The organism is Solibacillus sp. NPDC093137 (assembly GCF_050280445.1).
Lineage (GTDB): Bacteria > Bacillota > Bacilli > Bacillales_A > Planococcaceae > Solibacillus > Solibacillus isronensis_B.
Genome location: NZ_JBNNVH010000007.1, coordinates 57,672 through 115,342, shown reverse-complemented (window position 1 = coordinate 115,342; position 57,671 = coordinate 57,672). Strand labels below are relative to the sequence as shown.

Here is a 57,671-nt window from a genome sequence, read left to right as displayed (position 1 = left end):
GGACAGTCTGACCTTTGAAATGATAACACTTTTAAATTACTTAATCAAGTGTAAATAATTCTATATTTTTTGAACTTGGTTAAAGTCTAGCTCCATTACCGTTTCGCGACCGAACATATCAACAAGAACTTTTAATTTTGCTTTGTCGACATCTACTTCTTCTACGCGGCCTTGGAAATGTGCAAATGGCCCTTCAAGAACTTCTACAACTTCACCAACAGAAATTTCAACTTCACCTAATAATGTTTCATTCATACCCATTTGTTCAAGCAGACGTTCCGCTTCTTCCGGTAATAATGGAGTCGGTTTTACACCGCCGCCTGAAGAACCGATAAATCCTGTAACACCAGGTGTATTACGAACGACATACCAAGCATCGTCTGTCATAATCAATTCTACTAAAACGTAACCAGGGAAGATTTTACGCATTACTGCTTTTTTCTTACCGTCTTCTTTTACATCGATTTCTTCATGCTCAGCTACGATTACACGGAAAATTTTATCTTGCATCCCCATCGTTTCCACGCGTTTTTCAAGATTTGCTTTTACTCGGTTCTCATAACCAGAATACGTATGAACTACATACCAATTTTTCTCCATATAGGTAGGACTAAATCGTCCGTCCCTCCTTTACATTAAGTGTGTTAGGGTATATATTTCCCTGTTCACAAAACTTCAATAATCTATTTCTTTAAATTAAGCTGTCAGCATTTTTTAACAAATGAAAAAACCCGTTATATGGCATGGACGGGCTATTTCGAAATATTAACATGATATTGCTTACAGAGACAAGAACCAACGGAATAATTCTGAGATTCCTAAATCTATTGCTGTAAAGAATAACGCCATCACGATAACTGTTGAAACAACTACTACCGTATACTTCGTTAACTCTTTACTTTTCGGCCAACTTGTTTTGCGCATTTCCGAGCCGACTTCTTGTAGAAAGTTTGTTACTTTACTCATCTTTGCCTAACCTCCGAACAACGAATTAATCTATATTTCATTTATAACGTTTGTTTATGCATTGTATGCTCATTGCAATGAGAGCAAAATTTCTTCAGTTCTAAACGCTCGGTTGCCCCTTCTTTTTTCGGGACGTTGTAGTTTCTTGAACCGCATTTTTCACAACTTAAAACGACTTTCTTTGCCATGTTTATCACCTTTTCGGCAGTTTGTCCTTTAAAGACTAACACCTAAATTTCCCACTGTCAATAAAGGCTCGTGGTGTTTAAGTCATTTCTTTTAATTCAAGATGACGCTCCAATTTGCGCTTCACCCGCTGTAATGCATTATCGATGGATTTCACATGGCGGTCCAATTCTTCAGAAATTTCATTATAGGATTGTCCTTCCAAATAACGAACCAATACTTGCTGTTCGAGTTCGCTTAACACTTCGCCCATCTTCTCTTCCAAATAAAGATAATCTTCACGATTGATCATCAAATACTCAGGGTCGTCCGAAATCGGACTCGTAATAATATCCATCAACGTGCGCTCTGATTCTTCATCGTAAATTGGCTTATCTAAAGAAACATATGAATTTAGCGGAATATGCTTTTGTCTAGTAGCCGTTTTAATCGCCGTAATAATTTGCCGTGTAATGCAAAGTTCTGCAAAGGCACGGAATGACGCCAGCTTGTCCTCTTTAAAATCACGAATCGCCTTATATAAGCCAATCATTCCTTCTTGGATAATATCTTCTTTGTCCGCCCCAATTAAAAAATACGACCGTGCTTTTGCCTTAACAAACAATCGGTATTTTGAAATTAAAAAATCTAGCGCATCTGTATTGCCAAGATGCACTTGTTCTACAAGCTCTTCATCTGTCAAATGTTCAAAACGTAGTACCATTTGTAACTTCTCACTTTTAAGCAATGAAAATCACCTCAGTTACGCTAGAATAATTAGGAATAGTATAACTTAATTGGAAATTGCGGGCAATCTATTACTTGAGCCCTCTTCTCCATTTTTCAAATTGTAGTTCTACTTCTTTTGATAGCTTAATTCTTGAGGCCGGTTTTTCGTCGGTCGATTCTTTTACTTTGGATGAAATTTTAGACTGAATAATTTGCATTTCAATTTCAAGCTCACGTGCCGATTTTCTTAATGCACCATGACCAAATACAACATTTTGTTCAGTCATATCGGATGTTGCGACGTGTATTTGGATTTTTCGTCCTTTTAATTCGTTCGATAATTTTTCAATGCGCTCGTCCGCTGTTTCGTTTTTACGTGTATAAAGCACTTCCACAGCATGCTGAATATAAAGTTGCTCAGTGCCTGGTACAAGATGGGCGTCAAATACAACGATAACACGCCAGCCTGTATGTGCTTTATACTCCGCCATTCGTTCAATTAACCGATCACGTGCATCTTCAAAGTGAGGCTCACGTAACGGACGTAGCTCACTCCATGCACCGATCATGTTATAGCCGTCTACTAGCAATATGTTTTGCATGACCTCATCCGTTAGCTTCTTGTCGTTTGCGGTACACTTCATACATAAGTAATGCCGCTGCTACGGAAGCATTCAATGATGTTACATGACCAACCATTGGCAAGTGATATAAGAAGTCACATTTATCTTTCAAAAGACGGCTCATTCCCTTACCTTCACTACCAATAATTAATGCAAGCGGTAATGTTGCATCCATTTTACGATAATCTGCAGAACCTTTTGCATCTGTTCCGGCAATCCATACACCGCGTTCTTTTAGCTCATCCACCGTTTGGGCTAAATTGGTTACACGTACAACAGGTACATGCTCGATAGCACCTGTTGAAGCTTTAGCAACAACTGCTGTTAAACCGACTGCGCGACGCTTTGGAATAATGATACCATGTGCACCGATCGCATCTGCTGTACGCATAATCGAACCTAAGTTATGCGGATCTTCCAACTCGTCCAGTATTAAAAAGAACGGGTCTTCGCTTTTTGCCTTCGCTGCGGCAAATAGATCGTCCAATTCTGCATAGTCATATGCCGCGACTGATGCCACGATTCCCTGATGGTTTTCTGCAAGTTTATCGACTTTTTGCTTTGGTACAAACTGTACGAGGACACCTTGTTCTTTCGCTAAGTCCATTAGCTCCTGCACACCTGTTTTCTTAACGCCTTCAGCAATCCATAACTTATTGATTTCTCGGCCTGCGCGAAGTGCCTCAAGTACCGGATTTTTTCCTGCAATCATTTCTCCTGATAGCTCTTCCTGGGCAGATTGCGGCTTTTCTTGTTGCTTTTTCTCCTGAGTTTTAAAAGTATCTGCTTTTTTATCGCGACCTTTAAAATCTTTTGGTTTACGATTTTGCTGTCTTTTCTCTGCCATAGTTACACTCCTTTTGCCTGTTCGACAATTTCGATTGCGTAATCGATTATTTCATTTGCGCGATGATGTTCTTTGCTAAGGAATAAGAAGCCTAAAACCGCTTCAAATCCAGAGCTATTACGATATGTTCGGACATCTGTATTTTTCGGAACAGATCCTGATTTGGCATTGCGTCCTCTACGGAAAACAGCTTGCTCTTCTTCTGTTAAATAATTCTCATCAATCATGCGATGTACAATATTGGACTGGGACTTGGCCGAAACGTATTTCGTCGCTTCTTTATGCAATGTGTTAGGCTTTGCACGGCCCGACAATATTAAATGTTCCCGAATTCTTTGCTCAAGCACGGCGTCGCCCATATAAGCGAGCGCCAGTGCATTTAGCTGTATGACATCATGTGGTGTTAAATTTTGCATTTACTGACCTCGTTTCCAGCGTGTACCTTGACGAGTATCCTCAAGAACAATATCCATGCCCAGCAGTTGGTCGCGGATTTCATCTGAACGAGCAAAATCACGATCTTTACGGGCTTGGTTACGTTCCTCGATTAATGCCTCGATTTCTTCATCGAGTAATCCTGCTTCTACTTTTATATGAATACCTAGTACATTTCCAATTGTATCAAACATCGTTAAAATTGCCTGTAATACTTCTTTATCCGTATTGGCTTCGTTTAAATACACATTGGCGATATGGGAAAGTTCAAATAATGCTGAAACCGCATTTGCTGTATTAAAGTCATCGTTCATCGCATTTTCGAAATCAACTTTTATCTGACTAATTTTTTCAAGCCACTGCTCGCTGTTATCCCCTAAACTTGCCGAAGATGTTAGACGGTGCTCGACATTCGTATAGGATGTACGAATACGGTCCAAACCGCTTTTCGCTGCTTCCACTAAATCCTGAGCGAAGTTAATCGGGTTACGGTAATGAACTGACAGCATAAAGAAACGCAACACTTGCGGGTCGATTTGCTTGCGGATATCATTCACTAATATAAAGTTACCCAATGATTTCGACATTTTTTCATTATCAATATTAATATAGCCATTATGCATCCAATAACGCGCAAACGTTTTATCATTATGCGCTTCGGATTGGGCAATTTCGTTTTCGTGGTGAGGGAATGTTAAATCCTGTCCGCCTGCGTGAATATCGATTGTATCACCTAAGTGCTCACGTGCCATTACAGAACATTCAATATGCCATCCCGGACGTCCTTCTCCCCATGGTGATGCCCACTTAATTTCGCCTGCTTTTGCAGCTTTCCATAACGCGAAATCCAATGGGTCTTCTTTTTTCTCGCCCGCTTCAATACGCGCTCCAACTTTTAAATCATCAATTGATTGGTGACTTAACTTTCCGTAGCCATTAAATTTACGTGTACGGTAATAAACATCGCCTTGGGATTCATATGCATAGCCTTTGTCGATCAGCACTTTAATAAACGCGATAATATCATCCATATGCTCTGTTACACGAGGGTGCGCATCCGCCTTTTGGCATCCCAGTGCTGTAATATCTTCAAAATAAGCAGCAATAAAACGATTTGTTAATACAGAAGTTTCTTCGCCTAACTCATTCGCTGCTTTAATAATTTTGTCATCTACATCGGTAAAGTTCGAAACGAATTTCACTTCATAACCTGCATATTGTAAATAGCGGCGTACTGTATCATAGACGATTACCGGGCGGGAATTTCCAATATGAATGTAATTGTATACAGTTGGTCCGCATACATACATTTTTACTTTACCTTCCTCCAACGGAATAAATGGTTCTTTTTGTCTTGTCAACGAATTGAAAATTTGAATCGTCATATTGCCTCTCCTTTTTCATTGTACTCTTTAAATATTCATTGGGTTAATTTGTAATTTAAATAAAAAACGCCTCCATCACCTCAAGAAGGTGACAGAGACGCTAGATGCGCGGTTCCACTCTGGTTGAAAAAGTAGCCATACTTTTTCCGCTTGAAGTCCTGTAACGTGGACAAATCGATTTAACCTACTTCAAGTTCAGTTAAATACTCAAAGGTGCATTTCAGCTTTGCCTTAACCTGGATCACTTTCAGCCGGTGGTGATCCTCTCTAATAAGGGGTGCGCAGCGTACTTCTCCTTCTCAACGTGCTATCATTATGGAATTTACATTCATTTTACATCTATTTTCAGAAAAATCAATCATTATATCCATTCAAAGAATTCTGTAGTTATTTCCAAATTCTCAAAAATGAATTACTCTGCAAATTTTTCAACACGAGCAATTGTTTTTTCCTTGCCGATTAAAGCGATGGCATTCGGCAATTCCGGACCATGTGTTTGACCAGTTGTCACAACGCGGATTGGCATAAACAGATTCTTACCTTTTACGCCTGTTTCTTTTTGCACAGCTTTAATCGCTGCTTTAATTGAAGCGGCATCAAAAGATTCTAAAGCCTCTAATTGAGTTTTAAATGAAGCCATAACAGCCGGCACAGTTTCACCAGTTAACACTTCATTTGCTTCTTCATCATATGCAATTTCTTCTGTGAAAAATAGGCTCGATAATTCTACGATTTCTGCCCCGAAGCTCATTTGCTCATGGTAAAGTGCGATTAAATCAGAAGCCCATGCATGTTGCTCTTCCGATAGCTCTTCTGGAAGTAAACCTGCTTTTTGTAAATGTGGCAATGCTAAAGCAACTACCTCTTCATGAGACATTTTTTTAATATATTGGTTGTTCATCCATGTTAATTTTGTTTTATCGAACATTGATGGTGATTTTGACAAGCGTTTTTCATCAAACAGCTTTACAAATTCGTCATGTGAGAAGATTTCTTCTTCTCCCTCAGGTGACCAGCCAAGTAATGCAAAGAAGTTAAACATCGCTTCCGGTAAGTAGCCTAGGTCCTTGTATTGTGTAACGAACTGGATGATTGACTCATCACGTTTTGATAATTTTTTACGATCTTCATTTACGATTAATGTCATATGACCATATTGCGGATATTCCCATCCGAATGCGTCAAAAATCATCATTTGTTTTGGAGTATTTGATAAATGCTCTTCCCCACGGAATACATGTGTAATTTCCATGAAGTGGTCATCCAGCACTACCGCATAATTGTAAGTTGGGATACCGTTTGCTTTTACAAGTACCCAGTCGCCGATATCTTTTGATTCGAACGATACTTCACCGCGAACTAAGTCAGTGAACTGATACGTAACATTTTCAGGAACACGCATACGAATTGTGTGCGGGATACCAGCAGCTTCTTTTTCAGCAACTTCCTCGGCTGTTAAATGACGGCATTTCCCATCATATGCAGGTGCAGCAACACCTTGTGCTTTTTGTTTTTCGCGTGATGCTTCAAGCTCTTCTGAAGTACAGAAACATTTATAAGCTTGTCCGTTTTCCAGCATTTTTTCTGCATGCTCTTTATAAATATCAAGACGCTCCATTTGACGGTAAGGTGCATATGGACCTCCGATATCAATCGACTCATCCGGCATAATGCCTAACCAGCGTAAGTTATCAAGTTGAGAAGCTTCTCCACCCTCTACATTACGTTCAATATCTGTATCTTCAATACGTACTACAAAAGTACCGTTGTGATGTTTTGCATATAAATAGTTGAATAAAGCTGTACGTGCGCCACCGATATGTAAAAATCCTGTTGGCGATGGTGCATAACGAACGCGAACTGTTTTCGTCATAAAATTTGCCTCCTAATTTTAGCGTTAAAACGCTCGACCTTTTTCGCATATAAAAAAGTTTACTTTTATATGTATATGAACGGACATTATATTGTCCAATATCGGCACAATAGATGTCTTTTAAACTTTAACCATTCTACCACTGTAAGTTATTAAATTAAAGTAGCGTGTGTCGATTTTTGACACACGCCCTCATTTTTAAGCTTTTACTAAAAGAATCGTTGCCATTGCTGCAATTCCTTCTTCACGGCCAACAAAACCTAACTTCTCCGTTGTTGTCGCTTTTACATTTACTTGCGAAGGTTCCGCATTCAGTAATTGTGCGATACGGTTTTGCATTTGTGAGATATATGGAGCCATTTTCGGACGCTGTGCCATAATTGTACAATCCACATTGCCTAATTTATATCCACGTTCTTCTACCATCTTCCAAATATATTCAAGTAACTTCGCTGAATCTGCATCTTTCCACTCCGGATCTGTATCAGGGAAGTGACGGCCAATATCCCCTTCTCCAATTGCACCTAATGCCGCGTCTGTCACTGTATGTAAAAGTACATCGGCATCCGAATGACCTACTAAGCCGCGCTCATGCGGTATTGTAATACCACCTAAAATTAATGGACGTCCTTCTGCAAATTCATGAACGTCAAATCCTTGTCCAATTCGAAACATATCGTTGCTAGCCTACAAAGTAAACTAGCCTTCACCTTCTTTCTGCTAATCTCATTATCATTAGTATAATCAACTTGTCCGGAAAAAGCCTCGCAAACCTATTTTCTTTTCAAGGTATCTTCTATTTTCGTTGTTTTAAAATAGCTTCCCCAAAAATCAGATCTTCCTGCGTTGTCATTTTTACATTTTCATAACTGCATTCCACGATATGAATATCATGTCCTAAACGTTCCACAAGCATTGCTTCATCCGTCCCTAAAAAATCTGCCTTTTCGGCTTCGTCTTCAGCTTCTGCCAATAAATCGTAACGGAACGCTTGCGGTGTTTGAACCATCCATAAAGAATCGCGGTCAACAGTTTCTTTAATTAGGCCGTTATGGACGACCTTCATTGTATCCTTTGCACGAACCCCTGCAATAGCCGCTCCTTTTTCATAAGCGACTTTTGCAAGTTCGGCAATCTTTGAAATCGTAATAAAAGGTCTTGCAGCGTCATGAACAAGGACAACATCCACTGCACTCATTTCTTTAATGCATGCATGCACTGAGTGTTGGCGTTCCTCACCACCTGTAGGCATACCTTTTACTTTTGCAATATTATACTTTTTGATGAGCGACTGGATAAATGGACGTTCCTCATCTTTTACGGCAAGCCAAATACCCGTACAGTTTTCATCTTGTTCAAAAACAAGAAGTGTATGAACTAAAATCGGTTTATCCGCTAAGTTTAAAAATAATTTATTTTGCCCGGCACCCATGCGCTTTCCGCTTCCTGCTGCCGGTAAAACAACTTCATAACGCAAAATGCTTCACATCCTAATCCTCTTTTGGCTTGGCAAAAATCATTCGCCCTGCCGACGTTTGAAGTACGCTCGTTACCGTAACAGTAATCGCCTGGCCAATATAGCTTCGGCCACCTTCTACTACAATCATTGTTCCGTCATCTAAATAGGCGACACCTTGATTGTGTTCTTTCCCGTCTTTAATGACAACGACTTGCATATCTTCACCCGGAATAACGACCGGTTTCACCGCATTTGCCAAATCATTAATATTCAATACTTGTACACGGTGCAGTTCACAAACTTTATTTAAGTTGAAATCATTCGTCAATATTTGAGCACTCATGTTTTTTGCTAAGCGAACCAGCTTTAAGTCCACTTCGGACACATCATCAAAATCAACTTCCGTAATAAGCACCTTCGAAGCACGTTCGTCCTGAAGACGTTTTAAAATATCGAGACCTCTGCGACCACGCGTACGCTTCAATGTATCAGATGAATCCGCAATATGCTGGAGTTCTGTTAATACAAACTGAGGTACGACTAAAATCCCTTCAACAAAACCTGTTGTTGAAATATCGGCAATACGCCCATCAATGATGACACTCGTATCAAGTAATTTATACTGCTCCTGAACTTCCTTGACAGATCCGTCACTTTGACGCTTTTTCGTGGATTTCCCGGAAAAGATCTGCAATAGCTCATCCCGTTTACTGAAACCTAACCGGAAACCGAGATAGCCCAGAACAATGGATAAAATAGCAGGAACAACAGCGGTAATAACGGGAATGTTCATTTGATTGATTGCGACCCCGACCAATGTTGCTACACATAGTCCTACGATTAAACCGAGTGTACCAAACAGTAAATCTGCTGCAGGCAATTTGAATAATACTTCCTCTAACCAAGTAATTAATTTTACAAAGTAATCAGATAATGCAAACGATAAAACGAATAATAAAGCAGCACCTATCGCAACACTGAAGTATGGATTATTAAGCCAAGGATTGGATGATAAGTTCATGAATGCATATAAGGGCGGTAAGAAAATAAGGCCTAATGCTCCACCGATAAATAAAAATGCTACTTGAATTATTTTCTTCAACATTTGTTTCACCTCCAGTTAATAATTATACATCTAAAGTTTCATTCATGCGAAGTCCAGGTACCAAAAGCAAGGGCAAATAATCAACAAAATACAATTACATTCCAATATTAGGATTTTACCCATTTTTTAAGTTTATTCCCTATTTTTTTTAGTTAAATTTACGCGATATTAATTCAAAAATGACATACTTCATTCTAAATTCCCACTACCAGTAGTTTAGTTAAATTAATGCATATATTATTTTAGTATAATAGAAAAATTAAACTTAGAAGAGGAGAATACGTTTTGAATACTGCAAAAGAAGTAAAAATTTCTACTGCTGACCCGTCTGCAATTGGTTTGTTCGGTTTGGCGATTGTAACATTTGTTGCTTCCACTCAAAAATTAGGCTGGACAGATGGCTTAGGTTTGGTTATTCCTTGGGCAATATTTTTAGGAGGTATTGCACAATTTTATGCATCAGTATTAGATTCAAAGCATAATAATACATTCGGTACGACGGCATTCGGCGCATATGGTTTGTTCTGGATGGGTGTAGGCATGAGCTGGTTCGTTCAAGCCGGTGTATTTGGTGCAACATTACAGGCGTCTGCTGATACAACTCAGCTCGGTGTTGTGTATTTAGGTTATTTAATCTTTACCCTATTTATGACGATTGGTGCAGCTGAAACAAATAAAGTTCTATTCGCCATCTTCGTAATGATCGACTTCTTATTTATCGGCCTGGCATTAAGCTCATTTGGAATTATGGAGCACGGCATGCATTTACTTGCAGCCTACTCTGAGTTAATCATTGCTCTGTTATCACTTTACGGTGCGGGTGCTAATGTATTGAACAAGCATTTCGGCTTCAACTTCCTGCCGATTGGAAAGCCTTTTGGCATTTTCACAAGAGAAGCATTTTTAAAGAAGGAAAAAACAGTAAAAGCATAAAGAAAAAAGGCATGAAAAGTATTTTCACTTTTCATGCCTTTTTTGAACATATTACCAAAAACATATTCTCTATAAATTTTGGAAAGATTCCCGCAGTGCATCACTGATTGTTTCGACGCCAACGACTTGAATGTCCGGCGGGAATTCCCACCCGCCAATATTAGAAGCTGGAATAAAGGCGCGTTTAAATCCTAACTTTGCTGCTTCCTGTACACGCTGTTCAATTCTCGAAACGCGGCGTACTTCACCAGTTAACCCTACTTCCCCGATAAAGCAGTCTGTCGGACGTACTGTCTGGTCTTTAAAGCTTGAAACAATACTTGTTAATACAGCTAAATCAATCGCCGGCTCATCCAATTTCACGCCACCCGCAACTTTAATATACGCATCCTGTGCCTGAAGCATCATGCCCATGCGTTTTTCCAATACCGCCATTAAAAGCTGGACACGGTTTTGATCAACCCCTGTTGCCATACGCTTCGGATAATTGAAACTCGTTGGTGTAACAAGAGACTGGATTTCTACCAAAATCGGACGTGTCCCTTCCATCGATGCAACGATCGTTGAGCCAGGGGCACCTTGCGAGCGTTCCTGTAAAAACAGCTCAGAGGGATTCAATACTTCCTTTAACCCTCCATGAAGCATTTCAAAAATCGCAATTTCATTTGTAGAACCAAAACGGTTTTTCTGACTTCGTAAAATTCGGTGGTTATGGTGGCGTTCCCCTTCAAAGTAAAGCACCGTGTCTACCATATGTTCTAAAATACGCGGTCCGGCAATCTGACCTTCTTTTGTAACATGACCAACAAGGAAGATAGCAATATTTTTAGTTTTTGCAATGCGCATCAGTTCCGCTGTACATTCACGTACTTGCGACACACTGCCCGGTGCACTTGTTATTTCCGGGTGGTGTACCGTTTGAATCGAATCGACAATAACAAATTTCGGTTGTACTTCATCAATTGTCTGATTTAAAAACTCCAGATTCGTTTCCGAGTAAATATAAAGCTCCGGCGTATGTACACCTAAACGTTCAGCACGCAGCTTCGTCTGACGTACAGATTCTTCACCGGAAATATATAAAACACGTTTTCCCTGATTGGAAAGAAGCGCTGATACTTGCAGTAATAAAGTCGATTTCCCGATACCTGGATCACCGCCTATCAATACAAGTGAACCTGGTACGATACCGCCTCCGAGTACACGGTTGAACTCATTCATTTCTGTGGCGATACGTGTTTCTTCCTGTACCTCCACATGAATAATAGGTGTTGCCTTTGTAGCTGTTGTAGAATGCTGGAACGCACCACGCGGACCTTTTGTGATGACTTCGACTTCTTCATTCATCGTATTCCATTCACCACAGCCAGGACAGCGCCCCATCCATTTTGCCGCCTCATAGCCACAGCTGCTGCACATAAATTTAGACTTCTTTTTTGCCATTTTGCTAGCTCCTTCGAATGTGTGTTCCTATAATTGTACACGAAACAAAATCGAATACCCACTAATCTGCCGCAAAATTCTTTTTCGGTTAGCGTTTCCTACAAAAATAATTTTGGTTTAGCGAGAATTCTCCGATTCCTAACGACGATAGTATAAAAAACAGACGAAGCAGGAATTACCCGCCTCGTCTGTTTTATTAATTCGTTGCTACTTTTTCTTGTGTTCGTACGATAAACTCATCATCTGCATAATCAAGTACGACTGTTTGCGTCTTATCCAATGTACCTTTTAAAAGTTCTTCGGATAAGCGGTCTTCTACATGTTTTTGTAATGCACGGCGCAATGGACGCGCACCATATTGCGGATCATAGCCTTCTTCCGAAATTTTAACAAGCGCTGCATCCGTAAGCTGCAGTTCGATATCCTGCTCTTTTAGACGCTTCGTTAAAGAGTTCGCCATTAATGATACGATTTCTTTTAAGTGATCCTTTTCTAATGAATGGAACACGATCATTTCATCAATACGGTTTAAGAACTCTGGGCGGAACGCTTTTTTCAGTTCTTCCAGCATTGTGCTCTTCATGTCTTTATCTTTCGATGCATTTAGACCAGCACTGAATCCTACATGCTTGCGATATTTCAGTGCATCTGCCCCAACATTCGATGTCATAATGACAACTGTATTGCGGAAATCGACAACACGACCTTTTGAATCAGTTAAGCGGCCGTCTTCCAGCACTTGTAATAAGATGTTGAACACATCCGGATGCGCCTTTTCGATTTCATCCAACAGTACAACCGAATATGGTTTACGACGGACTTTCTCTGTTAATTGGCCTCCATCTTCAAATCCTACATAGCCCGGAGGCGAACCGACTAAACGAGAAGTCGAATGTTTCTCCATATACTCTGACATATCTACACGGATCATCGCATCTTCATCACCGAACATTACTTCAGCAAGTGCTCGCGCAAGTTCTGTTTTACCGACACCTGTAGGACCAAGGAAGATAAATGAACCGATTGGACGTTTTGGATCTTTTAAGCCTGCACGTGCACGGCGGATTGCACGGGAAATTGCCTCTACCGCTTCACCTTGACCAACCACGCGTTTGTGTAACTCTTCCTCAAGGTTTAATAACTTCGCAGATTCTGCCTGTGCGATTTTTGAAACCGGAATTCCCGTCCACATCGCTACCACTTGCGCGATGTCGTCAACATATACTGTAGACTCTTCTTTGCCTTGTTTTTCTTTCCACTCTTTTTTCAGTTGTTCAAGCTCTTGTTTCAGCTTCTGCTCTGTATCACGCAATGCAGCAGCTTTTTCAAATTCCTGTCCTGAAACTGCGGCATTCTTTTCAGACTTAATGCCTTCCAATTTATCTTCCAACTCTTTTAAATTAGGTGGAACAGTATAAGAGCGTAAGCGCACTTTCGAACCAGCTTCATCGATTAAGTCAATTGCCTTATCCGGTAAGAAACGATCTGAAATGTAGCGATCTGATAATTTGGCAGCTGCTTCTACCGCTTCATCCGAAATTTTCACACGGTGATGTGCTTCATAGCGGTCACGTAAACCATTAATGATTTGGATTGTTTCTTCAACAGATGGCTCATCAACTTGGATTGGTTGGAAACGACGCTCTAATGCCGCATCCTTTTCGATATATTTGCGGTACTCATCCAATGTTGTTGCACCGATACATTGCAGTTCGCCACGAGCCAATGATGGTTTTAAAATGTTCGATGCATCAATTGCACCTTCCGCGCCACCTGCACCGATCAATGTATGAAGCTCATCGATGAATAAAATAATATTGCCAGCCTGGCGAATTTCATCCATTACTTTTTTCAGACGGTCTTCAAATTCCCCACGATATTTAGTACCTGCAACAACTGTACCCATATCAAGCGTCATTACACGTTTATCGCGCAGTGTTTCCGGAACTTCATTATTGATAATTTGCTGTGCCAATCCTTCTGCAATAGCTGTTTTACCGACACCTGGTTCCCCGATCAGTACCGGGTTGTTTTTTGTACGGCGTGACAGTACTTCTACAACACGTGTAATTTCTTTTGAGCGGCCAATAACCGGGTCAAGTGAACCTTCACGCGCTACCGCTGTTAAATCGCGGGCTAAACTATCAAGTGTTGGTGTATTTACTGTTTGCGTCATGCTGGAGTTACCGCTATTGTTAGAATCATTATTGCCTAATAACAGTAAAACTTGCTGGCGTGCTTTATTGATGCTTACACCTGTATTCGCCAATACGCGGGCAGCAACCCCTTCACCTTCACGAATTAAAGCTAATAAAATATGCTCTGTTCCGACATATGCATGCCCTAATTTACGTGATTCATCCAATGAAAGTTCGATTACCTTTTTAGCACGTGGTGTGTAATGTACGATTGGACCTACATCTTCAGTACCTTTTCCAACGAGTTCCTCAATGCCAGTTTCAATCATTTGAGGGCTAATATTAATTGCTTCTAAAGCTTTAGCGGCAATTCCGCCACCTTCACGAATTAAGCCAAGTAAAATATGTTCAGTTCCGATTTCTTTATGCTTAAGACGAATTGCCTCTTCCTGAGCAAGTTGTAATACCTTCTGAGCACGTTGTGTGAATCGATTAAACATCATAGAAAATCCTCTCCTTTTTCCCCATTGTTTGTAGCTTCATCTTGCTCGTTTAACTTTTCTTGCAACAGCTTCGCACGATACATATCGCGTTCTGCCGGTTGTAACGTAGTACCAATATATTGCTGAATGAGTCCAGGTTGCATAATAAGCATGCACTCATTTAGTTTACGCTGTGAAATTGCTTCTAATAATCCTAAACTTACCCCAAGACGCACATTTGATAAACAGCTAGCCGCTTCTTCACTCGTTAAAATTTTTGCGTACTTCAATGTACCAAGTGAACGGCTTAAGCGGTCTTCCAACACCGAGGGAGCACGCATCAATAAATTTTTACGTGCAAGCTCTTCCTTTTTGATTACTTGCTCCACAACTTCCTGCAGCTCCTGTAAAATCGTTTCTTCTGATTTACCTAATGTGATTTGGTTTGATATTTGATAAATATTCCCTAAATTTTCACTGCCTTCCCCATATATACCCCTCACAACCATTCCTAATCTTGTCATCATCTGAATTAATGGATTCATCTGTTTCATCATTGTGAGTGCTGGTAAATGGAGCATGACAGAAGCTCGAAGTCCTGTTCCGACATTTGTTGGGCAACTTGTCAAATAACCATAGCGGTCTTCATATGCATACGCGATTGACTTACTTAAGTAGCGGTCAATATTACGAGCCTTATCAAATGCTTCTTTTAAATTCATCCCTTGCGTAAGACTCTGTATGCGAATATGATCCTCTTCATTTACTAATATGCTAATGGATTCATCTTTTGTTAAAAAAAATGATCCAATTTTTTTTCTTCTTGCCAAATTCGGACTGATCAAATGCTTCTCCACTAAAATTTGGCGTTGTAAAACCGGCATATCTTTTATTTGGAAATAGGAAAACTGATACGGATTATCATATGAAGACAATAATGACTGCATCATTTTTTCTTCGATTAATTGGGCTTCCTGTTCTGTAAAACTAATCGGAAATCGAGTATTGGCAATATTACGAGCAAGCCGAATGCGTGTGCTAATGACGATATCTGAATCGCTTTCGTGCTGCATCCAGCTGGGACTGGCATTCGTTAAAAAATGCTCGATGTTCATGCGTTCCCCTCACCTTCCTGTCTTATTTTACTTTCCAATTCCCTTACTTCATCACGTATGGAAGCTGCATCTTCAAATCGCTCTTCCGCAATTGCTTGCTGCAGTGATGTTCGGAGCTCTTGGATTTGTTGTTCTACCTTTTCCTTTGAAGGTCCTTCTTCCATATACCCTACATGCTGAGTACCTGCCTGAAGACGTTCAAGCAGCTGGGGTAATTGCTCGCTAAATGTTTCGTAACATTGACCGCATCCGAATTTGCCTTGCTTTAAAAACTGTCGGTACGTAAACCCGCAGGAAGGACAGGATTTTGGGCTGTTTGTATTAGTTGTCGTGCTTTCTTTCTTTGCATTCACAGGTACAAAATTGAACCAATTTGAAATAAGCTGCTGAAGAGATGCAGGCTCTTCATTTACGTCAAATTGAAATGGATGAAATTGAGTGGCACATACTTCACAGTAGTGACGCTCTACTTTTTGACCATTGTGAACTTGAGTAACGGTAACATTGGCGTGACGCTGTTTACAATGCTCACATATCATAATAATCCACCTCTACTTTTCAAAAGAAATCGTTTGTAGCATTGCGTGCATAATGCGTGCTCTTAGCTGATCACGCAGCGGCAAAGCTACCTGTAATGTGACACGATCTAAAGCGGCCTTCATAATGCTTGCTTCTCGTTCTGTAACGATATCCTCATCCAATAAACGGAAAATAATACGCTCAGCATTAGTCTGGGCAATGGCGTTACCTATTTGTGTTTCCATTTCGTCAAGTAAATTTTTCTTCGAGTGGATTGTTACACGCAAAATCCGAATATAACCGCCACCACCCCGCTTACTCTCTACATAGTAACCATGCTCGGTCGTGAAACGCGTATTGATAACGTAATTGATTTGAGAAGGGGCACAGGCAAATTGCTTTGCCAATTCATTTCGTTTTATTTCAATAAGTCCCTGTCCCTCTAATTCAATAACTTCCTTCAAATACCCTTCAATTATGTCAGATATATTCCTCATGCTGTCTCTCACCTCTCATCAACTGACTTTGACTATCTTTGACTTAAATATACAATATTTATTTTTTGAAATGCAACTAATCACTCTTGTTTTAGGTTTCCCTATTTTTACATTAATAAATCCCTTTTTATGTAAAAAAGCGATAAGGTGTTTTTAAACAAACCTTACCGCTTTTATGAACTTTGCCAGAATGAGGGTAAATTATACCCAGCGTCCGACAATTGGATAATTCCAGTGCTGATCCGATAATGCTTTTACAATACCGATGACCGGGGCAATCCAGAAGATGAGTAAAAATACTAATAGGAATGGTAAACCTATTAACAATACAGAAAGGACTCCTGCTATCGCTATTAAAATTCCGAATACGACCTGGAATAGTAATGCTTGGATTGCTGTACGCTTCACTTCATCTTCAGAACTTATTAAGAAAAACAGAATCGGTACAAGGAACGGTGCAAAGAATGCACTGGCATGAATGATGATTTTCGACCATTTAGATTCCATTTGTTATCAACCTCACTTTAGTTTATTAGCTTATTTACGGATAATATTCATAAAAGTTTCATAGAGAGGACAAAAAATCCCGAATTTTTATTTCGAGATTCTTGTGATGTCTAAATTTAATCAATATGGGCCTCTATCTTTCGGGTTGTCCCCTTCTTGAGGAAATAAAAAGTAGGAAATAACCGCGGTTAAGATGGTTGCTCCAATAACTATTAAAATCCGATCGCGGTCACCTACTTCTGCATAATTGTTTACGAGCATAATATACGATGCGATTGCCACCCCAAGCGACAATGGTAAAACAAATTTCAAACGCCCTTTATGAAACTTCATCATTACAACGCCTTTCATTATTTACTGCATCCATTTTAATAGTTATATACCTCAAATACAAATTAATGTAAATTTTTAATCTTTATAGAAATATTAATGATTTAATCCGATATAAACAGTAAAATAGTATTATTTAATAATACATGAATCGAGGAAGAACATGGGTATTCTGTTTTCAAGAGCAACAAAAGTTTCAAACAAGCCTTATTTTGATATTGCAAATTATGCACAGCAAGTAAATCTGGATGTATCAAACTATCCTAACTTACATAAACAGCTTCAATTGCTAAAATTGACGAAAGAGGATTTAGCCGTAATTAAACAGCTAGAACCTTTTGCTCAACAAGTTGTTCCAGTTATGGTGGAAAAGTTTTATGGTGCAATCAGCTTAAGTTCGGAGCTTGTAGATATTATAGGAAGTTCAGCTCGAATGGAGCGTCTTAAAGGTACACTAACAAGGCATTTAGAAGCAATGTTCAACTGTAATATCGATTCACGTTATATTGAAGAACGACAAACGATTGCGCATGTCCATGTCAAAATCGGCCTGCAATCAAAGTGGTATATTGCATCATTTCAATCGCTAATGACAACGTTTATCGACTTTATCAGTAAAATTGAAATGCCGAATGAAGAGATGGCTAAAGCAATTAATGCTTTTTCAAAACTAATCAACTTCGAGCAGCAGCTTGTGATTGAAGCATATGAAAAAGAAGAGCAGCGCATTCGTACTGAAAGTTTGGAAATGAAATACCGAATCGTAGAGCGAATTCAACATACTGCACAAGAGTTAACGCATATTAGTGATCAGACAAATGCCTCATTACAGGAAATTGCGAGTCAATCTGAAGAAATTGCTTCCAACACAAAACAAGGATTAAATTTAGTCGCGGAAACCGAAAATAAATCAACGACAGGTACTACATATTTAGTTAACCAGACAGCAATTATGACAAACATTTTAGACCGTGTGGACATACTTGAGTCATCAATGGTTAAACTGCGTCAATCATCTAAAAAAATTGCTGAAATTGTAGGATTAGTAACAGGGATTGCCGATCAGACAAACTTGCTTGCATTAAATGCATCTATTGAAGCAGCACGTGCAGGTGAACATGGGAAAGGATTTGCCGTTGTAGCTGATGAAGTCCGAAAGCTTGCTGAGGAAACTAAAAATGCGGTACAAAACGTTTCTCATTTAATTAAAGAAACAGAACTTAGCATTTCACAAATGTCCGATTCTGTTTCAAGTGTTGATGAGCAGGTAAAAATGAGCGTGGATACACAAAAAAGCTTGGCAGATTCTTTTACATCCATAACGGAAGCAGTACATGGAATTAAAACGCAATATGAAAACACGAATGAGGACATTCATGCCATTTCTTCTGTTATTACCGGTTTGACACATACAACAAATGATGTCATGACATCATCCGATTCACTGCTCCACATTGTTCAGGAACTGCATGATTAATTTCGCTTAAATACTAAAGGGATATCAAATGGCATTTTGCATTTGATATCCCTTTTTTTATGCACGGCGCTTTTTTGATAATGCTCGCTTTTGTTTTCGATGTTCCTGACGAATTGGGCCTGTTTCAAATAAATGACGTTCGAAATCCGTCTCCGGTTCAACACCCGGTACTTCTTTCGGCTTGCCGTTTTCGTCAATCGCTACCATCGTTACGAATGATTCCGTCGTCAGTTTCTTTGCACCTGTTTTAATATTTCTTGATACAACTCGTACATATACTTCCATCGAAGTACGACCTGTTCCAGATACAACAGCTTCCAACTCAATCATATCGCCTGCATAGGCAGAGGAAACGAAGTCTACTGAGTCAAAAGAAGCAGTAACGACTTCACCTTGACAATGTTTCATTGCTGCAATCGCAGCAATTTCATCAATATATGCTAACACTTTCCCTCCAAATATCGACTGATGATGATTTGTATCAGGAGGCAGTACTAATCGTGTTTGGATAGATTTTGAAAAGCTCATTGGCAGAGTATTTTTCATAATCTTCCTCCTTTCTAGACTACACTCCATGTTACTATTCGGAAGATGGAAGTGCTAGTACAAACTATTCATAATTCAACTTCATCGTAATAAATTTTAAATCGGTCATTTCTTCCACTGCATACTTAATGCCTTCTTTACCGTAGCCGCTCATTTTGACGCCCCCATACGGCATATTGTCTACACGGAATGTCGGAATATCGTTAATGATTACCGCGCCTGCTTCAATCTCTTCAGCGGCTTTCATCGCATCTGTTAATACATTTGTGTAAATACCCGCATTTAACGCAAGCTCCGATTCATTTACAAAAGCAATTGCTTCGTCCAGCGTATCATATGGCACAATGGATACAATCGGCGCAAAAGTCTCTTGGCAAACAATTTTCAAATCGGGCTTCACATTCGTCATGACAGTTGGGGAGCAAGTACGCTCTGTAAATTCAGCTCCCGTTGCAACCGTTGCACCTTGCTGTTTCGCCTCTTCAATCCAGTTTTTTATACGGCTAACTTCATCCGGATGAATCATTGCACTCACATCCGTTTTTTCATCATGCGGATCCCCTACAATCAATTTCTTAGTCTCTTCAACAAATAATTTTGTAAATGCGTCATAAATTGAAGTATGAACATAAATACGTTGCAATGAAATACATACTTGTCCGGCAAATCCAAAAGCGCCGCCAACACCACGCTTCATAATTTTTTCAAGCGGTGTTGAAGGTTCTACAATGAGTGCCGCATTTGAACCAAGCTCTAATGTAATTTTTCGCAAGCCGATTTTTTCTTTAATTTTTAGGCCTACCGCACCACTACCTGTAAATGTCACTTTTTTTACAAGTGGATGTGTGACAAGTGTTTCGCTCAATTCCCCACCACTGCCAGTTACAATTTGTAATGCGCCATCCGGTAAACCTGCTTCTTTGAAAATTTCAGCCATTACAAGTGCACTTAACGGGGTTTGGGATGCAGGCTTTAATACAACTGTATTCCCTACAGCAAAGGCTGGACCTAATTTATGGGCTACGAGATTAAATGGAAAATTAAACGGTGTAATCGCAGAAACTACGCCTAATGGAACTCGTTTTGTATAACCGATACGGTCTTTTACACCTGGTGCTGCATCCATCGGAATCGTTTCGCCTGTACTTTGTTTTGCCGCTTCTGCTGCAAATTGATAAGTCGCAATCGTACGGTCTATTTCGGCAATACCTGCTGATATCGGTTTTGCCGCTTCATCCGCCAATATTTTTGCAAGTTCTTGTTTACGTTCCCGCATAATCGTCACAACTTTGTATAAAATTTCCGCACGTTCATACGCAGTCGTTTTTTTGAATGACTGGAATGTTTGATGTGCGCCTTCAATTGCACGCTCCACGTCCGCTGCTGTCGCTTTTGCTACATTTGCAAGGACTTCTCCCGTATAAGGTGCTGTTAACTCAGTCGTTTCATTCGTACTTTCCCATTGGCCATTAATCCATAATTTTGTCTGTTTCATTTAATTCACTCCTCACTATTGTTTACCCAAACTAAAAAAATATATCGAGAATATCGAATGCTAATAAAAATGGAATATCACCTATATAATCGCTCATCGCAAGAGCCTGCATAAATAATAAACTATCGTTGAAATCGGATAACATATCATTTTCGATGAAACTTTTCAGCACATACTGGGCAGCGGTCATTAAAGCATACGCCTGCATATCCATAAACATCGGAAGCTTGACGAGTGACCGTTCCATTTCTACAATTTCACCGACAACTTCTGATGTAGCTCCCGCTAAAGCTAGCAAAGCTAGATATGGATAAAACCTTTTCTTCACTTTCACGCCATTATTGATAAATGACTGCTTCATCGCAACTACATAATCAACCAATACAGGCTGAAATTCCTCATCATACAATGGCAATAGCTGTGTCATTGTCTGTAGGGCATCTCCATTTTTAAACCCTTTACCGTGTAAAGCATCATAGTATTTCCGCATTGTTTCAGCGAGTTTAACCGGGTCACTTTGCTTCTTCATCAGTAAAACTGCATATGGGATATCATCTTTACCCGTCAGGAAGAAATGATACCTTTTCATTTCATCATGTAAGATTTTTGCTTTTTTTGCATGTGCTTCATCCATTAAAAATAGGGCTGCAATTCGTTGATAGCCACTGCTTTTAAACCCTGCATTCAATAGCGCCTTTTCATTTAATCTTACTCGCTGAAGCTCCTGTTCAGGCTGCGGATGCAATACGAAATGGGCTAACATTTTATACGTTAAAACCGATTTATTCGACGGCGTAGAGAAAAACTCGAAGAAGGATTGCTTGGACTTTTGACTATGTATATCTTTTACTTTTTTCTCAAATAAAGGGCCATTAAATGTTTCACGTGAAAATGTAAATTGGACAGCTAACGGTATTCGGGCATTGCTTTGAACATCCGCTCCGAAAAATAGCTCCATCCGCTCATTATTGTTTTTAAGTAATTGTATAAAGGCTGTTTGATCCATCAGTTCACACTCCTACTTATAATTATACGCCTAAATTTTTGAAGTGAAAAAATTTTGCCTTTCCCCATAACAAAAAGAGAATGCTGTTTGTCGAACCAGCATTCCCTTTTTCAACGTTATACTTGAAGCTCATCAAGCTCTTCTTTTGTGAAGGCCCTTGATCTAGATAAAAAGCGCTTCCCTTCGACGCCTTCCAACGAAAACATTCCACCACGTCCATCGACGACATCAATAATAATCTGTGTATGCTTCCAATAATCATATTGGTTTTTGTGCATATAAAACGGACTTCCGCCAATATGACCAAGCAATATATCCTGGTTGCCGATAATTAAATCGCCATCAGGATAACACATTGGGGACGAACCATCACAGCAGCCTCCGGATTGATGGAACATAACCGGTCCGTGGCGTTCTTTCAACTTCTCGATTAATTGCAGTGCTGCATCGGTTGCTATAACACGTTCAACCAAATTTTGCACCCCCTCTCTTAGAAGAAGCCTAAGCGGTTTTCATCATAGCTTACTAAAAGGTTTTTCGTTTGTTGATAGTGGCTTAACATCATTTTATGGTTTTCGCGTCCTACACCACTCATCTTGTAGCCGCCAAACGCCGCATGTGCCGGATATGCATGGTAGCAGTTCGTCCATACACGTCCTGCCTGAATGCCGCGGCCGAAGCGGTAAGCGGTATTCATATCACGTGTCCAAACACCTGATCCCAATCCGTATAATGTATCATTTGCGATTTCCAAAGCTTCTTCTTTCGTTTTAAATGTTGTTACAGCAACAACCGGACCGAAGATTTCCTCTTGGAAAATACGCATTTTATTATGACCTTTAAATACAGTCGGTTTAATATAGTAGCCTTCTGCATAGTCGCCGCCTAAATCATTTTTCTCGCCGCCGATTAAGCATTCCGCGCCCTCTTCTTTACCGATTTGTAAATAAGATTGGATTTTCTCCATTTGTTCTGATGATGCTTGAGCACCCATCATTGTATCTGTATCTAAAGGGTTACCTGTTTTAATTGCTTCTACACGCTTTAATACGCGCTCCATAAATTTCTCGTAAATCGACTCCTGAATAAGTGCACGAGAAGGACATGTACATACTTCGCCTTGGTTTAAAGCAAATAATACGAAGCCTTCCACTGCTTTATCCAAGAATGCATCGTCTGCATCCATAATATCTTCAAAGAAAATGTTCGGTGATTTACCGCCCAATTCAAGAGTAACCGGAATTAGATTTTGTGATGCATATTGCATAATAAGGCGACCTGTCGTCGTCTCACCGGTAAACGCAATTTTACCAATGCGCGGATTTGAAGCTAACGGCTTTCCTGCTTCTAAACCGAAGCCATTCACAACATTCAGCACACCTGGCGGGAGTAAATCTTCAATCAGCTCAACAAGCACTAAAATGGATGCTGGTGTTTGCTCAGCCGGCTTTAATACGACACAGTTTCCTGCAGCTAAAGCAGGTGCCAATTTCCAGACAGCCATCAATAACGGGAAGTTCCATGGAATAATTTGCCCAACTACACCGATCGGCTCATGGAAGTGATATGCCACTGTATTTTCATCAATCTGACTAAGAGACCCTTCCTGTGCGCGTAAAGCACCCGCAAAGTAGCGGAAGTGATCAATGCCCAAAGGTAAATCTGCATTCAATGTTTCACGTACTGCCTTACCGTTATCCCATGTTTCTGCAACGGCCAGCATTTCTAAATTTTGTTCCATACGATCTGCAATTTTAAGTAAAATATTCGAGCGCTCAGTTGCTGATGTCTTACCCCAGGCATCCTTTGCTGCATGTGCTGCATCTAAAGCAAGCTCGATATCTTCTTCCGTAGAACGCGCCACTTGGGTAAATACTTTACCAGTTACAGGGGTAATATTGTCGAAGTACTCCCCTTTTACTGGCGGTGTCCATTTACCACCGATAAAGTTGTCGTAACGCTCCTTGAAATTTACTAATGCGCCATCCGTGTTTGGATTTTGATACACTGCTGCCATTGAAATCTCTCCCCTTTGCACAAATTATGGTGACCATACCTTCTCGTTAAAAGGAGTGCTGAAATTCATGCTGTAAAGCTCACTCTTCTGTGAGAGGTATCTTCATCTATTATATTGTCAGAAAAGTGGAATCATTTCAAATATTAAACTACAATTTTCTGATTATTTTATTATTCTCTACTCTGTTATACTGAAAATGAAGAGAATACTATAATAAAAATGTATAAAATGGGTAAATTCCAGTAAAGATAGGTTTGTTCATTATATAATCAAGCGTCATTTTGAACGAAGTATTACAAAATTACAGATAAACTCATGTATACTGAAGATATTCTATTAGTAGGTGAAAAATTATGAGAATCAATAAATTTTTAGCAGAAACAGGCATCGTGTCCCGTCGCGGTGCAGATAAATGGGTAGAAGACGGCCGTGTAAAAATCAATGGGGTTGTTGCGACAAACGGCAGCCAAGTTGAAACAGGCGATGAAGTATTAGTTGATGGCAAGCCTGTAAAAAGACAGGAAGAATTAGTCTACATTGTACTGAACAAGCCTGTTGGAATTACGAGTACAACGGAAAAGCATATCGAAGGAAATGTTGTGGATTTTATAAACCACCCGCTCCGTATTTTCCATATCGGACGACTGGATAAGGATTCAGAAGGATTACTGCTTCTTACGAATGATGGAGATATCGTCAACGAAATTTTACGAGCAGAAAACCACCATGAAAAGGAATATGTTGTGCAGGTAGACAAGCCGATTACCGATCAATTTATTCGTGACATGAGCTCGGGCGTGGAAATTTTAGATACAACGACATTACCTTGCCGAGTAGAAAAGGTTTCCTCAAAAGTATTTAAAATTATTTTAGAGCAAGGATTAAATCGTCAAATTCGCCGTATGTGCTCTGCTCTTGGCTATTCTGTACAGCGATTACAGCGCATTCGTATTATGAATATTCATATCGGGAATTTAAAAGTCGGACAGTGGCGTGACCTTACAGATAAAGAAAGAAATGAACTGTTCCAATTACTGAGCTACACACCAAAGCAATAAGGAATGTTCTCCTATTGTGAACATTCCTTTATATGCAAAGGGGGTATCATCATGCTGACAATTAAACCAACTGAAAACTTAACAGGATTAACGGTAAGTGGAGATTATTGAGATTTAGATGATATTATTCATGCAATTTATGAAGTGATTGGGGAAGAAAAGCGCTACTTTCATTATGAGGGTGTAAGACAGCGCTTATTATCATTTTGTTTGAAAATGCGCCAGGCTTCCAAAGGTGAACACCATATTGATTTCGTGCCAAATGGTATGAATAAAGAGACGAAAAAGAAAATGAATGCCATTATCCCTGAGCGAAATATTTATTACGGGGTAAATTTTTTATTACCTGAGCTTGTTTTTGCAGCACTGGCATTAAATGATTTCATTTCTCTTTATAAACAGACTATTAATAATTCAGAGTGGAGCATCGCTGTTACATCGGTTCGTAAATTCCAAGCACTTGTTGCTGACGCGATCGCCTCTTTCATGACAAAGGAGCATTACGCAGCATTTTTAACGAGGCTTCATACAAAATCACCTTTGTTCCATCAGTATGCAACACAGTATGTTGATATTTTAAATTTGGAGTATTTATCATTAACTAAAGAGGAACGTGCAACACATATTACATCGTTTGCTTTACGCTTTTTAACAGAGGATGAGACGTATAAAGTACTCATTCAGCAGCTTTTAGGGGTGACAAGTATTTCAAAGCAATCTTTCCATGAAGTCGAGCTTACATTTAAATATCCAGAAGAGGATACAATCGTTTGGTAGCCTTTGTAGGGGCCTATAAAGATACCGCATCTAAAACCAAAACCACCATTTCCCTTTGAGAGGAAAATGGTGGTTTTTTGCTGTAACCCGTCTCTTATTGTTTCTCTTCACTTTTCCCAGGGAAGAAACTGCTTCTTTCCCCATCCTAATTTATAATCCGCCTAAATAAGCGGCTCTTACTTCATCGCTTTCCTGTAGTTCTTTTGCTGAACCTGTCAGTACGATTTTGCCTGTTTCCAAAACATAGGCACGGTGGGCAACGGATAATGCCATATGTGCATTTTGCTCTACAAGCAGTACGGTCACGCCTTCTTTGTTGACCATTTCGATAATGTTGAAGATGTTTTTTACCATGAGCGGAGCAAGACCCATTGATGGCTCATCCATGATAATCAGCTTTGGCTTAGCCATTAGAGCCCGGCCCATCGCAAGCATCTGCTGTTCACCGCCTGACAACGTACCTGAAAGCTGCTTGCGTCGTTCTAACAGACGAGGGAATAATTCAAATACATGATTTAAATCCTTTTTTATAGCCTCTTTGTCATTTCGTAAATAGGCACCCAATTCCAGATTTTCTTCCACTGTCATATTTGAGAATACACGACGACCTTCCGGTACATGGGAGATTCCTGCCTTTACAATCGATTGTGCCGGCTTACCATCAATTGCCGCACCTAAATATTCGATTGAACCGCGCTTTGGTTTCAGTAAACCTGAAATTGTTTTTAGTAATGTGCTTTTCCCTGCTCCATTGGCACCGATCAGTGTAACAATTTCACCTTCTTTTACTTCGAGGGAGATTCCTTTTAATGCTTGGATATTACCATAGAAAACATCGATATCATTGATTATTAGCATATTATTCTGTAACCTCCTCACCTAAGTACGCTTCAATTACTTTAGGGTTTGAACGTATTTCTTCAGGTGTCCCATCAGCAATTAATTGTCCGTGGTCAAGCACGTAAATCCGTTCGCAAATACCCATAACTAAGTTCATATCATGTTCGATTAATAAAATTGTCAAATCAAATTCTTTCCGAATGAAGGCGATAAGCTCCATTAAATCATGTGTTTCCTTTGCATTCATTCCGGCTGCAGGCTCATCCAGCAATAATAGCTTTGGTGCAGCAGCCAATGCCCGGGCAATTTCCAGGCGACGTTGCATTCCGTAAGGCAAGTTTTTCGCAAGCTCATCCCGGTATACATCAAGTCCAAAAATTTTCAAGAATGCTAATGACTCCTGTTCCATTTTCTCTTCGCCACTAAAGTGACTCGGTAAACGGAAAATGCTTGAAACTAAATTATGTTTTGCCAATCCATGGTTAGCGACCTTTACATTATCCAGTACAGATAACTCTTTAAATAGGCGAATATTTTGGAATGTCCGGCTAATACCTTGGCGTGTCACCTTATATGGATCCAGGCCGCCAATTGCTTTTCCGTTGAATAGAATTGTCCCTTCCGTTGGTGTATATACCCCTGTCAGCATATTAAATGTGGTTGTTTTCCCTGCGCCATTCGGGCCGATTAAACCTATCAACTCTCCTTGATTCAAATGCATTTCTACATTTTGAACAGCCTTTAAACCCCCAAACTGAATACCTAGCTTTTCTACTTTTAGAAGTGCACTGCTCATACGCGAGTACCTCCTTTTTTACCAAACTTGAAGTATGCTGTGATTTCTTTTGAACCTAATAAACCTGTAGGTCGATAAAGCATAACTAATATTAAAATCAGTGAGTAAATAATCATCCGCGTTTCCGGGAAGTCCTGTAAATACGTAGAGACGAATGTCAGTAATACTGCTGCAATAACAGAACCAGATAAACTGCCTAATCCGCCCAATACGACGAATATTAAAATATCAAATGACTTTAAAAACCCGAATGCTGTCGGCTGAATAATATAATAGTTATGGGCATAGATGGCACCCGCCACTCCAGCGAAGAACGAACCAATTGCAAATGCGACAACTTTGTAATAGGTTGTGTTAATGCCCATTGCGTCAGCCGCAATTTCATCTTCACGTATGGAAATACACGCACGACCATGACGTGAATTCGTAAAGTTCGAGATGACGAGAATTGTAATAAATGTCGCAAAAAATGCATATGTCCATGTTGACTGATGGGCAACTTGCAAGCCTGCTGCACCACCTACATAGTCCGTATTCACAAATACAATTCGAATAATTTCAGCAAACCCTAGCGTAGCAATCGCCAAGTAGTCGCCTTTTAAACGAAGTGAAGGAATTCCTACAAGCAATCCGGCAAGTGCTGCGACAATAGCGCCAATTAAAATGGCTGTGATAAATGGCATGCCAAATTTCATTGTACAAATAGCCGATATGTAAGCTCCGACAGCCAGGAAACCTGCATGCCCTATTGAGAACTGACCTGTAACCCCGATAATGACATGTAAACTTACCGCCAAAATAACATTAATACACATTGCGATGAACATGTTTTGATAGTAGAACTGGATAACACCGTTGGAAATCAATAATTGAACAACTGCATAAATCACAAGTGCTAGGACGGCATAACCCCAAAAGATTTTCGATTTTTTCATGCTGTTCACCTACACTTTCTCGCGCGTATTTTTACCGAAAATACCCGCTGGACGTAATATTAGAATTAAAATCAGGATGACAAATGCGGCTGCATCTCGCCATAATGAATATCCGAGTGCCGAAACAACTGTTTCAACAACCCCTAGTACAAGACCGCCTACCATTGCTCCCGGAATAATACCAATACCACCTAAAACAGCGGCAATGAATGCTTTAATACCAGGCATAATCCCCATTAGCGGATCGATACGTGTATAGTAAATACCAAAAATTACGCCCGCAGCTCCTGCCAGTGCAGAACCAATTGCGAATGTGGCTGAAATTGTATTATCTACGTTAATGCCCATTAAGCGAGCTGCATCTGCATCATGGGATACGGCGCGCATCGCCTTACCGATTTTTGTTTTATGAACAATGAATTGTAATAAGATCATTAAGAAAATCGAAACAGATAAGATGAATATCGCCAGTGTACTGATCTGTGCACCGAAAATTTCAATATTCTTCGTTGTAAATACATTCGGATACGCCTCTGGAGAAGGACCTCTAAAGAAAATTACCGTATACTCGATTAACAGTGAGACACCAATTGCCGTAATAAGGGCTGCGATCCGAGTTGCATTACGCAGTCGTTTATAAGCGACACGCTCGATTATTACTCCAATGACAGCACATAATATCATCGCGATAATAAGGGCTAAAAAGACATTCATTTCCCAACGTGCAATGGCATAAAAGCCGATAAAAGCACCAAGCATGAAAACGTCACCGTGGGCAAAGTTGATGAGCTTAATAATTCCGTATACCATCGTATAGCCTAGTGCGATTAGTGCATAAATACTACCTAGCGATATACCATTCACTAATTGTTGGATCCATTCCATACAGTTCACTCCTTTTTTCTCTATTAATGTATGAAAAAAAAAGGGAGGCTAGTTCCGCCCCCCTTACTCGTAAAAAATTAAGGATTAACTTTAGAGTTGAACTGTTGTTTGCCGTCTACGAATTCTAGAACTGTTGCTGATTTTACTGGGTTGTGGTTTTCGTCAACTGTGAAAGTACCTGTTACTAAGCTTAAATCTTTCGTTGCTGCAAGCTGCTTTTGAATTGCTTCGCCTGTAATGTCACCATCTACACGCTTAATCGCATCAACGATAAAGTAAATCGAATCATAACCTAGTGCATGGAAAGCATTCGGTGATTTGCTGTACTCATCATTAAATGCTGTAACGAAGTCCTGAATTTTTGAATCCGGATCTTCAGATGAGTAGTGGTTAGTAATAAATGTATTATTTAACGCATCAGCACCCGCTAATTCAATTAGTGTTGGCGAGTCCCAACCATCAGCACCCATTAACGGAACGGTAATTCCTAATTCACGTGCTTGTTTTACGATAATCCCTACTTCTTCATAGTAGCCAGGGATGAAAATGAAATCAGGATTTTTCCCTTTAATATTAGTTAATTGAGATTTAAAGTCTACGTCCTTTGCAACATACGCCTCTTCTGCGACTACCGAACCACCATTTGCAGAAATAGTTTCCTTAAATGATGCGGCTAAACCTTTCGCGTAATCTGAAGCATTATCCGCGAAAATTGCCACATTTTTAGCTTGTAGTTCATTTGTCGCAAAGTTTGCTGCTACCGTCCCTTGGAATGGGTCGATGAAACAAGTACGGAATGCATATTCATTTACTGTTCCGTCATCGTTTACTGTTACATTTGGTGCAGTACCTGACCCTGTCACCATCGGAACTTTATGCTGACTTGCGATTTGTACTGTTGCAACGGAGTTCCCTGAAGTAGCCGGCGCTAACATTGCCACTACTTTTTCCTGTTCTGCTAATTTCATGGCAGCAGAAGTTGCTTCCGCTGTTTCTGATTTATTGTCGACTGGAATGTACTCCAGTTTTTTTCCATCTATACCGCCTGCTGCATTAATTTCTTCAATCGCCAATTTTGCTCCATCATTAATCGATGATCCGTATGAAGCTACAGCACCTGATAATTCTAAGTTGGCTCCGATTTTAATTGTGTCGCCAGCTGCATTACTGCCGCCACCACCTGATCCTGAAGAACTAGAGGTATCATCACCGCATCCAGCTAACACCCCTGTTAATAAAGCTGTTGCCATGAATAATGAACCATACTTTTTTGTCTTTTTGTGATTTGTCATCATCATTTCCCCCTTAGTCATACTACAAATGTTTGATATTTCTGATAATTATAACCAATACCCTACATTCGCACAATCTAAATTTTTAATATTCAGAATAAATCTACGAGAATAATATAAACAATTATTCCAACTTCTGTATTGTAATCGAATACCAATTATTAGTCTAGTACGATTATTCTGTTAATTTTATGTATTTTAAATTTACAGTCTACTATTTTCTGATAATAAAAAAACGCCGTTTATTTTTCCGGAATCCGAAAAACGACGATACGTTCATTTTCATTTTTTTCATGTCGTAATTTTATATCTAAATAGCAATGAAGTGACTGCTCTTGTTGTAAATAATCCATATAGTCAGGGGATGGATAATATAAAATAATATCTACCATGCGCGGATATGACATGATGGAGTCCATAACATGCTTTATAAACTCACGAAACACATGTATTGAGAAGGGGTTGAAGAAGAAAAAGACATTATCGTGCTTTGTAATTTCATATGTTTCGGCAATGATATTCAAAAATTGAATCGGTGCTTGTTTCTTCTTTACTTTTTTTAAATACTGCTCTGCATTATGCGCGGCTTCCGTAAAAAACTTCTGATCCATTTCAATACCTATAACGGGAATATGGAAGCGATGATATATATAAATGGGCACTCGCCCTTTCCCGCAGCCGATATCTAGAAAACGTGGATTAGCTGGCAGTTCGTAGCATTCGAATAATTGTTCCAGTCCGCTGTATGGTGTTGGTTCATAGCGATGGTACTTTGCTAATTTAGGAAAACCGTATTGATAACCGGTCGTTTGGATGTTTAGCATATGATCATATTGCTGTTCGTTCATTCGTTCACCTCACTAGTTTCAAAATTTTATGTTACTATAACGTTAATTTAAATTGAAGCTGTATTTAAGCTCATGTTCAAGTAACCACTGTTTTCTCCATAAACCGCCTGCATACCCTGTAAGTTTTCCATTTTGACCAATAACCCGGTGGCATGGAACGATAATACTTATGACATTTTTGCTATTTGTCATCCCAACAGCGCGGACCGCCTTTTCATTTGCAATTTGTTGGGCAATTTCTTTATAAGAAGCGGTTTTCCCGTAAGGAACGGTTGTTAATGCTTGCCATACTGATGTTTGAAACATTGTTCCCTGTAATTTATAAAGTACCGAAAAATCTTTACGTTGGCCTTTAAAATATTCTTCCAGTTCTGTTCTGCAGTCTAATAAAAGCTGAGGGGTATCATTGGTTGGGAAGTTTAGAATTTCTTCTCGCTCTGCAAATAATACCGATGCTATAAAATGTTCGCTTCCTGCAATTTCAATAACACCTATTGGTGAAACATAATCTAATTTATACATCATATGCCTCCTTCTCTTCTCCAAATTTACTATAGCGTAATTTCTTTATTAAAAAAAGAACCTTTAATCCGACAATGATTAAAGGTTCTTCCTATTAACAATTATGCTTTGTTTAAACCTAAAGCTTTCGTTGTTGTTTCATGTACTTCTTTAAGAAGTTCTGTATTTTCAACTAAGTTTTCACCGTAAGATGGAATCATTTCCTTAATCTTAGGCTCCCAAGCTTTCATTTCTTCTGGGAAGCATTGGTTGATTACTTTTAACATAACAGATACAGCTGTAGAAGCACCTGGAGATGCACCTAATAATGCTGCAATAGAACCGTCATGTGCAGTTACAACTTCAGTACCGAATTGTAGTGTACCTTTACCAGCGTCTGTGTCCTTAATAACTTGAACACGTTGACCTGCAACACTGATTTCCCAGTCATCTGACTTAGCTGTTGGAATGAATTGACGTAATTCATCCATACGTGCTTCTTTTGAAAGAACTAATTGAGAAACTAAATACTTGCTCAACGACATTTCTTTCACACCACAAGCAAGTAGTGTCAATAAGTTATGTGGTTTGATTGATGCAAATAAATCCATATTTGAACCTGTTTTTAAGAACTTCGGAGAGAAGCCTGCAAATGGTCCGAATAATAATGACTTTTTACCGTCAATATAACGAGTATCTAAGTGTGGTACTGACATCGGTGGCGCACCAACCGCTGCTTTACCATATACTTTCGCATGGTGTTGGTTCACTACTTCTTCATTGTTACAAACTAAGAATAAACCAGATATTGGGAATCCACCGATATGTTTTGATTCAGGGATACCAGATTTTTGTAGTAACTCAAGGCTACCACCACCAGCTCCAAGGAATACAAACTTCGCAGTGTGATATTCAACTTTACTGTTTTCTTTGTTATGAACTTTTACTTCCCAAGAACCATCTTTTAAACGTTTAACATCTAAAACATTATGGTTGTAGTTTACATCCACATCTTGCTTTTGTAAGTTCGAGATTAACGTACGAGTTAACGCCCCAAAGTTAACATCCGTACCAGAATCGATTTTTGTTGCAGCAATTGGTTCACTTGAAGTACGTTCATTCATAATTAAAGGAATCCATTGTTTAAGTGTTTCAGGATCATCTGAGAATTCCATACCTTCGAATAATGGGTTCGCTGTCATTGCTGCATGACGCTTTTTAAGATACTCGACATTGCTAGCACCTTGTACCATACTCATATGTGGCAGTGGCATAATGAATTCTTCCGGTTTCTCGATTTGCTTTGTGTTAACTAAGTGTGTCCAAAACTGTAGTGAATCTTGGAATTGTGTGTTAACGTTAATCGCTTTAGTAATATCGATTGTTCCGTCTTTTTTCTCGCTTGTGTAGTTAAGCTCACATAAAGCGGCATGCCCAGTTCCGGCATTGTTTAATTCGTGAGAGCTTTCTTCACCAGCTTTAGCTAAGTTCTCAAATACTTTGATTTTCCAATCCGGTGCTAATTCTTTAAGCATTGTACCTAAAGTAGCACTCATAATTCCGGCACCAATTAAGATAACGTCTGATTTGATATGCTTGTTACTCATTTTTACCTTCCCTTACATATATATTAAGATTTTTAGAATAATGTAAGCGCTCTATTCTATTATCGACAACCCTATATAGGAGACGATTCCATTGATTCTATATCATTTATTACCTTATTGTAGTGTAACACAATTGTGAAAAGATTAAAATATATACAAACCGCGACTTCGCCAGCAAGTGAAAAGGTTGTCCTTAGCGAGCAAAGGTAAAACATTTATGAGCATATTTTGCAGAAGCTTAAAATCATTTATTTATGTTTTCTTTATTTTCTAACAACTTTTTTCTAACTATTTCGTCTATTTTAAGTTATGCTACAATGAGAAGCCTATACTTTTCATTAAATGGAATTTCTATTAATATCAACTTGAAATATCGGCAATATTTTGTAAGAATAGTAGGCATCGCTCTTTGCATAAACTATATTATAAGTACAGTTATCATAAGAAATACATGACAAATGTAAATAGTTCATAATTTAAATTAAAACTAAAATCAAATCTGAGTGAGATAAGGGGGATGTTTATGAAAATTTATACGGATAGTGGTTCTGACTTACCGAAATCATTTTTTGATAATGAAGAAGTACATCTTTTTCCGTTACGCGTATTAGTGAAGGGTGTTGAGTATGATGACATTATTGGCATCACAACTGACCAAGTATACGCGGCAATTGCTGAAGGTGAGCAACTTAAAACATCACAAGTTTCATTAGAAGTATTTATTAACGCTTTTGAGGAACTAGCAAAATCCGGTGAAGAAGGAGTTTATATTGCCTTTTCATCTGAACTGTCTGGTACATGCCAAACAGCAATTTTAGCAAAAAATCAAGTATTGGAAAGTTATCCAAACTTGAAATTAGAAATTATTGATACGAAATGTGCTTCTTTCGGGCAAGGCTTAGTTGTGAAAGAAGCCGTACGTTTAAATAAATTTGGCATTGAGTTTAATGAAGCCGTTGAAAAACTAACAACAATGGCTAATTCAATGGAACATCTATTTACAGTTGGCGATTTAAACCACTTAGCAAAAGGCGGCCGTGTTTCAAAAGCGAGTGCTTTTATGGGTGGATTACTTAATATTAAGCCTATCTTAAATATGGATGATGGTAAGCTTGTACCAATAGAAAAAACACGTGGATTTAAAAAGGCTACCCAACGTATGATTGCCCTTATGAAAGAACGTGGAGGAGACTTTTCGAATAAAGTTGTCGGTATTTCCCACAGTAATGATGAGGAATTAATGCTAGAAATAAAAGCCGCAATTGCAGATTCATTACACCCGAAGGCAATTGAAACCACAACAATTGGTGCGGTGATCGGTGCACATGTCGGTCGAGGCACAATTGCTATTTTCTTTACGGGACAATAAGTATACATTGTAAAAGCTGCCTAGAAAATTACTTTCTAGACAGCTTTTTTTACTTAAATGAAAAAAAGCCCTGCAAGTGCAATACCGGTAATCGCTCCTAAAGCAATGCCATAACCAAATCCAGCCCCGCCAAAGCCCCAAAATCCAATACCATAACCATTTCTATCGGGCATAATCCATACTTGGCGATTATCGACTTGTGTAATTCTACCTACATGCAGATTACCTTGATTATCTGTAATCCTTACCCGCTTCCCTTGATATTTGCAGCATAAATCATACGCCTCTTTTGGATGCATCTATTTCACTCCTTTCCTTACTTTTTTCTACTATATGTTCAAGCAATTCGCACATACGAGCGCTTCGTCTAATTCATACACTAAGAAAAAGGAGAAAATTATGCCCATTCTGGATACAAAATTATTGTTTGAAAAAACGGAGCATCGTGAGCTGGCAGCCTATCCAATCATCCAATCCATTTTCCCTCGATTTCCACCTGAGGCCGTACAATTTGAACTTTTACAGCAGGGGCTGCTTCAACATGAGGAACTCCGCTTAACATTGGATGTTTGGCAAATATCAAAAAGACTTTTAGAGGAATTAATACTTTTATGGAACGGTCCGGATATACCTGTTGCCATTTTGCCAATAAAAAACGGATTTGTAAAAAATGGTGTTGCCTACCCTTATGGCATTTGTTTGTATGTATCCCCTCGCGTCACAATAAAAGAACTTCATGCACTGTTTACCCATGAATATCATCATATTTGCAGGCGCAGGTTTTTAATAGAACCCCCTACATTACTTGACTCATTGCTTATGGAGGGACTGGCCGAGCATGCGGTGGAAAGCTTATATGGAGAGTATGCATTAAGTTCATGGACGAAACGGTATTCCATGGAGGAAGTATTAAGTTATTGGGATACTCATTTCACCCAAGCATTGCATGTGTCAGGTTTGCATGAACATCAAGCCTTTTTATTCGGGGACTCGGCATTAAATTTACCCCCTTGGATTGGGTATTGTACCGGGTATCGATTAGTTGAAGCCTTTTTACAAAAGAAAGGTCCTTATGATGTAAAACAACTGCTCTCTATGCCTTCACTTTATTTATTAGAAGGTGCAGGATGGAAAAAGGGAGTAACCGAATAATTATTTACGGTTACTCCCTTACATATTATTTTTGAACGACTGGCTCCGGATAATCAAAGCCTTTCGTGTCAACTTCAACTGTTTTTATCTTTTGATCTTCCAGCGGTTTATCATTTTTCGCGCGTTCAGCAGCAACAATCTCATCAACTGTTTCCATTCCTTCAGTTACCTTGCCGAATGCTGCATAGTCACCATCCAAATGCGTGGCTTGCTCCGTCATTATAAAGAATTGTGAGCCTGCCGAGTCCGGATCTTGGGAACGAGCCATCGAGATTACACCTCGCTCGTGTGTTAACGTATTTTCAAATCCGTTTGAGGTAAATTCTCCTTTAATTGCATAATCAGGTCCACCCATACCTGTACCATCCGGGTCTCCACCTTGTATCATGAAACCGGGAATGACACGATGGAAAATTAGTCCATCATAAAACCCATCTTCTACAAGGGAGATAAAATTGGCCACTGTATTAGGAGCTGTTTTTGGCTCTAACTCAATAACGATCTTTACATCATTTTCCATTGTGATTGTAACAATTGGATTTTCTGTAACTTTTTCAGCATAATTTACAGTGGTTTCCTGTTCTTCGTTTTCCGCCGTTTCCTTACCACATGCAGCTAAAATGACGATTAGCACTGTAAATAAAACTATTTGATAAAACTTCTTCACTCAAATTCATCTCCTTTTCCAACATAATTCCATCATACTACGGAAGTATAAATAAGAGCATCAATTGGAAGCAGTGTTTTCAATAAAAAACACCTAATCCATTGCAACTGCAATGTTTTAGGTGTTGTAGAGAACGTTATTATTCAAATTCCACAGGAAAGGAAATACTATGGTTTTAAAATAAATTTAATACTCTGATCTTCATGATCATGGAATTTCTTATAAGCTTCACTTGCCTCAGATAGCGGTACTTTATGGGTAATGATTTCAGTTGGATCAATCTTCCCTTCAGCAACCATATCATAAAGCATTTGACTGTAATGAATCGCTGGTGCCTGACCCATTTTCACGGTTACATTACGCTCAAAAATATTGCCTAGCGGGAACATATTGTATAATGAACCGTACACCCCTGTCAGCTGGATGGTACCAAACTTTCGAACCGATTTTATACCAACATCAATTGCGCTCAGTGTCCCCCCCTGAAGTTTCAGCTTTTGCTGTGCCTTTTCTACAAGAGACATTTTCCCGTCCATACCCACACAGTCAATAACTACATCCGCTCCGCCATGGGTAATTTCATGTAGATGATTACCTACATCATCAAAATCATCGAAATTAAATATTTCTACATTGTTTGTGCGTTTCGCATGCTCTAAACGATAGCTTAAAGGGTCTACTACCATTACACGCTTCGCACCTTTCATCCATGCAAATTTCTGTACCATTAAGCCGATTGGTCCTGAACCTAGCACAATGACCGTATCGCCTTTTTTAACCCCCGCATTTTCTACACTCCAATAGGCAGTCGGCAATACATCAGATATAAACAGTAATGCCTCATCTTCTAGTTCACAGTTGTCTGGTACTTTAAATGGTATGAAGTTCCCGTACGGTACACGTAAATATTCCGCTTGTCCGCCCGGGAAGTCACCGTAGCGCTCAGTAAATCCAAAGTATGCACCCGAATCAATCGCCGGATTTTCGTTGGCATTATCGCATTGGCTTTCCAACTGATTTTGACAATAAAAGCATTCGCCACAAGCGACATTAAAAGGAATTACAACACGATCCCCTTTTTTAACTTTCGTTACGTCAGGTCCGACTTCTTCCACGATTCCCATTGGTTCATGTCCAATTACAAAATCCTCCCTTGCTGGCATTGCCCCGCGGTAAATATGGAGATCTGACCCACAAATTGCCGTTGAGGTTATACGTACAATAATGTCATCTGGCTTTTCAATTTTTGCATCCGGAACTTCTTTTACTTCTACTTTTTTGGCACCTTGATACGTTACTGCTTTCAAAAAGACCCCTCCTGTTGGATAAAGTATTAGAATTAAACTTCGGTAAAGTAATTCTGTAGGTTATATACCCCCCAGCACAAAAAATATACATAAAACCAACTATTGCTTAGCCAATCGACGGACAGAAAAAAACTGCTCCCCAATTGTTAGGTGTGTCTAACAATTGGGGAGCAGTTCAAATTGGATTAGTGCCCTTTATATTACGGCTGTTTAACATTATTTCGTTGCAAATAAGCTGTATAGTCTGTCCCTTCTTTTAGCGCTTTTTCCTCCATCGGAATGCGAATAGACAGGATAATGAAATTTAAAATGGTGAAACAAATAGCTGTAAAGTATGCCTGAAACATAAGAGGCAGTACAGCAATTTCTAAACATACAACTAAATAGTTTGGGTGACGGATAAAAGAATACGGCCCCTTCGCTACTACATTTGCTCCCGGTAAAATAATAATTTTCGTATTCCAGAAAGATCCTAATGAAACTAGACACCAAACCCTTAACATCTGCAACAATAAAAATAAAACGAGCCAAATATAATGCGGTGTAAATTGTTCACTGAAAAATACTACCTCAATAAGAAGGCTTACAAAAAAGCTCGTATGCAGTAATATCATGAATGGATAATGAGAAGCACCTACTTCATATGCTCCTTTAGCAAGCATTAATTTTTCATTTCTCTTTGCTACAACCAGCTCTACTAATCTTTGAATAATTACAAAAGCTAGTACAATATAAAAAACCAGCTTACTCCCTCCATTCCAATAATACTACTTCTCCGCTAAAACCAGGCCCTAACGCAACCAATAGCCCTAAAGTATCCGCTCTATTTTCATTTAACATAAATTGTTCCAAAACATACAGAACTGTCGGAGAAGACATATTTCCATTTTTTTGCAATATTTCACGTGAAACATCTGTATGTTCCGTTGTTAAATTCAATGTTTCCTCATAAGCTTGTAACACTTTTTTTCCACCAGGATGTGCTACAAAATTCTCAATTTGCTCAGGAGATACATCATGCTTATTTAAAAATTCATAAATAAACGGTCCAAGCCACTTTGAAATAATGACTGGAATGCTCTTTGAAAATACAACGTGCAAACCACTATTCTTTACATCCCAGCCCATAACATCTTCAGAATCCGGCATCCACTTTGAGCCACGCCCCTTAATATATGGTACCGGTACATTTTGCTCTAGCTCAACTTCATCGCCGCATACAAGGGCACAAGCAGCTCCATCAGCAAATAATGAAGTGCCTACAAGATTACTTTTAGAATAATCATCTTTCTGGAATGTAAGACTGCATAGCTCAACACACACGACAAGCACCTTTGCGTTAGGATGTGCTTTGCAATAGTCATACGCCCTACTAATACCTGCCGCTCCCCCTGCACAGCCTAGCCCCCATATTGGGATTCTAACTATTTCATTGGAAAAGGGAAGAATATTCATAACACGAGCATCAATACTTGGCGTAGAAATGCCTGTACTACTAATAAATATAATGGCATCTATGTCTTCGGTAGATAGATCTTGTTGTAAAAAGGATCGGTTTGTTAAACACTTTTTTATAACTTCAACACTATATTCGGTAGCCAGTTTTATATAGAGTTCATTGCGTTCTTCAAATGTATGGTCTTCGCGATACCAGTCCGGTGAAACACATAAATTACGTGTCTTTATTTCACCATTCTCAAAAACTTTTAATAACCGTTCTAACTTTGGAATTTTATGTTGGAAAAGCTCTTTCGTCAATTGCTCAATGTTCGTCTGAGCTAATGTGAAAGGCGGTGTATGAGTACTTACTGAAGCGATTTTTGGAATAGTAATTTCTCCTTATATGAGTTATTTTCTTTCAATGTATTGATAAAGCCCAAAAAATATACTGAAATAGCTGGAAATTTTGTGTTTTTGCCCATGAATAATAGCACTATCCATTAACTGGACGGTGCTACTATCATTTTTATTAACATTAGCCATAACGATTGAAAAATGACTTACCAGCCTCTTCGTTTTGAACAACCACATCCGCCGCCATGCGGTCTAAACGGTGTTCCACACATCGTATTAGTTTCGAAACACTCATTCACAACAGATTGTGTATGAGGGAAATAGTGTTGGTTGTTAATATAATGTTGGTTGACCGTTGTTAAATGTGATGGATGTACATGTGGTACCACCGTGTTTGATACGTTTCTTTGAACATATTGTCTCGTTGGTGAAATTTGCGGTGATGCATATTGAGTTGGTCCTGTTTGCGTTGGCAATTGCTGTGCATTATTGAAAAACGATTGACCTCTTTCATCATTAAATGAATTAAACCAGTTTCTATTAGCCAATTTTATCCTCCTTCCTTCATCTTGATGTATCTCTACTAACTTATGAAAGGAATTCGGAATAACCTATTTACTTGCCTATTGTTAAGAAACAAATTTTAAAAATTATGCAGTTATCTATAAAAATAGTGAGGTAACGTCGGGAAAGTAATTGTCTAGTAAAAACCTATTGAATCTTTTGTGATAGTGGCGTGTAAAGTTTTTCCCATATTTCTTTTACACCGGCTGATGCATGTCCTTTTGCATAATGGATATGCTCATTTTCCGATAATGCCAATATTGCGTCACATGCATTTCCAACTGCAATCGCAGGATAACCGAGATTGAAAAGACTGAGATCATTTTCGGAATCTCCGGCTACAACAACCTCCCCATCATACTGGCATTTGTTAAGTACATATTTCAGAGCAGCACCTTTATTAATATTTGCAGGCAAAATATCTACATCTCTTTCACTGCTGAAAATAAGATCAACTGCTAAATTATGTTGCTTGATTGCTTGCTTAAGTATTTGAACTTGCGTTTTACTTGCAAAATAGGCCAATCGCCATGGTGTATCTATTGGCTGTCTGGCAATGTCGATGGATTTTGCTAACGTTTTTACCTGTTCAAAGTCTTCCTGCTTAATGTTGCCTGCCCATTCCTGATCAAGCTCATATGAGGGTCCAAGGTAAATCGAAGCTCCAACATCACATATTAAAATGTCCGGTTTTGGCAGTTGTTCACGTTCGATTAAATCAATCGCGGACTGTCTATATCTTCCTGTAATATATATAAGAGATGTGTTTTCAAGTGCCAGCGTTTCCCACAATTCAGTATGCGGAACCTTTTCACTAACAATCGTATTATCTAAATCAGTTGCTAAAACACGAGGTTTAAGGTAAGGAAATGTAAGCATTTTTTCGTTCATACAGCTCCTTTACTTTGCGGGAAATAAGAGACCAGTTAAATTCTTTTAACGCATATTGTTTTGCATCACGACGCATTTTTAATAATTTAGGCGAGCTCTTTAAGAAATACGCCATGCTATCGCTTAGTTCTTGCACATTAGCTTTAGGTACATGAAGACCTGTCACTCCGGATTTAACGACATCTTTTAGTCCACCTACATGTGTCGCAATTACAGGACAACCACAAGCCTGTGCTTCTGCAGCTACCATACCAAACGATTCATAATGTGAAGGCATAATAGTTGCTAATGCACCTGAATAAAGACTCTTTAACTGTTTTTCTTTTTTGGGGCCAAGGAATAACACTCGATCTTCCATTCCTTTGATTGCTTCCTTTAGCGGTTCGCTTATAGGGCAATAGTTCTTTACATCAACTGATTCCGGACATCCACCTGCAATAAGCAGCTTCACGTTATCAGGGACTTCATGCATTTCCAGCATCTGTCTGAATCCTTTTAAAAGATCAAAAATCCCTTTTGACGTTTCTAAACGGCCGGCATAAAAATAGTACGGAAATGAAATTTGTTTCTCTTCTTCGGTAGATGCCAGATACACTGGTGAAACTCCTACCGGCACAACGGATACCGCGCTTTTTTTCTTTGTAAAAACTTCAATCTGCTTCTTTTCATTTGGAGTAGTAGCAATAACTACATCCGCTTGTTCCATAATCAGTTTCTCAAAGTGCTTACGCTTACTTTCTATAAACCCTGTACCTTGCTCTTTTGCAATTGCAAGGGAGTGATTTGTGTGGCACCAGTAAAATGAATATTCTTTCTGCAGATTATATGCAAGTACTCCTGACAACCAGTAATGGGTATGAACAACATCATAACTGCTAATATCCAGTCCTTCTGTCATTTCTTCATATAAACGAGGAAGTAAAGTAAACATCTGCCGCTTATCAACAAAGCCTTTTTGACCACCTGCAAAGCGGTAAACTTTACTACGCTCACCCAACTGTTCAACAGCTGGCTTTTGCTCGTCACTCCAATGTGTAACAATATCAACACTGTAACCAAGACCGTCAAGCTGCAGGGCTAAATGTTTTACATAGTTGTTTTGTCCACCTGCTTGTTTACTTCCAAGCGGAATTAAAGGGTCGCCATGATCAGAAATAAATAATATCTTTCTCAAATGAAATCTCATCCTTTCGTTCTTAAGCAGCAAATCATAGCTGTAAAACTTTACTGCTGTCTTGCTGATTTTTATTGAAATGATGGTAACTTTTAATAAATTACTCTTCATTAGCTAGGTAGAATTTATAACTTCTTAAGCTGTTCTTTATTCTCGATTGATTCAAACACCCTCACACTACCTAGCAAATAATAGAAGAGAGATTAAGGGTATTGATTTAAATATTTTTATAAAATAGGCTCGATTAATACGTACCCCATATAATAACAATTAAACAAAATATTCTAAAAAATATTAAATATGAAACTTTACTATCATAGTAAAAAATTAAAATTAGTTTAAATTGCCTATTTTGCAGCAGTCATATATCAGTAAAGGCTTATTTAAATAACTTCAAGCGTGACCTCAATATTGCCTCTTGTTGCTTTTGAATAAGGACATACTTCATGCGCTTTATGCACCAGCTCTTCTAATTGTTCGCGCTCTATATCTGTCCCTTTCACCTGAAGCACAACACCAAGTTTAAATCCTTGATCTTGTTCATCTTTTAATAAGCTGACGTTAGCTGTAACTTCAGATGTAAATTTAACACGGGCCTTACTTGCAGTTAATTGAAGGGCACTATCAAAACAAGCAGCATACCCTGAAGCAAATAATTGTTCCGGATTGGTTGCATTTTCAATTTTTTTCGCTCGCGGTGTACCTGGCATTGCTGTTTCAAATTTTATTACCCCATCATCCGACTGTACTTTCCCTTCACGTCCTCCTGAAGCAGTTGCAATAGCAGTAAATAATTTTTCAGACATTCCACTTCCACACCTTTCAATTTTAGATACAACATACCTTTACCCGTTTTTCCCTTTTTTCAAAAGTGTTTTATGTTAATTAATTGTTAAATTCATTATTAGAAAGCAATAAATTATTCATTTAAAAGTTTTTACCGGTCGATCTATTTGCTGGGAAGAGCTGATTGGAGGCTGTGGCTGACAGGCGGAAGTTGTGTCATTAAGCCCTTCTATTTACTATTTTTATATATTGTTTTTTTCGTAACAACAGCTGTAGTGAAATCAATGCAAGTGTAGGTAATTGAGCAATTGCTTATGTTTTGAAATGTTGATGAGGGGTATCAACTTACAAGTATTCGTTGGGAGGGGATAGTAATATGTTTGGCATATCCGATCTCATTTCATTAGTCATTTCTGCATTTATTATTTTGCCTGCTGTCGTATTTCTTCGGGAGATGGGTTACGTAATTGTCAGCTGGCTGTTCGGAGTCATTGAGCCAAGAGTAACGATTGGATCTGGACGTAGAGTTTTTAAGTTTGGTATGTTCGATGTTCGCAGATACTATCATTTTTATAGCTGGTTTTCGTATGACAGATTAAAGCATGAAAATAAATTTGCCTATATTACTATTTATTCCGGACCGATTTTAATCAATCTTGTATTCGGTCTTACAATCAATTTTCTAATTGCCAACGGGGTAATTGAAGAATATAAAACATTTTGGGATCGCTTTGTTTTTTATGCATTTTATTATGTATTATTCGATGCGGTTCCGATGACCACGTTTAACGGAAAACCAAATAACGGGATGATAATTTATAAAATGATTCGCCATGGACAACGGATCGACTCGTCAAAAGAACACATTCTCCCCTCAACATCAGATGTGGAGAAAGAATATCAGGAATACATGAAAGAGATTGAAGAAAATGAAAAGAAGGTGAATAAGGATAATAATGACTAATCCGATCAGCAATTTAATTTCCGAACCAACTGTTAAATGATATAACCGTTACGGTCAGATTAAAAAGAACCAAGGCCTAAGCCTTAGTTCTTACCTCAATGTGCTGAATAGATGTCAAATATAAATTAGTTCCAGGCAGTCCGTTCACTTTCAGGCTCGTTCACGCCTGTTTTATTTCTTGTTGGGGAAACGTTGTTCTCTTTTGCTGGAGCTGCATTAAAAATAAAATCAAGTTCTGATACAAACTCTTCTTGCTGAGAGTTTTTACGATTTTGATTTACTTCTAGCTTATTCGTACTTTGCTCTCCTCTTACTTTTGCATTGTTGCGTTTAAAATTCATATTTGACATAGCCATCCTCCATTGATTTTTATTTGAAAAGTATAAGAGTTTTTTCAACTTTAAACTTTTCATTAAAAAGTTTAACCACTATTAACTCCTTTTATTAAAGATATATACAATCTCATTTCCCTTATTAGTGAGTTAGGTCCTCCAAATTACTTATTTTCATAAGAAAGTTCTACTATTTTACTAAATAATTAGGAAGATAGATTTATCCTATTTATTACAAACTAATACTATTTATCAATCTTTTGGAAAAAATAGAAATTTCGATATTCGGATAAATTCCATTGTGATAAATTGGTAATACCGCATTAAACTGAATAGTGCGAAAATTTAATACAAAGGGGAAATGAGAATTGAAAAAGTTTAAGTTTACGAGATTCTTTAGCAGTATTCTAGCTTTTGTTATGGTGCTCTCTTTATTAGTTCCATTCTCGACTGCAAGTGCTGAAGAATCAAAACCATTCAAGCAGGATGGGCAAAGTGAAAGCATCATAGAGCTAAAAGCAGCGATTGCTGAACAGCTCAGCTTATCTAAAGATGGGCCAACCCTTCATGAAAGCCTGCAAAATATTTCAGGCAATCAAGAGGTTGCAGTCATCGTTCATTTATCAGAAAAACCGGTAGCATTGGAGCAAGGTATCAGCCAAGTTAAAGGCAAAAAGTTTTCTAATGCCCGCGCAAATGAAGTACGTTCAAATATAAAAGCACAACAGGCGAAGGTTAAAAAAGAATTAATTGCCAAACAGGTGCAAATGACACAAGGATATACTTTTGATACGGTACTAAACGGATTTGCCGCAACAATTAAAGCAAATGACATTCCAAAACTGCTTTCAGTAGAGGGAATCACTTTGATTGAACCGGATGCAACGGTATACGCATCAGAAGAGATTACAACAAAATCACTAAAATCAAAAAAACCTTCAGAACTTATTAAAGATGTGCCAGTGGAAGCACAAATGAATACAAGTATTTCTTTCCTTGGTATTGAAAAGCTTTGGAATGAAGGAATTGAAGGACAAGGAATAAAAGTGGCAGTACTTGATACAGGTATTGATGCAGATCACCCTGAATTTGCTGACATTTATAAAGGTGGGAAGAACTTTATTCCTAACTCATCAACTTACGCTAAACCTCGTGCAGATGACGATGCATCGGAAACTTTACCTTCAGAGCGTCCGGCAGGAACACCTGAATTTAATGCAAACGGAAGCTCGTTCTATACTTCTCATGGTACGCATGTTGCCGGGACAATTGCGGCAATTGGCGCTAACGAATTCGGTATTAAAGGGATTGCTCCAAAAGTAGACCTTTATGCTTACCGTGTTCTTGGAGCATACGGAAGCGGTGCGACATCAGGTATTGTTAAAGCAATTGAAACAGCTGTTTTAGAAGAAATGGATGTTATTAACCTTTCACTTGGCGGTGGTGCTAACACTGAAACGGATGCAGGATCATTCGCTATCAATAACGCAATGATGGCTGGAACAATCGGAGTCGTTGCAACAGGTAACTCAGGTCCAAACCGTGGAACAATGGGCACACCTGCAACTGCCCGCTTAGGAATTGCAGTCGGTAACACAACAAATCCGGAAACAATGTATAACGGAGAAGTGAACATTACAGTAGGCGACTATAACTTTACAAAACAGCTTCCTTTAATGGGAACAACTTTTGGTAAAAACTTATCAACACAGCTTCAAGGTGAGTTTGATTTAGTTGCGATTCCTGGAAATGGGGAAATGAAAGATTTTGAAGGAATTGATGTTGAAGGTAAAGTGGCATTAATTTCACGCGGAAGTATCGCTTTTGTTGATAAAATTGCAAATGCAAAAGCAAATGGTGCAGTAGCTACAATTATCCATAACTTTGCCGGTGGATCGAATGCACCGAACATTTCAGGCACATTCCTTGGTGATTCATTTGAGTTCCTGCCAACATTTGATATGTCTGTAACGGACGGCGCTGCAATCCGTGCTGCATTGGCTGGTGGAACTGGAAAAGTAAGCTTTGGTAAATTTGCTTCAACTACAACAACTGGAGATGATGTAAACTCTTCCAGTTCACGTGGACCTTCAACACCAAACTTTGATATTAAACCGGACGTAACAGCGCCTGGAACAAATATTATGTCAACGATTCCTATGTATAAATCGGACTTCCCTGATGCAGTTTACGATGAAGCATATGCTCGTAAAACAGGAACATCTATGGCAACACCGCATATTGCTGGTATCGTAGCTTTAGTAAAACAGGCAAATCCTGATTGGGATGCGTTCGATGTAAAAGTGGCACTTTCAAATACAGCAAAAGTATTGGATACAGCAAAATATGATGTGTTCTCTCAAGGTGCTGGACGGGTAAATGCTTATGCGGCAGCTCACCCTGATATTCTTGCATATGCACTTGATACAGCAGTTTTAGACGGCAATGGTGAAATTGTAGAAAACAAAAAAGGGACGGTTACTTTTGGTCCTCAATCATTGAAAGACGGTAACATTTCTGTAACGAAACAAGTATTAGTAAAAGACATTAAAGGAAACGGCGGTAATTACAACGTATCCGTAGATGTGAATAAAACATTTGGCGATGCTGCTGTTACAGTGGATCAGCCAACATTTACTTTAGCTGGAGAGCAGCTTTTAAACATTACACTAACTGCTTCACAAGCTGTAGCACCAAACGGCTCTGAAATTTTAGGTTTTATCCACATTAATGGTGGATCTACAGAAGCTTCATTGCCATTCGCGGCTGATTTCGGCAGCGCGGCAGCAACTGAAATTAAAGATTTCAACATTACAGAAACAGACCTGTCATTTAACGGGGACGGTATTAAAGACTCTGGTGTACTTTCATTCACATTAACTGGTGATGTTACAACGAACTATATCGAGCTTTGGGATATTATGAATCCTGAAGGCGGAGAATATGGGGACGGCTACATCGGTTATCTGCATTCAGGTACCGCATTAGGTAAAGGCTCTTATACGCTGAATGTTGGCGGGCAGTATAAACCTTGGGGCAGTGCGCCTTCAACTACGATTCCGGATGGTCTATATACAATTGACTTTACTGGTCTTGCAGCTACAGGAGTAGTTTCGGATTATGTAGGACCGATTGTTGTAAAAACGACAAAACCTGAAATTACAGGTTCAGAAGCTGAGGGTGTAGTATCAGGACAAGTAACTGATAAATACATCGACTACAATGAAGAATTGTATTTATACGGTTTAGACTACAACTTAAATGACAAATTAAAAGCTTCATATGTTGCGACTGTAAACGGCGAAGTACAAGCACCAGTTGCATTCGATTTAAATCAGGACGGCAGCTTCAATTTCCCGGTAACAGCAGAAACAAATGCTGTAACAGTAGTTATTACAGATGCTGCTGGTAATGTTGGAGAAGCGATTATCTTTGAAAAAGAAGTAGTAGAACCTGTTGTAACGCTTTCTGTAAATCCGACTGAACTGGACCTGACAGCTGGAGAAACTGCACAGCTTGCGGTTACAGAAACAACGACACCTGCTGAAGGTGATGCAACAGAAGAAGACGTAACTTCAAAAGCTGCTTATATTGTGGCAGATGAGAATGTTGCTACAGTTGTAAATGGTTTAGTAACTGCAGGAGCAGAAGGCAAAACGACAATTACTGTATCACATGGTGAAAATGAAGCTACAGTAACGGTTACAGTTAAAGCTCCTGTAGTGGAACAACCAGTTGTAACTCTGGAAGTCGACCAAGCTCAAGTTGAGACAAGAGTCGGTAAGGAAGTTACGGTTAAAATTACTGAAGTAACAACTTTAAATGGTGAAACAACAGAAAAAGATGTTACAAAACTTGCAAACTACCAAGTAGAAAACGGTAAGATTGCTACTGTAAAAGAAGGCACTGTAAAAGGAAAAGGCCAAGGTACTACTTCTGTTACAGTAACATATGGTGAACATACTCTTACGTTCGATGTCAATGTTGTAAAGCCTGGTAATGGCAATGGCAACGGCAACGGCAATGGCAATGGCAACGGCAACGGCAATGGCAATGGCAACGGCAATGGCAACGGCAATGGCAATGGTCCTAAAAATAATAATGAAGTTACAGAATATGAAATTTAATTAATCTTATAGCTAGTATTGCTAAGTTTAAAACTTCATCCCCCGATGGAGCTTAAACTTAGCCTTTTTTTATCCTTAAGAAAAAGGATGCCTTTTATCAAAGCACCCTTTCAAAACTTATCCGATTACTATTTCTTTTTTCTTATTAAACTCTTTATTTTCCAAGTTCACTTTTTCAGGCTTAACAACGAAGATACTAATTAAAGTCGCAATTGTGAACAATGCTGCAATTACGTATAATACCATGTCATAAGATTGTGTCTTTTCCAGAATAATTGCACTTAGCTGATTACCCGTCAAACCTGCAAATGCCCAGGCAGATAAAGCTAAACCATGCACAGTTGAAATACTATCGATACCAAATCGGTCTGATAATAGCGGCGGTAAAGATGAGAATCCTCCCCCGTAACCTGCATTTACAATACAAAGTAAGGCAATGATAAGAATTGCCATAGAATTATTTATACCATCAAATACAACGGTACATAAAATAATGCTAATAGAAGAAATAAAAATAATTTTATAAATGGAGTTACGATCTTTTAAACGATCCCCCCATGCAGAAAATGCAATTCGCCCACCTGCATTGAAAATTGCCGTGAGCGAACTAACTAAACCAATCGCTCCAAATCCAATGAAAGCTAAAATACCTTTTTCTTGTGAGATTAAGGCTAACCCACATGTAATATTAATATAGAACATTAGCCAAATACCGATAAACGTTTTATTCGTCAATACTTCTCTATAACTAAAGCTATGCATTCCAATACTTTCTTCTTCATGTCCAGCCGGTTTCTTTAAAATTAAGTGTCCGACAACCATCATTACTAAATAAATCACTGCTAAAATATAAAACATTGTATAGATATTTGTAGGGTTTACTAAAATCCCTTCACTATTTCGATTACCGAGTAACTTTTCCATTAAAGGACTTGCAATAACTTTTGCTAAGCCAAAGCCCGCAACAGCAAGACCCGTTGCCAATCCCTTTTGTTCTTTAAACCAAAGCATCAGTGTTTTTACAGGCGTTAAATAGCCAATTCCAAGGCCAATCCCCATCACAACTCCATAAGAAATATAAATACCCATCAATGATTTTTGATAAATAAAGAAACCTGTTGCTGCCATCCCTGCAACAAAGAATATTGCCGCAAGCAAGGATGACTTATGAATATCCTTTTCAACAAATTTCCCTCCAAAAGCCGCAGACATACCAAGAACAAAAATAGCGATACTGAATGCCCATTCCACTTCACTGACCGGTTTTCCGATATAAGAGGCAATATCTCCCTTAAACAACGACCAGCAATAAACAGTACCAATACTACAGTGAATCAATAAAGCTGGAATGACCGCACGCATCCACTTGTTTTCAAACTTCCCCACTTTAAAACTCCTCATTATTCATTTAATCCAAAACACGAACTTTAATTAAAAATAAACAAGTAAAGTTCGTATATTAACTATATTATTATTAATAATTAGTAATTTATAGATTAAATATTTTATTTTCACGAACATTATCAAAGTGATTATATAATAATATTCATAATAAATGAATAATAATTTTAATATAATTTTTTTATTTATAGAAAAGTTTCATAAGTTATTCAAATTACTCTGTACATAAGCAAATAAAAACAGCCTAATCATAGTAATTAGACTGTTTTGAAGTAGCAAAATATACCTTCTTATTTGACGGATACATTTAAAATCTATTTAAATGTTACTTTCACAGTATAGCCTAAATTTCTGTAAAAACCTGCGAGAACTTTCTCGGCACTTTTTTCTGCTGATTCCAACAAACCTATTTCAATGGCCTCATCTTTGATCTTTTCCTGCGCTTCCGTTGCCAGGTCAAATCCCTCATCCCATTTCACTTCCCCACGGAATAACCCTTCATCTGAAAAAGTTTTGACATCTTCCATCTGAATAGCAGGATCCTGTATAAAAGTTGCTCGGGGCAGGGCGATCTCTAACTCTTTGTCATCTTCATTGATTTTAATATCATCCGATGTCACTTCTTTAAGATTAACGCCGGCAATGACTGTAGCAGGGACTATTAATAATAACTCTCTTTTTGTACCTGGTAAATTAACTGAAATATCATTTCCAAACAATTTATTATCCTCTTGCTCAATGATTACTTTCATATGTGCTTCTGCTGTTGCAAGCATTGCTAATTCTTGAACCTGTTCTACAAATACTGTACTTTCTTTTTTAAATGTATTACCGAAAAATAACCAAGTACCCCCAAATGTGAAAAGGATAAGAAGCAATGCAATTAATAAAATCTTAAATCCCCAAAATTTAAATATAACCTTGAATATTGCTCCGGAAATATTGGTGTTTCCACTGCGTTGACCTATAACCGCGGTGGCAGCACTTTCTTCCTCACCCTTTTTCAACTCCTGCAATACTTGTTCAATTTGTGTTAATGCTTCATCTTTTTTACTCATGGCGTCTTCCCCCTCCTTGATGTTATTGAGGAAAATTAAATTATAAATTCCATATTTATACTTGAATATCATATCAAATTATAAACCGTATTAAAAAAGGTTACTACGAGATATATATCGGAGGATGTGTAATCCTTTTTCATATTTTTCAAATCTTGTTAATAGCAATTTTCATTAAATACATTTAAACTATCGAATGGAATTATATTAAGAGAGGTTACAATATGAAAAAACAATCGTTGTTTATACGAGGGACTCTATTTGCAGCAATTTTAACAGGTTTATTCTTTTTACTTTATAAAAGCGGTATTTCTGTTTCCGATCTGTCACCCCAGCTTATTTTAGAGCTTGCCCATAACAATCTAACTATCGTTATTTTAATAATGATATTATTAATGTTCCTGCAAAATTTATTTACATTTATCCCGTTAATTTTAGTCATCACGATTAATATTGCATTGTTTGGATTTTGGCGTGGTTATTTTTTTAGTACCTTCAGCAGTGTTATTGGAAGTACATCAATTTTCCTTTCCATTCGCTACTTTTTCGCTAATTTATTCTCTTCAGAAAAACTAAAAAAGTATGAGCAGCAAATAAATCAAAACAGCTTTCTATTTGTTCTGTCGGGGCGTATTTTGCCATTCCTTCCTACGAATTTAATTAATATCGTATCCGGCTTAAGCAAAATGAAAATATCGTATTTTATCTCAGCTACTACAATTGGAAACATGATTTATGGACTTGTATTAGCCTCTGTTTCTTATGGAGTTGTCTCTGTATCACAGCAATATCGGCAACTATTTTATGTGATTATTGCAACTGTCGCCATTATCGTTGCGGTTCGATTCATTAAAAAGCAACGTACAAGCAGTATATAAAAAAAGAAGGTATTGCACCTTCTTTTTTATTTTGTTTATTAGCTTATATGTCGGCCATACCGTATGGCTCGTCTGAACAGTAGGGCCGGACCATACCGTCTTTACAGAGGCTAAGTATTCTTCCTTTGAATAAAGGAAATAATATTAATATATAATGCCGTCATCTCTTCAGGGGTCTTATCTAGATTATTTTGAACCCATTGTTCAATCAATCCTAAAAAAGCAGATGTGATAAAGGCTAAAAAGTATTCCATCGAGACATTTAAATTTGCATTGAAGCTTTCATTTCCCTCCAGGTTTACTCGCACCTTTTCTGAAAAGGCTGCTCTAAACCGAAGATGAAAACCCGCTCTGCCATGTTCACTTAAAAAGATTTTTAAAAGTGGTGCCTGCATTTTTATCGAATTAAATAATGCGGAAGCTAATTGTTCCTGCCCTTTTTCAAACGAATGTGTAGATGAATACTTCGATTGCAATTCATCAATATAATCCCCTAGCTCTTCAAATAGTTGTAATTCAATCTGATCCAGCAAATCAAATTTATCGATAAAGTGTAAATAAAACGTTCCACGATTAATCTTGGCTGTTTTCGCAATATCCCCTACTGTAATTGAATCGAAAGTTTTCTTTTCCAGCATCTCCATAAATGATTTTTGAATAAGCTCTTTTGTTCTTCGGTTTTTTTCTGTATAAACGCTCAAAAAAACACCATCTTTCATCAATATTGAACAATCTGTTTATTTTGTTGATTGCTTTGATTTTCCCTTAAATTATAAAATAAACGAGTAATAATAAACAACATGTTGAAATTTGAGAAAGGATGTAATTCATTTGAGATTATTTAAAGAAAAATTAGCATGGGCTGCTCCTATTGCTGTTATATTAATCATTGCACTATTTTCGGTAAACTTATTCGCACAAGGAAATCCGCAAGTAAAAAATCTGCCGGTTGCTCTTATTGTTAACGATGAGGGACAACACGTTGAGATGGTTCTCGAGGCTGTGGAACAAATGAGTAAAGTTGTAGACGGTTCAGAACCAGTTATAGCATTTACAAATGAGAAAGAAGAAAATATTGAATCACTATTTGCAGATAAAACGTATTATGCAGCACTTGTCATTCCTGAAGGTTACAATGACACACTACAAAATGCACTAACAAATAATCAAGCTGCCAAACTGCAAATATATATTAACCAAGGCTTTAATATGACAGGTGCAAACTTTGCAAAAACAGCTTTAAACAGCTTTGTATCTGGAGTGAACGACCAATATTCCGCAAACTTTTCAGCACAGCTTGGTACTGAAAAAATTGATGCAACGCAAGCTTCCATTTTAGTAAATCCAATTGTTGCTGAAGAAAAAATATACAATCCTATTACAGCTTCTACTGCAAACGGTAGTGCCCCAACTTTATTGGCAGTACCTGCATGGGTAGGTGCGTTAATCGGTGGATTCATTGTATTTTTAGCAACATCAAGCATCTTTAAGAAAGAGCTGTTAACACGTAAACAAACATTAGGCCTAATTGGCGGGCAATTTTTATTCGGCATAATTATTGCCCTATTTTCAGGCTTCACTGTTGCAACACTTGCACAGATCGCAGGTATTAATATGCCAAGCTACTTCCTGGTGGCTTTCTTTGTATCATTTGCAGCATTCTGTTTCTATTTATTAGTATCGGCAATTACCGCATGGATTGGCAAACCAGCTATTACATTATTCATGGTTGTCATGCTTTTAGGTATGGGTGTTCTTATGACACCACAGGAAATGCTTCCAAGTTTCTTCGTAAACTTCATTCGTCCATGGGTACCAATTCGCTTTGCTTCTGAAGGTTTACGGGAAATTTTCTACTTCGGCAGCGGATTCTACACAGGCGCTTCCTTCAACACAATTTTAGGAATTGGTATTGCAGGGTTAGTAATTTTCTTACTTTCTATCTTCAAACCGGTAAAAGTAAAAAAACAACAGAACTAACACATTAAAAAACGTTATTTTGCATTCAGTGCAAAATAACGTTTTTTATTTAACTTCTTTTAGATAAGCCCGATATATATTTCAATATTTTAACTTTTTTGGTTTTATTGCGAAAAAAGGTCATCACCATACGTTATATATAATGTAAAAGCTTTTGCAATAACAATACTATAAAAAGGAGAACGATATGAAGATTGATGAGCAAAATTTTATAAAATATCTTCAAGCCGGCAATGAACATGCTCTTGATTACGTAATCGACCACTATCTTCCATTAATAAAAGGTGTTGTTTTAAAAATTTTAGGTCCGCTAGACATTAATGAAAGCCCAAAGGAATGCTGTAACGATATTCTATTATCTATTTGGAAAAATGCAAAAAAGTTCCATGGCGATGCTGCTGATTTTAAGAAATGGGTTTGCGTTATTGCTAAATATAAAGCAATCGATTATTACCGGATGGAAATGAAGAAAAAAGAAAGCCCTTCTTTGAACATAGAACTGACACAGGCAGAATCCATGATGTATGAAAACTCCTCCCTGGAAGAACAGGAGGAAATTCAGGTAATCATCTCTAGTTTAAAGCCCGTCGATCAGAAAATTTTTATAATGAGATACTTGTTAGATTTTGATACCGAAGAAATTGCTCGTCAGTTGGAGATGACAAAATCGGCAATAGATAACCGCCTTTACCATGGTCGAAAAAAACTAAAAAAAGATTTAGGGGGTATGCCCATTGAAAAATCTGTTTAAACACTTTAATGATATTGACATTGATGTAAATGAATTTGAAGAAGCTGATGTAACAGAATTTGAAAAGGCTCAGTTTAAAAGAGACTTGAAAAGACAAGTATCCAAAACAAAAAACAGAAAGTGGATGAAAGGAGTTGCGGCTGTCTGCCTTTCGCTCGGTATCGGTACCGCATCACTTATAGGTCTGTCCTATACCACCTTTGCTCATGATATTCCGATAGTAAACAGTATTATCAAACTCTTCTCGACCAAGGACAAGATAATTTCAGGCTATGAGGAGTTTGCGGATCAGCAGCATCTTGTAGCAGAAAGCAATGGCACAACGATTACGGTAAATGAAAGCTTATTTGACAGTAAAAAGTTTTTAGTTGGCTATTATATTGAAACAGACAGAGATTTAGGTGAGCATCCGGAAATAGAAACTACATTTAAAGTGGATGGTCGTGAGCATGCCCTCTTTCATACAGAGCATATAATTGAAAAGGTCGGACCAAACAAATATGCCGGCTTAACAACAGCAATTCTGAACTTATCTAATCAATTGGAACAGGCGAATTTCGAATTCCACATTAGCAGTCTTACCAATCGGGATACAAAAGAGATGGTTCAAGGTAGTTGGGATTTTGAAATAGATGCCAAAGCTACTGAGAATAAAGTTCAAATTGTGGAAGCACCTGCATCAAAAAAAGCTGATCTAGGTATTAAAATAAATGAAGTTATATACACACCGATCTCCTTTATCGTCAATTATACAGAAATGCAAAAAAATGAGATGTTAAAAGAGAAATGGGACGTTATTTCTTCCGATTTAAATGTAAAGGATAATTTAGGCAATACGTATACATCAAGGTTAACAGGCGGCACAGGAAACGGGCAGGGGTTTATGGAATATGTATTCACATATGAAAAACTACACCCGGATGCCAAAACTTTAATATTCACTCCCATATTCAAATTGATGGAGGCGGAAATCGATGAAAATGGCGTAAAATGGGTAAATCCTGATAGCGATTTAAAAATGGAAATAATCGAACTTAGTGATATTATTATTAAAATTCCTAAGTAATACGTCATCTAAAATGAATAACTTGCCTAGATCTCCTTGGAATTAGGGAGAAACGCAACCAATAGAAAAGCCAAAACGTAGAATTAACGTTTTGGCTTTTTGAATATTAGTGATTTTGCAATAAAACATTGAACTGCGCTCTCAATATTTTATTCCTTCGATGATCCGTCATTTAAATAAACTTCGCCGTCTTTATAAACCATTTGTTCTGGATAACGAAGATTTATAACTGCATCTTGAAGTTCTTGTGAAGGAGCCCGTGTTGAAAGTGAAACAATTATATTAGTAGCGAAAGCAGCAATTGCTCCGAAAACACCAGCACCAGTATCAATAATGCCTAATACCGTAAAGCCACCGTATTTCGCACTGAAGATATAAATAAGTGTTACCGCTAAGCCGACAAGCATTCCCGCTATTGTTCCTTTTGCATTCGCACGCTTCCACCATACACCTAAAACGAGTGCTGGGAAGAAGGTACCAGTAGCAAGCGCGAATGCCCATGCAACAATTTGAGTAATGGCACCAGGAGGGTTTAATGCAATAATCCCAGCTAATAGTGTTGCAACAACAATTGAAATACGTCCTATTAACAGGCGTTTTTGCTCAGATGCTTGTGGATTGATGATGCGGTAATAAATATCATGTGCAAATGATGAGGATATAGAAATCATTAAACCACCAGCTGTAGATAACGCTGCCGCCATTGCGCCTGCCGCCACGAGTCCAATAACGAATACCCCTAGATTTGCGATTTCAGGTGTAGCCATTACGACAATATCGTTGGCAATTTGCAGTTCTGGCCATTGAAGAATACCATCACCATTCGCATCGGCTATTCCCAATTTTCCAGTATCAATCCATGATTGAGTCCAAGCAGGTAGTTCAGCAATTTTATTACCAGCAACTTCCGTCATTAATATAAAACGAGCAAAAGCTGCATAAGCTGGTGCGCTAAAATATAAAAGTCCGATAAAAACTAATGCCCAAGCCCCTGACCAACGGGCCGCCTTCATAGTACCTACTGTATAAAATCGTACAATTACATGTGGAAGTCCAGCTGTACCACACATTAATGTAAACATAAGAGCTAAAAACTGCCACTTGGTTCCGTTGGTGAAAGGTGCAAAATACTCAGAAATTCCAAGTTCCCGGTCGAGTTCACCCATTTTCGTTAAAATTTCACCATACGAAATCCATGGTAAAGGGTTACTAGTCAAATGTAATGACATAAAAATTACAGGTACTAAATATGCAATAATTAAAATGATGTATTGTGCTACTTGAGTCCAAGTGATACCTTTCATACCACCAAATGCAGCATAAAATGCAATAAGTACAACGCCGATCATTGTTCCTATTTTCGCATCAATTTCAAAGAGGCGCCCGATTACTACACCAGAGCCCGATAGCTGACCGATTGAATACGTGAAGCTTATAATAATTGTACATAAAGCTGCTATTATTAGTGCTGCTTTACTATTAAAACGGTCTCCGATAAATTCAGGCACGGTATAACGGCCAAATTTACGCAGCTGCGGTGCAAGTAATATCGTTAAAAATAAATATCCGCCAGTCCATCCCATAATATAAGCCAATCCATCATAGCCAAGTAACATGATCGTACCAGCCATCCCGATAAAGGATGCTGCACTCATCCAGTCTGCCCCAATTGCCATCCCATTAAAAATTGGTGGCACTCCACGACCAGCAACATAGAAGTCAGATGTTTGTTTAGCAGTATTATAAACCGCAATCCAAATATATAAAGCAAATGTAGCC

The 57,671-nt window shown here is 38.4% G+C and carries 58 protein-coding genes and 1 other annotated feature (1 of these 59 only partly in view); of the genes, 12 read left to right on the top strand and 46 right to left on the bottom strand.

Translation table 11 applies throughout. From position 1 onward, the window contains the following. Nucleotides 1–60: 60 nt before the first annotated feature. The 12 genes from nusG to ACQKN3_RS17730 all read right to left on the bottom strand — a co-directional run bounded on the left by nusG (nt 61) and on the right by ACQKN3_RS17730 (nt 9,587). Nucleotides 61–600: a transcription termination/antitermination protein NusG gene (gene nusG / locus ACQKN3_RS17785; RefSeq protein ID WP_251690892.1), complete on the bottom strand. Its 540-nt coding sequence runs from the start codon at nt 598–600 to the stop codon at nt 61–63. A 180-nt stretch (nt 601–780) separates the two neighbouring features. After that, nucleotides 781–966 (bottom strand): preprotein translocase subunit SecE, encoded by a 186-nt coding sequence (gene secE, locus ACQKN3_RS17780; RefSeq protein WP_008407002.1) that lies wholly within the window; start codon nt 964–966, stop codon nt 781–783. Nucleotides 967–1,007: 41 nt separating this feature from the next. Beyond that, entirely contained in the window at nt 1,008–1,154 is a 147-nt protein-coding gene (gene rpmG / locus ACQKN3_RS17775; protein ID WP_079523505.1) for a 50S ribosomal protein L33, read from the bottom strand. A gap of 77 nt (nt 1,155–1,231) precedes the next feature. After that, nucleotides 1,232–1,855, bottom strand: a complete 624-nt coding sequence (gene sigH / locus ACQKN3_RS17770) for an RNA polymerase sporulation sigma factor SigH (RefSeq protein ID WP_169797433.1) — start codon at nt 1,853–1,855, stop codon at nt 1,232–1,234. Nucleotides 1,856–1,949: 94 nt separating this feature from the next. Further along, nucleotides 1,950–2,462, bottom strand: a complete 513-nt coding sequence (locus tag ACQKN3_RS17765) for an NYN domain-containing protein (RefSeq protein WP_008407006.1) — start codon at nt 2,460–2,462, stop codon at nt 1,950–1,952. A 4-nt stretch (nt 2,463–2,466) separates the two neighbouring features. After that, nucleotides 2,467–3,195 carry a 23S rRNA (guanosine(2251)-2'-O)-methyltransferase RlmB gene (gene rlmB / locus ACQKN3_RS17760; protein ID WP_251691065.1) on the bottom strand — a complete coding sequence of 243 codons (729 nt, stop codon included), beginning with the start codon at nt 3,193–3,195 and terminating at the stop codon, nt 2,467–2,469. Nucleotides 3,196–3,332: 137 nt separating this feature from the next. Continuing rightward, nucleotides 3,333–3,746 (bottom strand): Mini-ribonuclease 3, encoded by a 414-nt coding sequence (locus ACQKN3_RS17755; RefSeq protein ID WP_251690896.1) that lies wholly within the window; start codon nt 3,744–3,746, stop codon nt 3,333–3,335. Beyond that, a complete protein-coding gene (gene cysS, locus ACQKN3_RS17750) occupies nt 3,747–5,150 on the bottom strand; it encodes a cysteine--tRNA ligase (RefSeq protein WP_251690899.1) in 1,404 nt (467 codons plus the stop codon). Nucleotides 5,151–5,240: 90 nt separating this feature from the next. Next, nucleotides 5,241–5,462, bottom strand: a binding site (T-box leader). 100 nt (nt 5,463–5,562) lie between these two features. Next, nucleotides 5,563–7,023: a glutamate--tRNA ligase gene (gene gltX / locus ACQKN3_RS17745; protein WP_251690901.1), complete on the bottom strand. Its 1,461-nt coding sequence runs from the start codon at nt 7,021–7,023 to the stop codon at nt 5,563–5,565. Nucleotides 7,024–7,221: 198 nt separating this feature from the next. Further along, nucleotides 7,222–7,698 (bottom strand): 2-C-methyl-D-erythritol 2,4-cyclodiphosphate synthase, encoded by a 477-nt coding sequence (gene ispF, locus ACQKN3_RS17740; protein WP_251690903.1) that lies wholly within the window; start codon nt 7,696–7,698, stop codon nt 7,222–7,224. A gap of 121 nt (nt 7,699–7,819) precedes the next feature. Next, nucleotides 7,820–8,500 (bottom strand): 2-C-methyl-D-erythritol 4-phosphate cytidylyltransferase, encoded by a 681-nt coding sequence (gene ispD / locus ACQKN3_RS17735; RefSeq protein WP_251690905.1) that lies wholly within the window; start codon nt 8,498–8,500, stop codon nt 7,820–7,822. A 13-nt stretch (nt 8,501–8,513) separates the two neighbouring features. After that, a complete protein-coding gene (locus ACQKN3_RS17730; RefSeq protein WP_251690907.1) occupies nt 8,514–9,587 on the bottom strand; it encodes a PIN/TRAM domain-containing protein in 1,074 nt (357 codons plus the stop codon). A 285-nt stretch (nt 9,588–9,872) separates the two neighbouring features. Here ACQKN3_RS17730 and ACQKN3_RS17725 point away from each other — a divergent pair, with 285 nt between their 5' ends. Beyond that, nucleotides 9,873–10,520: an acetate uptake transporter gene (locus ACQKN3_RS17725; RefSeq protein WP_413079654.1), complete on the top strand. Its 648-nt coding sequence runs from the start codon at nt 9,873–9,875 to the stop codon at nt 10,518–10,520. Nucleotides 10,521–10,589: 69 nt separating this feature from the next. Here the strand turns inward: ACQKN3_RS17725 and radA are convergent, their stop codons facing one another. The 7 genes from radA to ACQKN3_RS17690 form a co-directional block, all read right to left on the bottom strand. Next, nucleotides 10,590–11,963, bottom strand: a complete 1,374-nt coding sequence (gene radA / locus ACQKN3_RS17720) for a DNA repair protein RadA (protein ID WP_251690911.1) — start codon at nt 11,961–11,963, stop codon at nt 10,590–10,592. A gap of 196 nt (nt 11,964–12,159) precedes the next feature. Continuing rightward, nucleotides 12,160–14,604 (bottom strand): ATP-dependent Clp protease ATP-binding subunit, encoded by a 2,445-nt coding sequence (locus tag ACQKN3_RS17715; protein WP_251690913.1) that lies wholly within the window; start codon nt 14,602–14,604, stop codon nt 12,160–12,162. Continuing rightward, nucleotides 14,601–15,698 (bottom strand): protein arginine kinase, encoded by a 1,098-nt coding sequence (locus ACQKN3_RS17710; RefSeq protein WP_251690915.1) that lies wholly within the window; start codon nt 15,696–15,698, stop codon nt 14,601–14,603. Before ACQKN3_RS17710 ends, ACQKN3_RS17715 begins: the two co-directional genes overlap by 4 nt. Beyond that, nucleotides 15,695–16,237: a UvrB/UvrC motif-containing protein gene (locus ACQKN3_RS17705; protein ID WP_251690918.1), complete on the bottom strand. Its 543-nt coding sequence runs from the start codon at nt 16,235–16,237 to the stop codon at nt 15,695–15,697. Before ACQKN3_RS17705 ends, ACQKN3_RS17710 begins: the two co-directional genes overlap by 4 nt. A 12-nt stretch (nt 16,238–16,249) precedes the next feature. After that, on the bottom strand, nt 16,250–16,714 hold the full coding sequence (locus ACQKN3_RS17700; RefSeq protein ID WP_427713693.1) for a CtsR family transcriptional regulator: 465 nt from the start codon (nt 16,712–16,714) through the stop codon (nt 16,250–16,252). Nucleotides 16,715–16,915: 201 nt separating this feature from the next. Next, nucleotides 16,916–17,221, bottom strand: a complete 306-nt coding sequence (locus ACQKN3_RS17695) for a DUF4870 domain-containing protein (RefSeq protein WP_079523518.1) — start codon at nt 17,219–17,221, stop codon at nt 16,916–16,918. A gap of 120 nt (nt 17,222–17,341) precedes the next feature. Continuing rightward, a complete protein-coding gene (locus ACQKN3_RS17690; RefSeq protein ID WP_251690922.1) occupies nt 17,342–17,572 on the bottom strand; it encodes an acyltransferase in 231 nt (76 codons plus the stop codon). 142 nt (nt 17,573–17,714) lie between these two features. Here ACQKN3_RS17690 and ACQKN3_RS17685 point away from each other — a divergent pair, with 142 nt between their 5' ends. Further along, nucleotides 17,715–19,028: a globin-coupled sensor protein gene (locus tag ACQKN3_RS17685; RefSeq protein ID WP_251690924.1), complete on the top strand. Its 1,314-nt coding sequence runs from the start codon at nt 17,715–17,717 to the stop codon at nt 19,026–19,028. A 57-nt stretch (nt 19,029–19,085) separates the two neighbouring features. Here the strand turns inward: ACQKN3_RS17685 and ACQKN3_RS17680 are convergent, their stop codons facing one another. The 5 genes from ACQKN3_RS17680 to adh form a co-directional block, all read right to left on the bottom strand. Beyond that, the gene (locus ACQKN3_RS17680) at nt 19,086–19,574 is read right to left on the bottom strand and encodes an acyl-CoA thioesterase (protein WP_008407032.1); all 489 of its coding nucleotides are present in this window, start codon (nt 19,572–19,574) and stop codon (nt 19,086–19,088) included. A gap of 64 nt (nt 19,575–19,638) precedes the next feature. Then, a complete protein-coding gene (locus ACQKN3_RS17675; RefSeq protein ID WP_427713688.1) occupies nt 19,639–21,069 on the bottom strand; it encodes an aldehyde dehydrogenase family protein in 1,431 nt (476 codons plus the stop codon). A 31-nt stretch (nt 21,070–21,100) separates the two neighbouring features. After that, nucleotides 21,101–22,075: a DUF4003 family protein gene (locus ACQKN3_RS17670; protein ID WP_427713685.1), complete on the bottom strand. Its 975-nt coding sequence runs from the start codon at nt 22,073–22,075 to the stop codon at nt 21,101–21,103. A 116-nt stretch (nt 22,076–22,191) separates the two neighbouring features. Next, nucleotides 22,192–22,548 (bottom strand): DUF779 domain-containing protein, encoded by a 357-nt coding sequence (locus ACQKN3_RS17665; RefSeq protein WP_079523523.1) that lies wholly within the window; start codon nt 22,546–22,548, stop codon nt 22,192–22,194. Between the two features lie 17 nt (nt 22,549–22,565). Further along, a complete protein-coding gene (gene adh, locus ACQKN3_RS17660) occupies nt 22,566–24,092 on the bottom strand; it encodes an aldehyde dehydrogenase (RefSeq protein ID WP_251690930.1) in 1,527 nt (508 codons plus the stop codon). A gap of 353 nt (nt 24,093–24,445) precedes the next feature. Here adh and rluF point away from each other — a divergent pair, with 353 nt between their 5' ends. Both rluF and ACQKN3_RS17650 read left to right on the top strand, forming a co-directional pair. Then, nucleotides 24,446–25,150 carry a 23S rRNA pseudouridine(2604) synthase RluF gene (rluF, locus tag ACQKN3_RS17655; RefSeq protein WP_251690932.1) on the top strand — a complete coding sequence of 235 codons (705 nt, stop codon included), beginning with the start codon at nt 24,446–24,448 and terminating at the stop codon, nt 25,148–25,150. 123 nt (nt 25,151–25,273) lie between these two features. Next, nucleotides 25,274–25,927, top strand: coding sequence for a DUF6904 family protein (locus tag ACQKN3_RS17650; protein ID WP_427713778.1), 654 nt, complete (start codon nt 25,274–25,276; stop codon nt 25,925–25,927). 150 nt (nt 25,928–26,077) lie between these two features. Here ACQKN3_RS17650 and ACQKN3_RS17645 read toward each other — a convergent pair whose 3' ends face one another. The 8 genes from ACQKN3_RS17645 to mqo all read right to left on the bottom strand — a co-directional run bounded on the left by ACQKN3_RS17645 (nt 26,078) and on the right by mqo (nt 33,631). Beyond that, complete coding sequence (locus ACQKN3_RS17645) at nt 26,078–26,785, bottom strand: ABC transporter ATP-binding protein (protein WP_251690936.1); 708 nt, start codon at nt 26,783–26,785, stop codon at nt 26,078–26,080. A gap of 1 nt (nt 26,786) precedes the next feature. After that, nucleotides 26,787–27,563 carry an ABC transporter ATP-binding protein gene (locus tag ACQKN3_RS17640; RefSeq protein WP_251690938.1) on the bottom strand — a complete coding sequence of 259 codons (777 nt, stop codon included), beginning with the start codon at nt 27,561–27,563 and terminating at the stop codon, nt 26,787–26,789. Continuing rightward, entirely contained in the window at nt 27,560–28,498 is a 939-nt protein-coding gene (locus ACQKN3_RS17635; RefSeq protein WP_014822390.1) for a branched-chain amino acid ABC transporter permease, read from the bottom strand. Before ACQKN3_RS17635 ends, ACQKN3_RS17640 begins: the two co-directional genes overlap by 4 nt. A gap of 9 nt (nt 28,499–28,507) precedes the next feature. Continuing rightward, nucleotides 28,508–29,383 carry a branched-chain amino acid ABC transporter permease gene (locus ACQKN3_RS17630; RefSeq protein WP_251690940.1) on the bottom strand — a complete coding sequence of 292 codons (876 nt, stop codon included), beginning with the start codon at nt 29,381–29,383 and terminating at the stop codon, nt 28,508–28,510. A 77-nt stretch (nt 29,384–29,460) separates the two neighbouring features. Further along, nucleotides 29,461–30,675 (bottom strand): ABC transporter substrate-binding protein, encoded by a 1,215-nt coding sequence (locus tag ACQKN3_RS17625; RefSeq protein WP_251690942.1) that lies wholly within the window; start codon nt 30,673–30,675, stop codon nt 29,461–29,463. 242 nt (nt 30,676–30,917) lie between these two features. After that, nucleotides 30,918–31,523: a methyltransferase domain-containing protein gene (locus ACQKN3_RS17620; RefSeq protein WP_427713681.1), complete on the bottom strand. Its 606-nt coding sequence runs from the start codon at nt 31,521–31,523 to the stop codon at nt 30,918–30,920. A gap of 42 nt (nt 31,524–31,565) precedes the next feature. After that, entirely contained in the window at nt 31,566–32,045 is a 480-nt protein-coding gene (locus ACQKN3_RS17615) for a methylated-DNA--[protein]-cysteine S-methyltransferase (protein WP_427713678.1), read from the bottom strand. Between the two features lie 101 nt (nt 32,046–32,146). Beyond that, nucleotides 32,147–33,631, bottom strand: coding sequence for a malate dehydrogenase (quinone) (gene mqo / locus ACQKN3_RS17610; RefSeq protein WP_427713676.1), 1,485 nt, complete (start codon nt 33,629–33,631; stop codon nt 32,147–32,149). A 523-nt stretch (nt 33,632–34,154) separates the two neighbouring features. Between mqo and ACQKN3_RS17605 the strand changes: the two genes are divergently transcribed. Further along, complete coding sequence (locus tag ACQKN3_RS17605) at nt 34,155–35,000, top strand: DegV family protein (RefSeq protein WP_065217689.1); 846 nt, start codon at nt 34,155–34,157, stop codon at nt 34,998–35,000. 53 nt (nt 35,001–35,053) lie between these two features. Here the strand turns inward: ACQKN3_RS17605 and ACQKN3_RS17600 are convergent, their stop codons facing one another. Beyond that, entirely contained in the window at nt 35,054–35,299 is a 246-nt protein-coding gene (locus ACQKN3_RS17600) for a hypothetical protein (protein ID WP_014822384.1), read from the bottom strand. Nucleotides 35,300–35,399: 100 nt separating this feature from the next. Between ACQKN3_RS17600 and ACQKN3_RS17595 the strand changes: the two genes are divergently transcribed. Next, nucleotides 35,400–36,152, top strand: coding sequence for a DUF2268 domain-containing protein (locus ACQKN3_RS17595; RefSeq protein WP_251690953.1), 753 nt, complete (start codon nt 35,400–35,402; stop codon nt 36,150–36,152). A gap of 25 nt (nt 36,153–36,177) precedes the next feature. Here ACQKN3_RS17595 and ACQKN3_RS17590 read toward each other — a convergent pair whose 3' ends face one another. The 8 genes from ACQKN3_RS17590 to ACQKN3_RS17555 form a co-directional block, all read right to left on the bottom strand. Next, nucleotides 36,178–36,819 (bottom strand): peptidylprolyl isomerase, encoded by a 642-nt coding sequence (locus tag ACQKN3_RS17590; RefSeq protein ID WP_427713672.1) that lies wholly within the window; start codon nt 36,817–36,819, stop codon nt 36,178–36,180. 167 nt (nt 36,820–36,986) lie between these two features. After that, on the bottom strand, nt 36,987–38,126 hold the full coding sequence (locus ACQKN3_RS17585) for a zinc-dependent alcohol dehydrogenase (RefSeq protein WP_427713670.1): 1,140 nt from the start codon (nt 38,124–38,126) through the stop codon (nt 36,987–36,989). 200 nt (nt 38,127–38,326) lie between these two features. Further along, nucleotides 38,327–38,869: an isoprenylcysteine carboxyl methyltransferase family protein gene (locus tag ACQKN3_RS17580; protein ID WP_427713776.1), complete on the bottom strand. Its 543-nt coding sequence runs from the start codon at nt 38,867–38,869 to the stop codon at nt 38,327–38,329. Nucleotide 38,870: 1 nt separating this feature from the next. Next, the gene (locus ACQKN3_RS17575) at nt 38,871–39,953 is read right to left on the bottom strand and encodes a type III polyketide synthase (RefSeq protein ID WP_427713773.1); all 1,083 of its coding nucleotides are present in this window, start codon (nt 39,951–39,953) and stop codon (nt 38,871–38,873) included. Nucleotides 39,954–40,126: 173 nt separating this feature from the next. Then, nucleotides 40,127–40,468 carry a CotD family spore coat protein gene (locus tag ACQKN3_RS17570; protein WP_251690962.1) on the bottom strand — a complete coding sequence of 114 codons (342 nt, stop codon included), beginning with the start codon at nt 40,466–40,468 and terminating at the stop codon, nt 40,127–40,129. Nucleotides 40,469–40,631: 163 nt separating this feature from the next. Continuing rightward, a complete protein-coding gene (locus ACQKN3_RS17565) occupies nt 40,632–41,375 on the bottom strand; it encodes an HAD-IIB family hydrolase (RefSeq protein WP_427713666.1) in 744 nt (247 codons plus the stop codon). After that, nucleotides 41,341–42,549, bottom strand: coding sequence for a glycosyltransferase (locus ACQKN3_RS17560; protein ID WP_251690966.1), 1,209 nt, complete (start codon nt 42,547–42,549; stop codon nt 41,341–41,343). The genes ACQKN3_RS17565 and ACQKN3_RS17560 overlap by 35 nt, the downstream gene beginning before the upstream one ends. Nucleotides 42,550–42,932: 383 nt before the next feature. Further along, a complete protein-coding gene (locus ACQKN3_RS17555) occupies nt 42,933–43,355 on the bottom strand; it encodes an organic hydroperoxide resistance protein (RefSeq protein WP_251690968.1) in 423 nt (140 codons plus the stop codon). A gap of 356 nt (nt 43,356–43,711) precedes the next feature. Between ACQKN3_RS17555 and ACQKN3_RS17550 the strand changes: the two genes are divergently transcribed. Further along, on the top strand, nt 43,712–44,299 hold the full coding sequence (locus ACQKN3_RS17550; RefSeq protein WP_427713662.1) for a hypothetical protein: 588 nt from the start codon (nt 43,712–43,714) through the stop codon (nt 44,297–44,299). A 125-nt stretch (nt 44,300–44,424) separates the two neighbouring features. Here the strand turns inward: ACQKN3_RS17550 and ACQKN3_RS17545 are convergent, their stop codons facing one another. Further along, entirely contained in the window at nt 44,425–44,649 is a 225-nt protein-coding gene (locus tag ACQKN3_RS17545; RefSeq protein ID WP_427713659.1) for a hypothetical protein, read from the bottom strand. 350 nt (nt 44,650–44,999) lie between these two features. On the opposite strand from ACQKN3_RS17545, the gene ACQKN3_RS17540 reads away from it, so the two are divergent. Beyond that, nucleotides 45,000–48,758, top strand: coding sequence for a S8 family serine peptidase (locus ACQKN3_RS17540; protein ID WP_427713657.1), 3,759 nt, complete (start codon nt 45,000–45,002; stop codon nt 48,756–48,758). Nucleotides 48,759–48,875: 117 nt separating this feature from the next. Here ACQKN3_RS17540 and ACQKN3_RS17535 read toward each other — a convergent pair whose 3' ends face one another. Beyond that, the gene (locus tag ACQKN3_RS17535; RefSeq protein ID WP_427713655.1) at nt 48,876–50,144 is read right to left on the bottom strand and encodes an OFA family MFS transporter; all 1,269 of its coding nucleotides are present in this window, start codon (nt 50,142–50,144) and stop codon (nt 48,876–48,878) included. A 329-nt stretch (nt 50,145–50,473) separates the two neighbouring features. Further along, complete coding sequence (locus ACQKN3_RS17530) at nt 50,474–51,217, bottom strand: DUF4230 domain-containing protein (RefSeq protein WP_427713653.1); 744 nt, start codon at nt 51,215–51,217, stop codon at nt 50,474–50,476. Nucleotides 51,218–51,441: 224 nt separating this feature from the next. On the opposite strand from ACQKN3_RS17530, the gene ACQKN3_RS17525 reads away from it, so the two are divergent. Further along, nucleotides 51,442–52,095 carry a TVP38/TMEM64 family protein gene (locus ACQKN3_RS17525; RefSeq protein ID WP_427713651.1) on the top strand — a complete coding sequence of 218 codons (654 nt, stop codon included), beginning with the start codon at nt 51,442–51,444 and terminating at the stop codon, nt 52,093–52,095. A 110-nt stretch (nt 52,096–52,205) separates the two neighbouring features. Here the strand turns inward: ACQKN3_RS17525 and ACQKN3_RS17520 are convergent, their stop codons facing one another. Then, complete coding sequence (locus ACQKN3_RS17520; protein WP_251690982.1) at nt 52,206–52,796, bottom strand: TetR/AcrR family transcriptional regulator; 591 nt, start codon at nt 52,794–52,796, stop codon at nt 52,206–52,208. Between the two features lie 130 nt (nt 52,797–52,926). Here ACQKN3_RS17520 and ACQKN3_RS17515 point away from each other — a divergent pair, with 130 nt between their 5' ends. The 3 genes from ACQKN3_RS17515 (at nt 52,927) to ACQKN3_RS17505 (ending at nt 55,892) form a co-directional block, all read left to right on the top strand. Further along, the gene (locus ACQKN3_RS17515) at nt 52,927–54,075 is read left to right on the top strand and encodes an ABC transporter permease (RefSeq protein ID WP_427713648.1); all 1,149 of its coding nucleotides are present in this window, start codon (nt 52,927–52,929) and stop codon (nt 54,073–54,075) included. 187 nt (nt 54,076–54,262) lie between these two features. Then, nucleotides 54,263–54,826 carry a sigma-70 family RNA polymerase sigma factor gene (locus ACQKN3_RS17510; protein WP_427713645.1) on the top strand — a complete coding sequence of 188 codons (564 nt, stop codon included), beginning with the start codon at nt 54,263–54,265 and terminating at the stop codon, nt 54,824–54,826. Continuing rightward, entirely contained in the window at nt 54,810–55,892 is a 1,083-nt protein-coding gene (locus tag ACQKN3_RS17505) for a DUF4179 domain-containing protein (RefSeq protein ID WP_427713643.1), read from the top strand. Before ACQKN3_RS17510 ends, ACQKN3_RS17505 begins: the two co-directional genes overlap by 17 nt. A 149-nt stretch (nt 55,893–56,041) precedes the next feature. Here ACQKN3_RS17505 and ACQKN3_RS17500 read toward each other — a convergent pair whose 3' ends face one another. Next, nucleotides 56,042–57,671, bottom strand: the 3' portion of a protein-coding gene (locus ACQKN3_RS17500) for a sodium:solute symporter family protein (RefSeq protein ID WP_251690991.1). 38 nt of this gene lie beyond the right edge of the window; 1,630 of the gene's 1,668 nt are visible here — the last part of the coding sequence; its start codon lies beyond the right edge, outside the window — the gene reads right to left on this strand; it ends in the stop codon at nt 56,042–56,044.

Bases quoted from the DNA above. Each gene is read 5' to 3' on its own strand.
- nusG (WP_251690892.1), bottom strand. From the start codon at position 600: ATGGAGAAAAATTGGTATGTAGTTCATACGTATTCTGGTTATGAGAAC.
- secE (WP_008407002.1), bottom strand. From the start codon at position 966: ATGAGTAAAGTAACAAACTTTCTACAAGAAGTCGGCTCGGAAATGCGC.
- rpmG (WP_079523505.1), bottom strand. From the start codon at position 1,154: ATGGCAAAGAAAGTCGTTTTAAGTTGTGAAAAATGCGGTTCAAGAAAC.
- sigH (WP_169797433.1), bottom strand. From the start codon at position 1,855: ATGGTACTACGTTTTGAACATTTGACAGATGAAGAGCTTGTAGAACAA.
- ACQKN3_RS17765 (WP_008407006.1), bottom strand. From the start codon at position 2,462: ATGCAAAACATATTGCTAGTAGACGGCTATAACATGATCGGTGCATGG.
- rlmB (WP_251691065.1), bottom strand. From the start codon at position 3,195: ATGATTGCAGGAAAAAATCCGGTACTTGAGGCACTTCGCGCAGGCCGA.
- ACQKN3_RS17755 (WP_251690896.1), bottom strand. From the start codon at position 3,746: ATGCAAAATTTAACACCACATGATGTCATACAGCTAAATGCACTGGCG.
- cysS (WP_251690899.1), bottom strand. From the start codon at position 5,150: ATGACGATTCAAATTTTCAATTCGTTGACAAGACAAAAAGAACCATTT.
- gltX (WP_251690901.1), bottom strand. From the start codon at position 7,023: ATGACGAAAACAGTTCGCGTTCGTTATGCACCATCGCCAACAGGATTT.
- ispF (WP_251690903.1), bottom strand. From the start codon at position 7,698: ATGTTTCGAATTGGACAAGGATTTGACGTTCATGAATTTGCAGAAGGA.
- ACQKN3_RS17730 (WP_251690907.1), bottom strand. From the start codon at position 9,587: ATGTTGAAGAAAATAATTCAAGTAGCATTTTTATTTATCGGTGGAGCA.
- radA (WP_251690911.1), bottom strand. From the start codon at position 11,963: ATGGCAAAAAAGAAGTCTAAATTTATGTGCAGCAGCTGTGGCTATGAG.
- ACQKN3_RS17715 (WP_251690913.1), bottom strand. From the start codon at position 14,604: ATGATGTTTAATCGATTCACACAACGTGCTCAGAAGGTATTACAACTT.
- ACQKN3_RS17710 (WP_251690915.1), bottom strand. From the start codon at position 15,698: ATGAACATCGAGCATTTTTTAACGAATGCCAGTCCCAGCTGGATGCAG.
- ACQKN3_RS17705 (WP_251690918.1), bottom strand. From the start codon at position 16,237: ATGATATGTGAGCATTGTAAACAGCGTCACGCCAATGTTACCGTTACT.
- ACQKN3_RS17700 (WP_427713693.1), bottom strand. From the start codon at position 16,714: ATGAGGAATATATCTGACATAATTGAAGGGTATTTGAAGGAAGTTATT.
- ACQKN3_RS17695 (WP_079523518.1), bottom strand. From the start codon at position 17,221: ATGGAATCTAAATGGTCGAAAATCATCATTCATGCCAGTGCATTCTTT.
- ACQKN3_RS17690 (WP_251690922.1), bottom strand. From the start codon at position 17,572: ATGAAAGGCGTTGTAATGATGAAGTTTCATAAAGGGCGTTTGAAATTT.
- ACQKN3_RS17685 (WP_251690924.1), top strand. From the start codon at position 17,715: ATGGGTATTCTGTTTTCAAGAGCAACAAAAGTTTCAAACAAGCCTTAT.
- ACQKN3_RS17680 (WP_008407032.1), bottom strand. From the start codon at position 19,574: ATGAAAAATACTCTGCCAATGAGCTTTTCAAAATCTATCCAAACACGA.
- ACQKN3_RS17675 (WP_427713688.1), bottom strand. From the start codon at position 21,069: ATGAAACAGACAAAATTATGGATTAATGGCCAATGGGAAAGTACGAAT.
- ACQKN3_RS17670 (WP_427713685.1), bottom strand. From the start codon at position 22,075: ATGGATCAAACAGCCTTTATACAATTACTTAAAAACAATAATGAGCGG.
- adh (WP_251690930.1), bottom strand. From the start codon at position 24,092: ATGGCAGCAGTGTATCAAAATCCAAACACGGATGGCGCATTAGTAAAT.
- rluF (WP_251690932.1), top strand. From the start codon at position 24,446: ATGAGAATCAATAAATTTTTAGCAGAAACAGGCATCGTGTCCCGTCGC.
- ACQKN3_RS17645 (WP_251690936.1), bottom strand. From the start codon at position 26,785: ATGCTAATAATCAATGATATCGATGTTTTCTATGGTAATATCCAAGCA.
- ACQKN3_RS17640 (WP_251690938.1), bottom strand. From the start codon at position 27,563: ATGAGCAGTGCACTTCTAAAAGTAGAAAAGCTAGGTATTCAGTTTGGG.
- ACQKN3_RS17635 (WP_014822390.1), bottom strand. From the start codon at position 28,498: ATGAAAAAATCGAAAATCTTTTGGGGTTATGCCGTCCTAGCACTTGTG.
- ACQKN3_RS17630 (WP_251690940.1), bottom strand. From the start codon at position 29,383: ATGGAATGGATCCAACAATTAGTGAATGGTATATCGCTAGGTAGTATT.
- ACQKN3_RS17625 (WP_251690942.1), bottom strand. From the start codon at position 30,675: ATGACAAATCACAAAAAGACAAAAAAGTATGGTTCATTATTCATGGCA.
- ACQKN3_RS17620 (WP_427713681.1), bottom strand. From the start codon at position 31,523: ATGAACGAACAGCAATATGATCATATGCTAAACATCCAAACGACCGGT.
- ACQKN3_RS17615 (WP_427713678.1), bottom strand. From the start codon at position 32,045: ATGTATAAATTAGATTATGTTTCACCAATAGGTGTTATTGAAATTGCA.
- mqo (WP_427713676.1), bottom strand. From the start codon at position 33,631: ATGAGTAACAAGCATATCAAATCAGACGTTATCTTAATTGGTGCCGGA.
- ACQKN3_RS17605 (WP_065217689.1), top strand. From the start codon at position 34,155: ATGAAAATTTATACGGATAGTGGTTCTGACTTACCGAAATCATTTTTT.
- ACQKN3_RS17600 (WP_014822384.1), bottom strand. From the start codon at position 35,299: ATGCATCCAAAAGAGGCGTATGATTTATGCTGCAAATATCAAGGGAAG.
- ACQKN3_RS17595 (WP_251690953.1), top strand. From the start codon at position 35,400: ATGCCCATTCTGGATACAAAATTATTGTTTGAAAAAACGGAGCATCGT.
- ACQKN3_RS17565 (WP_427713666.1), bottom strand. From the start codon at position 41,375: ATGAACGAAAAAATGCTTACATTTCCTTACCTTAAACCTCGTGTTTTA.
- ACQKN3_RS17555 (WP_251690968.1), bottom strand. From the start codon at position 43,355: ATGTCTGAAAAATTATTTACTGCTATTGCAACTGCTTCAGGAGGACGT.
- ACQKN3_RS17550 (WP_427713662.1), top strand. From the start codon at position 43,712: ATGTTTGGCATATCCGATCTCATTTCATTAGTCATTTCTGCATTTATT.
- ACQKN3_RS17545 (WP_427713659.1), bottom strand. From the start codon at position 44,649: ATGTCAAATATGAATTTTAAACGCAACAATGCAAAAGTAAGAGGAGAG.
- ACQKN3_RS17530 (WP_427713653.1), bottom strand. From the start codon at position 51,217: ATGAGTAAAAAAGATGAAGCATTAACACAAATTGAACAAGTATTGCAG.
- ACQKN3_RS17525 (WP_427713651.1), top strand. From the start codon at position 51,442: ATGAAAAAACAATCGTTGTTTATACGAGGGACTCTATTTGCAGCAATT.
- ACQKN3_RS17510 (WP_427713645.1), top strand. From the start codon at position 54,263: ATGAAGATTGATGAGCAAAATTTTATAAAATATCTTCAAGCCGGCAAT.